General features: G+C 62.5%; 45 protein-coding genes, 4 tRNA genes, 1 pseudogene and 1 riboswitch (2 of these 51 only partly in view). Of the genes and pseudogenes, 29 read left to right on the top strand and 21 right to left on the bottom strand.

From position 1 onward, the window contains the following. On the bottom strand, window positions 1-2,523 hold the beginning of the coding sequence (locus tag C2U30_RS22565) for a retention module-containing protein (RefSeq protein ID WP_158654769.1). It extends 15,045 nt beyond the left edge of the window; only the first 2,523 of its 17,568 coding nucleotides appear in the window; its start codon is at window positions 2,521-2,523; its stop codon lies beyond the left edge, outside the window. A 737-nt stretch (window positions 2,524-3,260) separates the two neighbouring features. Here C2U30_RS22565 and nrfA point away from each other — a divergent pair. The 11 genes and pseudogenes from nrfA (at window position 3,261) to C2U30_RS01705 (ending at window position 15,629) form a co-directional block, all read left to right on the top strand. Then, on the top strand, window positions 3,261-4,706 hold the full coding sequence (gene nrfA / locus C2U30_RS01755) for an ammonia-forming nitrite reductase cytochrome c552 subunit (protein ID WP_103244623.1): 1,446 nt from the start codon (window positions 3,261-3,263) through the stop codon (window positions 4,704-4,706). Between the two features lie 51 nt (window positions 4,707-4,757). Beyond that, complete coding sequence (gene nrfB, locus C2U30_RS01750; protein WP_103243040.1) at window positions 4,758-5,372, top strand: cytochrome c nitrite reductase pentaheme subunit; 615 nt, start codon at window positions 4,758-4,760, stop codon at window positions 5,370-5,372. Continuing rightward, on the top strand, window positions 5,369-6,049 hold the full coding sequence (locus C2U30_RS01745) for a 4Fe-4S dicluster domain-containing protein (protein ID WP_103243039.1): 681 nt from the start codon (window positions 5,369-5,371) through the stop codon (window positions 6,047-6,049). The genes nrfB and C2U30_RS01745 overlap by 4 nt, the downstream gene beginning before the upstream one ends. Window positions 6,050-6,136: 87 nt before the next feature. Continuing rightward, window positions 6,137-7,090 carry a cytochrome c nitrite reductase subunit NrfD gene (gene nrfD / locus C2U30_RS01740; RefSeq protein WP_103243038.1) on the top strand — a complete coding sequence of 318 codons (954 nt, stop codon included), beginning with the start codon at window positions 6,137-6,139 and terminating at the stop codon, window positions 7,088-7,090. A gap of 307 nt (window positions 7,091-7,397) precedes the next feature. Continuing rightward, window positions 7,398-9,358 (top strand): annotated as a pseudogene (nrfE, locus tag C2U30_RS01735) (heme lyase NrfEFG subunit NrfE). After that, window positions 9,355-9,942 carry a DsbE family thiol:disulfide interchange protein gene (locus C2U30_RS01730; protein ID WP_103243037.1) on the top strand — a complete coding sequence of 196 codons (588 nt, stop codon included), beginning with the start codon at window positions 9,355-9,357 and terminating at the stop codon, window positions 9,940-9,942. Before nrfE ends, C2U30_RS01730 begins: the two are co-directional and overlap by 4 nt. After that, complete coding sequence (nrfF, locus tag C2U30_RS01725; protein WP_103243036.1) at window positions 9,939-11,129, top strand: heme lyase NrfEFG subunit NrfF; 1,191 nt, start codon at window positions 9,939-9,941, stop codon at window positions 11,127-11,129. Before C2U30_RS01730 ends, nrfF begins: the two co-directional genes overlap by 4 nt. Before the next feature lie 350 nt (window positions 11,130-11,479). Beyond that, window positions 11,480-12,400 (top strand): serine hydrolase, encoded by a 921-nt coding sequence (locus tag C2U30_RS01720; RefSeq protein WP_029314613.1) that lies wholly within the window; start codon window positions 11,480-11,482, stop codon window positions 12,398-12,400. Window positions 12,401-12,561: 161 nt separating this feature from the next. Then, a complete protein-coding gene (locus C2U30_RS01715; protein WP_080768040.1) occupies window positions 12,562-12,702 on the top strand; it encodes a DUF2256 domain-containing protein in 141 nt (46 codons plus the stop codon). Then, complete coding sequence (locus C2U30_RS01710) at window positions 12,702-14,222, top strand: cryptochrome/photolyase family protein (RefSeq protein WP_103243035.1); 1,521 nt, start codon at window positions 12,702-12,704, stop codon at window positions 14,220-14,222. Before C2U30_RS01715 ends, C2U30_RS01710 begins: the two co-directional genes overlap by 1 nt. A gap of 153 nt (window positions 14,223-14,375) precedes the next feature. Beyond that, window positions 14,376-15,629, top strand: a complete 1,254-nt coding sequence (locus C2U30_RS01705) for a D-amino acid dehydrogenase (protein ID WP_103243034.1) — start codon at window positions 14,376-14,378, stop codon at window positions 15,627-15,629. 54 nt (window positions 15,630-15,683) lie between these two features. On the opposite strand, the gene C2U30_RS01700 is transcribed toward C2U30_RS01705, so the two are convergent. Further along, window positions 15,684-16,382, bottom strand: coding sequence for a TetR/AcrR family transcriptional regulator (locus tag C2U30_RS01700; RefSeq protein ID WP_199767332.1), 699 nt, complete (start codon window positions 16,380-16,382; stop codon window positions 15,684-15,686). A gap of 183 nt (window positions 16,383-16,565) precedes the next feature. Between C2U30_RS01700 and C2U30_RS01695 the strand changes: the two genes are divergently transcribed. Then, the gene (locus C2U30_RS01695; RefSeq protein WP_103243033.1) at window positions 16,566-18,497 is read left to right on the top strand and encodes an amidohydrolase; all 1,932 of its coding nucleotides are present in this window, start codon (window positions 16,566-16,568) and stop codon (window positions 18,495-18,497) included. Window positions 18,498-18,540: 43 nt separating this feature from the next. On the opposite strand, the gene C2U30_RS01690 is transcribed toward C2U30_RS01695, so the two are convergent. Beyond that, window positions 18,541-19,662 (bottom strand): HPP family protein, encoded by a 1,122-nt coding sequence (locus C2U30_RS01690; RefSeq protein WP_103243032.1) that lies wholly within the window; start codon window positions 19,660-19,662, stop codon window positions 18,541-18,543. Window positions 19,663-19,839: 177 nt separating this feature from the next. On the opposite strand from C2U30_RS01690, the gene C2U30_RS01685 reads away from it, so the two are divergent. Next, a complete protein-coding gene (locus C2U30_RS01685) occupies window positions 19,840-20,952 on the top strand; it encodes a glycosyltransferase family 9 protein (RefSeq protein ID WP_103243031.1) in 1,113 nt (370 codons plus the stop codon). 94 nt (window positions 20,953-21,046) lie between these two features. Here C2U30_RS01685 and metE read toward each other — a convergent pair whose 3' ends face one another. Next, the gene (gene metE / locus C2U30_RS01680; RefSeq protein WP_039041274.1) at window positions 21,047-23,311 is read right to left on the bottom strand and encodes a 5-methyltetrahydropteroyltriglutamate--homocysteine S-methyltransferase; all 2,265 of its coding nucleotides are present in this window, start codon (window positions 23,309-23,311) and stop codon (window positions 21,047-21,049) included. A 161-nt stretch (window positions 23,312-23,472) separates the two neighbouring features. Here metE and C2U30_RS01675 point away from each other — a divergent pair, with 161 nt between their 5' ends. Next, the gene (locus C2U30_RS01675) at window positions 23,473-24,408 is read left to right on the top strand and encodes a LysR substrate-binding domain-containing protein (protein ID WP_039041273.1); all 936 of its coding nucleotides are present in this window, start codon (window positions 23,473-23,475) and stop codon (window positions 24,406-24,408) included. A gap of 73 nt (window positions 24,409-24,481) precedes the next feature. Here C2U30_RS01675 and C2U30_RS01670 read toward each other — a convergent pair whose 3' ends face one another. Both C2U30_RS01670 and C2U30_RS01665 read right to left on the bottom strand, forming a co-directional pair. Beyond that, complete coding sequence (locus tag C2U30_RS01670; RefSeq protein WP_233721039.1) at window positions 24,482-25,288, bottom strand: siderophore ferric iron reductase; 807 nt, start codon at window positions 25,286-25,288, stop codon at window positions 24,482-24,484. A 62-nt stretch (window positions 25,289-25,350) separates the two neighbouring features. Beyond that, window positions 25,351-27,495, bottom strand: a complete 2,145-nt coding sequence (locus tag C2U30_RS01665; protein WP_103243029.1) for a TonB-dependent siderophore receptor — start codon at window positions 27,493-27,495, stop codon at window positions 25,351-25,353. A gap of 426 nt (window positions 27,496-27,921) precedes the next feature. On the opposite strand from C2U30_RS01665, the gene C2U30_RS01660 reads away from it, so the two are divergent. Both C2U30_RS01660 and C2U30_RS01655 read left to right on the top strand, forming a co-directional pair. Then, window positions 27,922-29,445 carry a GGDEF domain-containing protein gene (locus C2U30_RS01660; protein ID WP_158654767.1) on the top strand — a complete coding sequence of 508 codons (1,524 nt, stop codon included), beginning with the start codon at window positions 27,922-27,924 and terminating at the stop codon, window positions 29,443-29,445. Continuing rightward, window positions 29,435-31,003: an EAL domain-containing protein gene (locus tag C2U30_RS01655; RefSeq protein ID WP_158654766.1), complete on the top strand. Its 1,569-nt coding sequence runs from the start codon at window positions 29,435-29,437 to the stop codon at window positions 31,001-31,003. Before C2U30_RS01660 ends, C2U30_RS01655 begins: the two co-directional genes overlap by 11 nt. Here C2U30_RS01655 and C2U30_RS01650 read toward each other — a convergent pair. Beyond that, entirely contained in the window at window positions 31,000-31,899 is a 900-nt protein-coding gene (locus tag C2U30_RS01650) for an AraC family transcriptional regulator (protein ID WP_103244621.1), read from the bottom strand. The genes C2U30_RS01655 and C2U30_RS01650 overlap by 4 nt on opposite strands. Before the next feature lie 116 nt (window positions 31,900-32,015). Further along, window positions 32,016-32,915: a LysR family transcriptional regulator gene (locus C2U30_RS01645; protein WP_069651359.1), complete on the bottom strand. Its 900-nt coding sequence runs from the start codon at window positions 32,913-32,915 to the stop codon at window positions 32,016-32,018. Between the two features lie 100 nt (window positions 32,916-33,015). On the opposite strand from C2U30_RS01645, the gene C2U30_RS01640 reads away from it, so the two are divergent. The 3 genes from C2U30_RS01640 (at window position 33,016) to C2U30_RS01630 (ending at window position 36,281) form a co-directional block, all read left to right on the top strand. Continuing rightward, entirely contained in the window at window positions 33,016-33,654 is a 639-nt protein-coding gene (locus tag C2U30_RS01640) for an NAD(P)-dependent oxidoreductase (protein WP_103243025.1), read from the top strand. 347 nt (window positions 33,655-34,001) lie between these two features. Then, window positions 34,002-35,024 (top strand): isopenicillin N synthase family dioxygenase, encoded by a 1,023-nt coding sequence (locus C2U30_RS01635; protein WP_103243024.1) that lies wholly within the window; start codon window positions 34,002-34,004, stop codon window positions 35,022-35,024. 93 nt (window positions 35,025-35,117) lie between these two features. Next, the gene (locus C2U30_RS01630; RefSeq protein WP_103243023.1) at window positions 35,118-36,281 is read left to right on the top strand and encodes a trans-sulfuration enzyme family protein; all 1,164 of its coding nucleotides are present in this window, start codon (window positions 35,118-35,120) and stop codon (window positions 36,279-36,281) included. An 84-nt stretch (window positions 36,282-36,365) separates the two neighbouring features. Here C2U30_RS01630 and folD read toward each other — a convergent pair whose 3' ends face one another. Next, a complete protein-coding gene (folD, locus tag C2U30_RS01625; RefSeq protein ID WP_010674955.1) occupies window positions 36,366-37,223 on the bottom strand; it encodes a bifunctional methylenetetrahydrofolate dehydrogenase/methenyltetrahydrofolate cyclohydrolase FolD in 858 nt (285 codons plus the stop codon). 203 nt (window positions 37,224-37,426) lie between these two features. Here folD and C2U30_RS01620 point away from each other — a divergent pair. The 6 genes from C2U30_RS01620 (at window position 37,427) to C2U30_RS01595 (ending at window position 43,599) form a co-directional block, all read left to right on the top strand. Next, window positions 37,427-37,503 (top strand) — tRNA-Pro (locus tag C2U30_RS01620). 36 nt (window positions 37,504-37,539) lie between these two features. Continuing rightward, a tRNA-Arg gene (locus C2U30_RS01615) sits at window positions 37,540-37,616 on the top strand. Window positions 37,617-37,662: 46 nt separating this feature from the next. After that, window positions 37,663-37,738 (top strand) — tRNA-His (locus tag C2U30_RS01610). A gap of 521 nt (window positions 37,739-38,259) precedes the next feature. Then, a complete protein-coding gene (gene katG, locus C2U30_RS01605) occupies window positions 38,260-40,434 on the top strand; it encodes a catalase/peroxidase HPI (protein WP_103243021.1) in 2,175 nt (724 codons plus the stop codon). Between the two features lie 330 nt (window positions 40,435-40,764). Next, window positions 40,765-42,282, top strand: a complete 1,518-nt coding sequence (locus C2U30_RS01600) for a DUF1254 domain-containing protein (RefSeq protein ID WP_103243020.1) — start codon at window positions 40,765-40,767, stop codon at window positions 42,280-42,282. A gap of 75 nt (window positions 42,283-42,357) precedes the next feature. Continuing rightward, window positions 42,358-43,599 carry a DUF1254 domain-containing protein gene (locus C2U30_RS01595; RefSeq protein WP_199767331.1) on the top strand — a complete coding sequence of 414 codons (1,242 nt, stop codon included), beginning with the start codon at window positions 42,358-42,360 and terminating at the stop codon, window positions 43,597-43,599. Between the two features lie 322 nt (window positions 43,600-43,921). On the opposite strand, the gene C2U30_RS01590 is transcribed toward C2U30_RS01595, so the two are convergent. The 3 genes from C2U30_RS01590 to C2U30_RS01580 form a co-directional block, all read right to left on the bottom strand. Further along, a complete protein-coding gene (locus tag C2U30_RS01590) occupies window positions 43,922-45,325 on the bottom strand; it encodes a 6-phospho-beta-glucosidase (protein WP_233721037.1) in 1,404 nt (467 codons plus the stop codon). 42 nt (window positions 45,326-45,367) lie between these two features. Then, a complete protein-coding gene (locus C2U30_RS01585; RefSeq protein WP_103243018.1) occupies window positions 45,368-46,876 on the bottom strand; it encodes a PTS transporter subunit EIIC in 1,509 nt (502 codons plus the stop codon). Window positions 46,877-46,994: 118 nt separating this feature from the next. After that, window positions 46,995-47,753 carry a MurR/RpiR family transcriptional regulator gene (locus C2U30_RS01580; RefSeq protein ID WP_029314645.1) on the bottom strand — a complete coding sequence of 253 codons (759 nt, stop codon included), beginning with the start codon at window positions 47,751-47,753 and terminating at the stop codon, window positions 46,995-46,997. A 456-nt stretch (window positions 47,754-48,209) separates the two neighbouring features. Between C2U30_RS01580 and C2U30_RS23025 the strand changes: the two genes are divergently transcribed. Further along, a complete protein-coding gene (locus C2U30_RS23025) occupies window positions 48,210-48,332 on the top strand; it encodes a hypothetical protein (protein WP_267893004.1) in 123 nt (40 codons plus the stop codon). A 306-nt stretch (window positions 48,333-48,638) separates the two neighbouring features. On the opposite strand, the gene C2U30_RS01570 is transcribed toward C2U30_RS23025, so the two are convergent. Both C2U30_RS01570 and C2U30_RS01565 read right to left on the bottom strand, forming a co-directional pair. Beyond that, a tRNA-Ser gene (locus tag C2U30_RS01570) sits at window positions 48,639-48,726 on the bottom strand. A 234-nt stretch (window positions 48,727-48,960) separates the two neighbouring features. Next, window positions 48,961-49,416, bottom strand: coding sequence for a YbjN domain-containing protein (locus C2U30_RS01565; RefSeq protein WP_199767330.1), 456 nt, complete (start codon window positions 49,414-49,416; stop codon window positions 48,961-48,963). Between the two features lie 155 nt (window positions 49,417-49,571). Between C2U30_RS01565 and C2U30_RS01560 the strand changes: the two genes are divergently transcribed. Next, on the top strand, window positions 49,572-50,909 hold the full coding sequence (locus tag C2U30_RS01560) for a flavohemoglobin expression-modulating QEGLA motif protein (protein WP_103243013.1): 1,338 nt from the start codon (window positions 49,572-49,574) through the stop codon (window positions 50,907-50,909). A gap of 70 nt (window positions 50,910-50,979) precedes the next feature. Here C2U30_RS01560 and C2U30_RS01555 read toward each other — a convergent pair whose 3' ends face one another. After that, the gene (locus C2U30_RS01555) at window positions 50,980-51,561 is read right to left on the bottom strand and encodes a thymidine kinase (protein WP_010674989.1); all 582 of its coding nucleotides are present in this window, start codon (window positions 51,559-51,561) and stop codon (window positions 50,980-50,982) included. Window positions 51,562-51,646: 85 nt separating this feature from the next. Further along, window positions 51,647-53,227, bottom strand: coding sequence for a Na+/H+ antiporter NhaC family protein (locus C2U30_RS01550; RefSeq protein ID WP_041211545.1), 1,581 nt, complete (start codon window positions 53,225-53,227; stop codon window positions 51,647-51,649). An 87-nt stretch (window positions 53,228-53,314) separates the two neighbouring features. Beyond that, window positions 53,315-53,486: riboswitch (Lysine riboswitch) on the bottom strand. Window positions 53,487-53,803: 317 nt separating this feature from the next. On the opposite strand from C2U30_RS01550, the gene C2U30_RS01545 reads away from it, so the two are divergent. After that, window positions 53,804-54,202: an H-NS family histone-like protein gene (locus C2U30_RS01545; protein WP_010674991.1), complete on the top strand. Its 399-nt coding sequence runs from the start codon at window positions 53,804-53,806 to the stop codon at window positions 54,200-54,202. Window positions 54,203-54,281: 79 nt separating this feature from the next. Here C2U30_RS01545 and C2U30_RS01540 read toward each other — a convergent pair whose 3' ends face one another. From C2U30_RS01540 to C2U30_RS01520, 5 genes are all read right to left on the bottom strand, one after another. Then, complete coding sequence (locus tag C2U30_RS01540; protein WP_045524470.1) at window positions 54,282-54,845, bottom strand: cob(I)yrinic acid a,c-diamide adenosyltransferase; 564 nt, start codon at window positions 54,843-54,845, stop codon at window positions 54,282-54,284. Continuing rightward, window positions 54,842-55,072 (bottom strand): DUF3820 family protein, encoded by a 231-nt coding sequence (locus tag C2U30_RS01535; RefSeq protein WP_039038687.1) that lies wholly within the window; start codon window positions 55,070-55,072, stop codon window positions 54,842-54,844. Before C2U30_RS01535 ends, C2U30_RS01540 begins: the two co-directional genes overlap by 4 nt. Window position 55,073: 1 nt before the next feature. Continuing rightward, window positions 55,074-55,745, bottom strand: coding sequence for a 7-carboxy-7-deazaguanine synthase QueE (queE, locus tag C2U30_RS01530; protein ID WP_010674994.1), 672 nt, complete (start codon window positions 55,743-55,745; stop codon window positions 55,074-55,076). A gap of 61 nt (window positions 55,746-55,806) precedes the next feature. After that, entirely contained in the window at window positions 55,807-56,514 is a 708-nt protein-coding gene (gene queC / locus C2U30_RS01525; protein WP_069651370.1) for a 7-cyano-7-deazaguanine synthase QueC, read from the bottom strand. A 22-nt stretch (window positions 56,515-56,536) separates the two neighbouring features. Beyond that, window positions 56,537-57,190 carry a tRNA-uridine aminocarboxypropyltransferase gene (locus tag C2U30_RS01520; protein ID WP_174722086.1) on the bottom strand — a complete coding sequence of 218 codons (654 nt, stop codon included), beginning with the start codon at window positions 57,188-57,190 and terminating at the stop codon, window positions 56,537-56,539. On the opposite strand from C2U30_RS01520, the gene rrtA reads away from it, so the two are divergent. Beyond that, window positions 57,156-57,671, top strand: the 5' portion of a protein-coding gene (gene rrtA / locus C2U30_RS01515) for a rhombosortase (protein WP_223937785.1). The gene runs 63 nt beyond the window's last position; the window shows 516 of its 579 coding nt (coding positions 1-516); it begins with the start codon at window positions 57,156-57,158; the stop codon falls past the right edge of the window. The genes C2U30_RS01520 and rrtA overlap by 35 nt on opposite strands.

Below are 57,671 nucleotides of genomic sequence, written 5' to 3'. Positions count from 1 at the left end.
CACCTGCAACCCCAGGTTGACGCTGTTGGTGCTGACCGGTTGATCCAGCACGCCGTCGAGCACCACCTGGTACTTGCCATCCAGCCCCAGGGTCACGGTCAGAATGGTCTTGCCGCCCGCATCCAGCAGGGTGATGACGTTGCCGTTGACCTGATAGTGGGTCGGCTGGCCGCCGCTGGTGAGGCCATTCAGGCCGGGCTGGTTCGCCTCGAAGTTGAGCGACACCAGGCGATCGCTGCCCAAGCTCACCGGCAACTGGCCATCCAGGGTCTGGCCTGAGGCCCCTTCCTGCAAGGTGACCCCGCTGTCGATGCCAAGGCGGGGATCCACACCGTCACTGATGGAGACAACCAGGTCGGCGCGGGTCTCGTCGCCATCTATCTCCTTGGCGGAAACGGTGAGCCCGAGGGAGAGCTGGTCGCTGCCCTGATGGTCCAGAGGCCCATTGAGGGAGACGGTGACATTGCCGTCGATATCACTGCCATGTTGGCTGGCGGTCAGCTCGGCCTTCAGCACCTCGACCCGCTTGCCATTGCCATCCAGGTAATAACCCGTCAGCAGGCGATCACCGGTGAATTCGAAGGTCAAGGCGTGGCCGTCGCTGCTGATGCCGCTGCCGTTGAGACGGGCCAGGGTTGCACTCTGATCCGCGAAGACGGCACTTGTTGCCACCAAGGGATCGGACTGATGGCCCACCACGAACTGGCTCTGTCCCACCACCGCCGCCGGATTGGTGAAATCATCCTCCGTGAGGCTGATGGGGGCGATGGTGAAGTCCGGCGGTGTGCTGTCCACCAGGTTGACGGTGAGATTGGCGCTCACAAGATCCCCGTCGCTGTCGCGGTACTCCAGGGCAAAGGGCAGGCTCAGGCTATCCTGGCCGTGATCCAGGCTCTGGTTCCAGACGATGCGATAGCTGCCGTCGTTGGCCAGGGTCAGGGTGAAGACGGTCACGCCCCCTGCGCTGGCGGTGAGAGTCTGGCCGCTGACCTGGTAGGCGAGCGCCGTCCCGTGGCTGGTCAAGCCAAGCTGATTGAGGGCACCTTGATCGGCGGCAAAACTCACCTGCAGGTTGCCATCAAGCCCGGCTCCGGTGTGCAGGGATCCGGCGGCACTCACCGGCCCCTTGGCGAGATCCGCCTCGGAGAGGGTCAGGGTATCGCTCTGACCGATGAGAGGAGCCCCGTCGATCACCCGGTTGCCCGCCAGATCCGTCACCTCGGCGCGTACCTCGTAGGGGCCCTGGATGCTGGAGAGATCCAGGCCTCCCAGTTGCCAGCGGCCGTCACTGCCCACCAGGGCACTGCCGCTGAAGAGGGTCTGGCCATTCTGGCCAACCAGGGTGATGGTCACCCGCTGCCCCGCCTCCACGTCCGTGGTACTGCCGCTCAGGGTGACCTTGTCATGGCCGAGAATGCTGTCGGTATCGAGATCGTCGATGTCGATGGCGGCACGGGTATCCACCGTCACCGTCAGGGTGTCACTGGCCCGGTTGCCCGCGATGTCCACCGCATCGACGCGAAAATCATGGGGGCCATCGGCCAGGGTATCGGGGATCTGATATTGCCAGTTGCCGTTGCCATCCACGGTGAGCACGGCCATCACCTTGCCTTCCAGGGTCAGGGTAACGGTAGCGCCAGGCTCCCCCTTCCCTTGCAGAAGTGGTGTGGTGTCGCGGGTCAGATCATCGGTCTGGCTGGTGCCGGTGTCGCTCTCGTCCGCCAAATCCAGGGTAATGGTGGTGATGGTGTCGAGCAGGGTCTGGCCGGTGTCGCTGGCCCGGTTGCCGGCTGCATCTTGGGTATCGGCCTGGATGGTCAGGGGGCCGTCCACCAGCTTGCCGGTGACGTCGCCGAAGTTTGCCTCCCAGACGAAGCCGGGCAGCACCACTGTGGTGGTGGTCAGGCGATTGCCATCCTGGTCTATCAGGGTGACGGTGACGGTCTGGCCGACTTCCACGTCCTCGACAAAGCCGCGAATGATGACGCCGGTCGCCTCGTCGGCATTGATGATGTTGTCGTCGGTCTGGGGTTCTGTGATGGTGATGGCTGCCAGCAGATCCTGATCTTCGGCATAGAGCAACTCGTCGCCCGGCTGGCGCGCCTCATGGCCGGTGTCAAATCCCGCCTCGGCCAGGGTCGCATCATTGATACGATCCACCACCACGAAACCGCCGGCGCTGGAGCCGGCCACACCGCCAACCGTAGCGGCCGCCGCGTTACCGGCCGCCGTCTCTTCAAACAATTTGGTCGGGTCTGCCCCCTGGAGGATCGCCTCCTGGAGGCTCGCCAGCTCGGCATCGGCACCGGCGGGCAGTGCCGCCTCGGGCTGGGTGGGCTCGGGGCGTTCGCTGCCAGCCTCCGCCAGCTCCACCTGTCCGTCGGATTCGGTGAGCAGGCGCATCCCGGGCTCCAGTTGCATGCCAGGGGTGGCACGGCGCAAAGAGCCGTCCGCATCCATCACAAACACGGCGCCCTCCACCTTGGCAATAAGAGTCGGTTTATCGATTCGCAGCTCGGCCATATATCCTCCAACGGGTAAACACAGACTTCCCAGCACATGAAGCGTAAAGGGAAAGTCTCCGTGACAGGCGGCTATTTTACCGTCAATCACCCCCTATAACCCTTCGTCATTTTCGAAAATATCGAAAGTAAATGCCGCCAACCGTCCTATTAAATTCAATAAGACGCTATCAGGCCGCGAATATGCTGGAATAAAGCCCTTATTTTCCCTTTCATAAAAACAGATGGCTCTCTTGGCACCCATTTCTACGACAGCTTCTGTCACAAAGTCCCTTGACAGGGACCATGGTGATGGAAAACCGAAGCCTCCCCTTCACCCCTTCGCAAGCTTAATATTGAATTTAAATTCAACATCAGCAGTTTATTCTCTCTCTGCATGCGGTGTATCTCTCCGCCGCCTCTCGCCCAGCCCTCCTCGCCAGCATGATGAACATCGATTTTACCTATTTTCATCAAAAGAGAACGGGTGGAAATAACCCTCGGATGAGGTTCAATAATTCCACCTGGATCGCACTTTTGGCATCCCTCCCCCCCCTCAATTGATCTAGCGCAACTCCCACGGGGATAAATAATTATCCATTTTACCCATTTGGTATTATCCCCCCGAGCAATTGCATAAACACCGATTTATATGCAGCCATAACAATGGATCGGCCTGCCATGCCCGTCGATGATGAGCACAGATGTCCACACCAAGATGGAACGGTCAGGCCCGACATGGACTTTTATCTGGGAGTGATGACCGTGGGTTCATATGACAAGCTATTTCGACCAGGGCTGGCAGCCCTGCTGCTGACCGCCCTGCTGGGTGCAGGCAGTCTGGCACAGGCGGCCGATGAGGCACAAAGCAAGGGCAAGATCGAGGCGCGCAGCGAGCTGTTCGCCAAGGATCACGCCGATCAGTTCACCAGCTGGAAAGGCACCAGCGAGAGCAAGGAACGCACCGACGCCCTGGCGGAAGATCCGCAGATGGTGGTGCTCTGGGCCGGCTACCCCTTCTCCAAGGATTACAACAAGCCACGCGGCCACTTCTATGCGCTGACCGACGTGCGGGAAACCCTGCGTACCGGCGCCCCCAAGACCGCCGAAGACGGTCCGCTGCCCATGGCCTGCTGGAGTTGCAAAGGCCCGGACGTGGCCCGCGTCATCGACGAGAAGGGTGAGGATGGCTACTTCAAGGGCATGTGGGCAAAAGGCGGCCCCGAGATCGTCAACACCATCGGCTGCGCCGACTGCCACGACACCGCCTCGAAAGAGTTCAAGGAGGGCAAACCCGCCCTGCACCTCTCCCGTCCCTATGCTGACCGGGCCATGACCGCCATCGGCAAGCCGTTCAAGGAGCAGGGGCGCTTCGATCAGCAGTCTCAGGTGTGCGGCCAGTGCCACGTGGAGTACTACTTCAGCGGCCCGACCAAGGCGGTGAAATTCCCCTGGGACAAGGGCACCACAGTGGAGCAGATGGAGCAGTATTACGATGAAATAGGCTTTGCCGACTGGACCCATGCCCTCTCCAAGACCCCCATGCTCAAAGCCCAGCACCCCGAGTACGAGACTTGGCGCGCCGGCATTCACGGCCAGAACAACGTCGCCTGCGTCGACTGCCACATGCCCAAGGTGCAGAACGAACAGGGCAAGGTCTACACCGATCACAAGGTAGGCAACCCCTTCGATCGCTTCGAGCAGACCTGCCGCAACTGCCACACCCAGAGCAAAGAGATGCTGCAAGGGGTGGTCAAGCAGCGCAAGGATGCCATTCACGATCTCAAGCTCAAAGTCGAGAAGCAGCTGGTGCACGCCCACTTTGAAGCCAAGGCCGCCTGGGATGCCGGCACCACCGAGGCCGAGATGAAGGACATTCTGCAGGACATCCGTCACGCCCAATGGCGCTGGGACTTCTCCATCGCCTCCCACGGGGTGCAGATGCACGCCCCGGAAGTGGCGCTGCGCATGCTGGGAACCGCCCTGGACAAGGCCGCCGACGCCCGCACCAAGCTGGCACGCCTGCTGGCCGCCAAGGGGATCAGCCACGAGATCGCCATTCCTGACATCTCCAGCAAGGAGAAGGCCCAGGCCGCTCTTGGCATGGACATGCAGCAGATGAACAGCGACAAGGCCCAGTTCCTCAAGACCACTGTCCCCGCCTGGGATGCCGAGGCCAAAGCGGCCGGACGGCTCGCACAATGACGAGGCATGCGGGCCTGCAGTGTCGGGCCCGCAGCCGGATGGAGGCTTCCTATGGGTGATTTAACAATGGATTTCTTACGACTGATGCTGATGGCAGCCATGCTGCTGACCAGCCTGCAGGGCCAGGCCGCCGATGCGGCCGGCGCGCCTGCGGCCCTCCCTGCCACACCTGTCTCTGCCACACACGAGGTGGAGTTTTTGCGCAATCCCGATGCCGCCTGTACCGACTGCCACAAGGAGCAGGCATACGGCATGCACGGCAAGCACGGTCAGGCGACCAACCCCAACAACCTGGCGCCGGTCACCTGCACCAACTGCCATGGTCAGCCCTCCCCCAAACACCGGGAAGGGGTCAAGGATGTGATGCGCTTTAGCGACAGCTTCAAGGACAAACAGAGTACCGAGAGCTACCCCATCGCCGAGCAGAACGGGGTCTGCATGAGCTGTCACGAACCCAAACCGCTGCGCGAGGCGCTCTGGGCCCACGACGTGCACGCCACCAAGCTCACCTGCACCAGCTGCCACCAGCTGCACCCGGCCAAGGAGCCCATGGTGGCGATTCCGGAGAAGTCCCGCATCAAGCTCTGCGTCGACTGCCACAGCAAGCAGCATGAGGTCGTCAAGGCGGCCAAGGCGAACACCACCTCGGGCAAGGAGGTACCATGAGCTGCTCTCGCCGTCACTTCATGGCGGGGATGAGTGCGGGGGCCCTCATCATGATGACAGGGCCGACTCGCACCCTTGCCACCCCCCTCGCCCACAGCCAGACCATCGACGGGGTGCGCTTTGGCATGCTCCACGACGAGACGGCCTGTATCGGCTGTACCGCCTGCATGGATGCCTGCCGGGAGGTGAATCAGGTGCCAGAGGGGGTCTCGCGCCTCGAGATCATCCGCTCCGGCCCCATTGGTACCTTCCCCGATGCCGAGTACCACTTCTTTCGCAAATCCTGCCAGCACTGCGACAACGCTCCCTGCGTGCACGTCTGCCCGACCGGTGCCTCACATATCCGCAAGGAGGATGGCATCGTCGACGTCAACCCGGATCTCTGCGTCGGCTGCATGTACTGTCTGGCCGCCTGCCCCTATCAGGTGCGCTTTATCAACCCTGTGACCAAGGTTGCCGACAAGTGCGACTTTTGCCGCAAGACCAACCTGGCGGCGGGCAAGGAGCCGGCGTGCGTGGAGTCCTGCCCCACCAAGGCGCTGGTGTTCGGCAATCTGGATGACCCGGACAGCCCCATCGCCAAACGGCTGGTGAAGGAGACCACCTATCGCTACAAGCAGGCACTCGGCACTTCGCCCAAGATGTACCGCGTGCCCAAAGGGGAGATAAAGTCATGACGATGCAAGAGGCGTTTCACTTCCCCTCCCTTGTCTGGGGATTTGTCCGATCGCCATCTACCGCAGTAACAGAAGGAGGAATGGATCATGTTGCATGACGCATTTCACTTCCCTTCACTGGTCTGGGACTGGCCAATCGCCATCTATCTCTTTCTGCTCGGCATCTCCGCCGGGGCCACCAGCCTCTCGGTGCTGCTGCGCCGCAAGGGAGCCGGCAGCGAGAGCGGCATCATCAAGGCGACCGCCATTCTGGCGCCGGTGAGCGTGGTGCTGGGGTTACTGATCCTCATCTTCCACCTGGCCCGCCCCTGGACCTTCTGGAAGCTGATGTTCCACTACCAGTTCGACTCCGTGATGTCGATGGGGGTCATGCTGTTTCAGGTCTACATGGCGGTGCTGTTTGCCTGGCTGGCGGTGGTATTTCGGGCCGAGATCGAGACCTTGCGCAGTCACCTGCTGCAAGAGAAGTTCGCCTTTGTGGATGGTCTCATCGCTTGGCTCGCCCGCATCGAGCGGCTGCTGGCGCCGCTCTTGCTGCTGCTCGCCGTGCTCTTGGGGGCCTACACCGGCTTTCTGCTGTCGGCGCTCAAGACCTATCCGCTGTTGAACAACCCGGTGCTGCCGGTGCTGTTCCTCATCTCCGGCGTCAGCTCCGGCATCGCTTCCACCATCTTGCTGGCGGTCACCCTGTTCAAGGAGAACCATCACAGCCAGGGGGTGAGCTTTGTCCACCGCTTCGAGCGGCCGGTGCTGGCGGTGGAGGTGTTGCTGCTGGTCTGCTTCTTTACCGGCCTCTACTTCGGTGGCGGCCAGAAGGAGGCAGCCATGTGGGCCGCCATCGGCAGCGGCTTCTGGGCTCAGGTGTTCTGGCTCGGGGTGGTGGGCATCGGCATGCTGCTGCCCCAGTTGCTGGCCCTGCTGGCCCCCGCGCCGCTGCGGGCCAAAAACGGCTATCTGGTACTGGTCTGCAGCCTGACCCTGGTGGGGATCCTGCTGCTGCGCTACTTCGTGCTTTATGCCGGCCAGATGACGGTAGTTTAAAAACCGGTTCACGCTCCTGTTGCGAGGCCGTGATCAAGGCTCATGTGCTGCTCGGAATCCTCATGTATTAACATACACTCCGGTTCCTGCGCTGCTCTTTACCTTGCTGACGACCTCTCACGACGGATCGTGAATCGGTTATTGAAAGCTGGGGATAAGCGCCAGCCGCCCTTCGGGTGACTGGCGCTTATTTGTTGCGATGAGTTGTTGCGATGGATTGTTGCCAGAAATGTGGATGTTATCCCCCAGCGCCGGTACGGTGCAGACGCTGCGGCATAACATAGACGAATGATTGACTGGAGGTTGTGTGCTGGCGGAGCTCGGCTATCTCTCACTGTTGCTGGCGACCGGGCTCGCCCTGCTGCAAGGGCTGCTGCCCTGGCTGGGATTGCGGCTCGCCTCACGCCCGCTGCTGGGCTGCGCAGCACCGCTGGCCCTCCTGGTCGCGCTCCTGTTGGTGGCAGCCCTGCTGCTGCTCGCCAGCTGTTTTGGCCAGGATGACTTTACCCTGGTCTATGTGGCCCAGCACGCCAACAGCGCCCTGCCCATGGGTTTCAAGCTGGCGGCCGTGTGGGGCGGCCACGAGGGCTCCATGCTGTTCTTCGTCTTTGCGCTGGGGCTGTGGGGCGCCCTGGTGGCCCTTTGCTCCAGGCGGGTCGATCCGCTGATCACAACCCGGGTATTGGCCATCATGGGGCTGATCGTCGGGCTGTTTGGCCTCTATACCCTGATCTTCTCCAGCCCGTTTGACCGCCAGTTCCCAGGGCCGCTGGAGGGGCGCGATCTCAACCCCATGCTGCAGGATATCGGCCTTATCATCCACCCCCCCTGCTCTATCTCGGTTACGTCGGCTTTGCGGTCAACTTCGCCTTCGCCATGGCGGCGCTGCACTCGGGTCGGCTCGATGGCGCCGTGGCCCACTGGAGCCGCCCCTGGGCGCTCGGCTCCTGGGTGTTTCTCACCGCCGGCATCGTGCTGGGCTCCTGGTGGGCCTATTACGAGCTCGGCTGGGGCGGCTGGTGGTTCTGGGATCCGGTGGAAAATGCCTCTCTCTTACCCTGGCTGCTCGGTACCGCCCTGCTGCACGCCCTGGTGGTGTGCGAGAAGCGCGGCGCTTACGGCCACGCCGTGCTGCTGCTCTCCATCTTCACCTTTTCGCTGAGCCTGCTCGGCACCTTCGTGGTGCGCTCCGGGGTGCTCACCTCGGTGCACGCCTTTGCGGTGGACCCCAGCCGCGGCCTCACCCTCTTGTTGCTGCTCGGTTTGCTATTGACCTGCGCCCTCACCCTGTTTGCCCTGCGGGCGGACATTCGCGCCCCCTATGCCCGCTTTGGCCTGCTGTCAAAAGAGGGGCTGCTCGGCGCCGCCATCCTGCTGCTCAGCGTGGCCTGCGCCAGCGTGCTGCTCGGCACCTTCTACCCCATGGTGTTCCAGTCGCTCCATCTGGGCTCGCTCTCGGTGGGCGCCCCCTATTTCAATACCATCTTCGTGCCGCTGGCCCTCTGCCTGATGGCGCTGATGACCCAGCTGCCGCGCCTGCGCTGGCAGCATCTGGCAGCCCAGCGCCGCATCAAGGTGCTGCTCCCATGCCTGTTCGGCCTGCTGGGGGGCGCCTTGCTGAGCCTCGCCTATCCCGAGCCGCTGCGGGGCGGTTGGCTCGGGCTCGCGGCCAACGTGCTGAGCCTCTGGCTGATGGCCAGCCTGCTGCTCCCGCTCTTGCAGCCGACGTCGCGGCACGAGCTCACCCTCAATCGGTTCGGCAGCCTGCTGGCCCACCTCGGGGTGGCGGTGTGCGCCCTCGGCATTGCGCAGGTGAATCACCACAGTCAGGAGGGGGGCGCCGTGCTCGCCGCAGGCCAGCCCTATCGGCTCGGCGCCTTCGAGTTTCGCTATGAGGGGAGCGAGCCGATCATCGGCCCCAACTACACCGCCGAGCGCATCACGCTTAGCGTGCATAAGGACGGTAAAGAGGTGGCGCGGCTGACGCCGGAGCGGCGTCACTACAGCGTGCGCACCATGAACATGAACGAACCCGGGATCAAATGGGGAATGCTCGGCGATCTCTACGTGGTGCTTGGCGAAAAGATGGGGCCAGGCGCCTATGCCATGCGGCTGCACCATAAGCCGCTGGTGCGCTGGATCTGGCTCGGCGGCCTGCTGATGATGGCGGGCGGCGCCCTGCGCCTGCTTGCCCGCCGGCCGCTGCTGGCTAGCCATCCTGCGCCAGCTGCCGCCCCCTGCCCTCGGCTTGAACAGGAGACCTTATGAACGCCCGTCTGCGCCTGTTCGTGCCACTCGTGCTCACCCTGGGGCTCGGTGCCCTGCTCTGGCTCGGCCTTGGCAACAACCCCTACAGCCAGGATGAGGCCGTCGCAGGGCGCACCCTGCCCGCGTGGCAGAGTGACGATCTGTTTGGCGGCGCCCCCATCCACACCGCGGCGCTCAAGGGGGAGCCCTTCGTGCTCAACGTCTGGGCCAGCTGGTGCCCCAACTGCCGCGCCGAGCATCCGCTGCTGGGTGAGCTGGCCAGCGCCGTGCCCCTCTATGGCCTCAACTACCGGGACAAGGGCGATGCCGCCCGCGCCTGGCTCACCGAGGCGGGCAACCCCTATCGCGCCGTGCTGACCGACCCCGACGGCCGACTCGCGCTGGAGCTCGGCGTCTACGGCACGCCGGAGACCTATCTCTTCGCCGGCGACGGCACCCTGCTGACCCGCCACACGGGTGAGCTCACCCGGGACATCTGGCAACGCCAGTTTGCCCCCCTGCTTGCAAAGGCACGCAGCAACACCGCTAGCCAGCCCGAAGTGGAAAGAGAAGTAGAGAGAGAAGTGCAGGAGAGCAAGCCATGAGCCGTCTCGGCCACGCCCTGATAGCGCAGCTCTTGCTGGCCTTGAGCCTCGGGGCCCTTGCCAGCGGGGTCGACACCTATGAGTTTCGCCACCCCGAGCGGCAGACCCGTGCTCAGGAGCTGGCCCGCTCCCTGCGCTGCCCCCAGTGCCAGAACCAGAATCTGGTGGAGTCCAACTCCCCCATTGCCCGGGATCTGCGGCTCGAGGTCTACCGCTGGGTGGACGAGGGACAGTCTGATGAGCAGGTGATCGCCCGCATGACGGAACGATTCGGCGATTTCGTGCGCTACGATCCCCCCTTCAAGGCCAGCACGGCGCTGCTGTGGGGGGGGCCCGCCCTCTTGCTGTTGCTGGCGCTCAATCGCCTGCGCAGGAGCCTGCATCGCCGGCAACCGGCGCGGGTGCCGCTTGTCGGCGACAGAGCAGAGGGGATGCTCGCCCACGACCCCAGAGCCGAGCTGAACCGGCTGATCATGGCCGAGCAGCAGGCGGGGCTTGCCCCCCACAGCCGCCTCTACCGGGAGCTGGAGCTGGCTCGCCTCGCCAACGCCACCCCACCTGCCGAACAGGCCCTGCGCGAGCGGCTGGCCAAGGACCGCACCGCCCGTCCGCTGCTCTGGCTGCGCTCCTGGATACTGCTTGGAACCCTGCTGCTGGCGCTGATGGCCGGTATTTATGCCAGCACCGGCCGCTATCAGGCGTGGCAGGCTTATCAGTCGCGCCCCGATCCGCTGGCGGGATTGAGCCCGCGGGATCTGCAAGACAAGGCGCTGGGCGCCCTGCACCAGCGCCTGCAAGCCAACCCCGCCGATCTCGACGGCTGGGCGGCGCTCGGCCAGCTCTATCTCTATCGGGACGAGTACGCCAACGCCCTGCTTGCCTACCAGCGTCTCGCCCTGCAAGAAGGGGGCGCCAGCGCGGCGACCCAGGCCGCCCAGGCTACCGTGCTCTACTACCAGGCAGGCCAGCAGCTCACCCCGGAGGCGCTGCGTCTGCTTGATAGCGCGCTCAAGCAGGACAAGGGCGAGGTGAGCGCCCTGATGCTGCTCGCCTCCGATCACTTCCTGCACGGCCGCTACTCCCAGGCCATCGCCCTCTGGCAGCAGTTGCTGGACGAGGAGCGTCCCCGCATCAACCGGGCCGCACTGATCGAGGCCATTCAGACCGCGCGGATGATGGGAGGATGAAGCGGGGCAAAACGGCGATAATGCAGCGGGCCATCTTCCCTGCCGGGCGCCGTTTTTATCGCCATGGTCGCCATGAACAACCTTTTCATCATCCCAAGGCGCCGAAAGGTGCAAAAAGAGTCGTCATCCCGCCCCTCGCCAGCATATAGTGCGCCCCCGTAGTGGCGTGTCTGGCATGGCCTGACAGGCCTCTATGACTCCCTTTTTCGGGCCCAATAGCCCCGATGCGGGGGATTTCAAGGTGCGCTGGCCCATAAAATGGAAATATCCGGCCACCAGACGTTGTGAAGCGTCAATTACCGTCATATAACTTAGCCAAATGTCCCTGTGAGTCGTAGTAGAGTCAAACCATGAACCTTCGTCCTTTTCTTCCCTTGCTGCTCGGCGCCTTCCTTCTTCCCGCCAGCATGGAAAGCGCCCATGCCAACCCGTTTTCTGCGACCTCTTCTTCCACCAACAGCCTGCTCGAACCCCGCAGCAACCTGCCGCTGAGATCCGATGCCTACGTGGTCGTCAACCCGAAAACCGGCGAGACACTGGCAGAGCGCAACGCCAACCGGGTGATGTCCATCGCCTCCATCACCAAGCTGATGACAGCGCTGGTGGTACTGGATGGCAATCAGCGCCTCAACGAGACCCTCACCGTCACCATGGATGACGTGGACAGACTCAAGGGCACCGGGTCGCGCCTCGCGGTGGGCTCGCGTCTGAGTCGCGCCGACATGCTGCACATCGCCCTGATGTCGTCTGAAAACCGCGCCGCCTCCGCCTTGGGACGGCACTACCCGGGTGGTCGCAAAGCCTTTATCGAAGCAATGAATGCCAAGGCCCGCATGCTCGGCATGTGGAGCACTCATTTCGCCGACAGCACCGGGCTCAACCCCCGCAACGTCTCCACCGCACACGATCTCGCCAAACTGGCTGCTGCCGCATCCACCTACCCGCTGATCCGCCAGTACACCGCCTCCGAGCAGCGTCTGGTACGCAACGGCAAGCGCCAGCTGCACTACCTCAACTCCAACCGCCTGGTACGGGAAGGAAGCTGGCCCATTCTGGTCTCCAAGACCGGTTATATCCGCGAGGCGGGGCGCTGCCTGGTGATGGGAACCCGGGTCAACAACGAGCCCGTGGTCATGGTGCTGCTTCACGCCAACACCACGGATGAACGGGTCGCCGATGCCAGAAAGATCAAGAGCTGGCTGGAAACCTCGGGCCGCATGACCCTGACGGCGCAGTCCACTCCCCAGCCCAGGCTCTTCAGCAGCCAGTAACGGCTACGAGAACAAGGGCCCCCGAACCGGCAGGTGCGGGGGCCTTTTTCATGAGTGGCAATCACCCCCTATTGCCTCTTTCTGCTCCCCCAGTGATCCCGACCGTATGGTGCTTCGTTAAGGAGGCAGAGAGAAACCAAGGGCATCAACAGGGCCGCCACATGCACCTCAAACCCCATCTACCCGAGAAGATCTGTCCCGTCTGCCTGCGTCCTTTTGCCTGGCGGCGCAAGTGGGCCCGCTGCTGGCAGGAAGTGCGCTATTGCAGCGAACGCTGCCGTCGTCGGAAGGAGCACCCCTGATGGAGCTGCGCCTCATTCTCGGGGATCAACTGAACGCAGGTCACAGCTGGTTTCGCACGCCGGATCCCGCGGTCTGCTACCTGATGGCGGAGCTGCGCCAGGAGACGGACTACTGCCGCCACCATCGCCAGAAGGTGCTCGCCTTCTTTGCCGCCATGCGCGCCTTCGCCGCCGCTCTCACCAAGGCGGGCCACCGGGTCTGCTACCTGACTCTCGATGAGAGCGCCCCCTGGCCCGATTTGCCGAGCTTGCTGGCAGCCCAGCTCGAAACGCATCAGGCAGAGCGCTTCGCCTGGCAGAGCCCGGACGAGTGGCGCCTTGCAAGCCAGCTGACCCAGTGGGCCTCAGGCCTTGCCATCCCGACCGCTGAGGTGGACAGCGAACATTTTCTCACCCCCCGCGATGGCTGGCGACGCTACCCTCACAGCCGGATGGAGTTCTTCTACCGCGCCCTGCGAAAGCAGTACCGGGTGTTGCTCGATGAGCGCGGCCAGCCCCTTGGGGGGCGCTGGAACTTCGATGCCGAGAATCGCGCCAAATTGCCGGCGAGCCAACCCATCCCGGCGCCCCTCACCTTTGCCAACGAGGTGAGCGACATCGATGCCATGCTGACCCACCACGGCGTCGCCACCCTTGGCAGTGCCGATGCCGACGCCCTGCCCTGGCCCGTCACCCGGCGCCAGAGCCGCGCACTGCTTGAACACTTCCTTGCACACTGCCTGCCCCACTTCGGTCGCTATCAGGACGCCCTGAGCGAACGGGGCTGGAGCCTGTTCCACAGCCGCTTGTCGTTTTCCATGAACAGCAAGATGCTCCATCCCCTCGAGGTGATCCGCGCTGCGCAAGCTCACTGGCAGGCCAATCAGGCCACCATTTCCCTGGCGCAGGTGGAGGGGTTCATCCGCCAGATCCTCGGCTGGCGCGAGTTTGTCCGCGCCCTCTACTGGGAAAAGATGCCCGAGTATCGGCGCACCAACTTTCTCGGGGCCGAGCGACCACTGCCCGGTTTTTTCTGGAATGGAGAAACCAGCATGGCCTGCGTGCGTCACGCCATTCGACAGTCTCTGGAGCACGCCTATGCCCACCATATCCAGCGGCTGATGGTGACCGGCAACTTCGCCCTGCTGGCGGGGATCCACCCTGACAAGGTGGATGCCTGGTATCTGGGTATCTATGTGGATGCCATCGAGTGGGTGGAACTGCCCAACACCCGCGGCATGAGCCAGTTTGCCGATGGCGGCCTGATGGGCAGCAAGCCCTACGCCAGCAGCGGCGCCTATCTCGAGCGGATGGGCCACTACTGCAAGGGGTGTCACTATCAGGTGAAGGCCCGCAGCGGGCCGGACAGCTGCCCCTTCAACAGCCTCTATTGGCACTTTCTCTGGCGCAACCGGGACAAACTTGGCAACAACCCTCGCCTCGCCCTGCCCTATGCCAACTGGGATGGCCAAACCACAGAACAGCAGCGAGCCATCCTGACGACGGCAGAGCATCATCTGCTCCACCTGGAGCGGCTCTGAATCGACCGGATTTCATGCCAGAAAGTGAGCAAATGACAACATTGAGAGCCAGTTAACAAAATGTGAATAGCGATAACCACCAATGACATCGACACCAGTTGAATATCCTGTGGCGGCTGATTAAGGTGGAGGCCCCAGTCAAGGAGAGACAAGATGGACATAGTGGTACTCGGTGGTGGCGTGGTCGGTGTGACCAGCGCCTGGTATCTGGCCAAGGCCGGTCACAAAGTGACCCTGCTGGAGCGGCGTGACGGGGTGGCCCTTGAAACCAGCCATGCCAACGCGGGTCAGATCTCCCCGGGTTATGCTTCCCCCTGGGCTGCCCCCGGCATTCCCCTCAAGGCCGCCAAATGGCTGCTGCAAAAGCACGCCCCCTTCACGGTGCGGCCCACCTCGGACCCCTTCCAGCTGCGCTGGATGCTGAAGATGTTCGCCAACTGCACGCCGGCGGCCTATGCGGTCAACAAGGGGCGCATGGTACGGCTGGCCGAATACAGCCGCGACTGCATGAAGCAGTTGCGGGGCGAGCTGGCGCTCGACTACGAAGGGCGCCAGCTCGGCACCCTGCAACTGTTTCGCAGTCAGGCCCAGCTCGATGCCAGCCAGCGCGATATCGCCGTGCTCGAGGAGTACGGCGTCCCCTATCAGTCTCTGAATGCCGACGGCTGCGAGGAGGTCGAGCCCGCCCTGGCAAGGGTGCGTGGCAAGGTGGTGGGGGGTCTGCGCCTGCCGGGAGATGAAACCGGTGACTGTTTCCGCTTCACCCAGGCCCTGGCGGACGAGGCCCGCAAGCTCGGGGTGAGCTTCGTCTTCAACTGCGCCATCGACGAGGTCGAGATCGCGAAGGGACGCGCCGTGGCGGTCCGTGCCGGCGAGCAGCGCTTCCAGGCCGACGCCATCGTCTGTGCCCTCGGCAGTTATGGCACCGGCTTCCTGCGCCCCCTCGGTATTGAGCTCCCCGTCTACCCGGTCAAGGGCTACTCCCTCACCCTGCCGATGACGAATGCCGAGGGTGCCCCGCGCAGCACTGTGCTGGACGAGACCTACAAGGTCGCCATCACCCGCTTCGACGAACGGATCCGGGTGGGCGGCATGGCCGAACTCTCGGGCTTCAACCTGGCGCTCAACCCCAGACGCCACGATACCCTGGCCATGGTGGTGCGGGATCTCTTCCCCCAGGGGGGAAATCTGGAGCAGGCCACCTTCTGGACCGGGCTGCGCCCCATGACGCCGGACGGCACGCCCCTGGTGGGCCCAAGCCCCATTCCCGGGCTCTGGCTCAATACCGGCCACGGTACCCTGGGCTGGACCATGGCGGCCGGATCGGGCCAGTTGCTCAGCGATCTCATCTCGGGCAATACCCCGGATATCAGCGACGAGGGGCTCACCCTGGCCCGCTACGGCTAGCCCGCTGGGCGCAATGCCAGATGCAAGAGAGGGAGTGCCCGGCACTCCCTCTCTTTATTCGTCCCTCTTCGCCGGAACTGGGCCAGCCGGTGCCAGCCCCGGCATCGACTGCCAGACCCGGGCGGGGTCAGGCTCCTCAATGGCCGCCATCATCAGCTGCTCGCTCCAGCGTCTATGGAGTTGCCACAGCGCGCTGCCCGCCTCCCCCTGCCCCTTGGTACACTGCTTGGCCACGTCCGCGGTCCGGTAGAAGTAGCGCACCAGGGTGGTGAGCTCGGGCTCGGGCCAGCGGCAGCCAAAGTGGCGCAGCCGCTCGGACCAGAACGCAATCTGGCGTCCCTCGTGCTCCTGCTCGACCCCGTGCAGGGCGGGGATGAGATCCATCGCCTGCCACAGCGCCCCATACCCGACGAAGCGTTCATCCAGTGCCTCCAGCGCCTCGTCCAGCAGCAGCAGGGTCTGGGGCCAGCTGTCGGCCTGCTCGCGGATGCGCTCCTGCGCCTCGCACACCGCCGCCAGCCAGTCCATGGCCAGCCGGCAGATAATGGCCTCCTTGTTGGGGTAGAGATGGTAGAGCGACTTGATGCCCACCCCGGCGCGGGCGGCGATGGCATTGGTGTTGAGGGCCGCAAACCCCTGCTCCTGCAACAGGGCCAGGGTGGCCTGCTCGATGCGGCTCGCCACCTCCTGGCTGCGCAGTTGCCTGGGTTGGCGCCGCATGCAAAGTTCGGCCGGCAGCACGTGTTGTGACATTCTCTTCCCCCGATGCGGTGTCCGCCCCCAAGGGGCAACTGGTGTTCATAACTACATGATGAGACAAGGTAAACACAAGTCAAAAAAAGTGCAGTAATCGCTGGCATTTTTCAGAGTAGCTGCAATAACCATAGGTGCTCATATCTGCAGTAAGAACTGCAATTAACCCAAGGAGAGCGCGCAATGGATAGCAAACACCCCAATCTCAGGCTGGGCACCATCGCCCTGCTGCTAGGTGGCCTGCTCGGCTGCCAGCAAGACAACAGTGAGCCACCGCCCGGCAACACCCTCTATCTCAACGGCAAGATCCACACCCAGGATGGGCAACGCAGCCAGGCCGAGGCCATGGTGGTGCAAGGGGGCAAGTTCACTTACGTGGGCACTCGCGAAGGGGCCGAGGCCTTGAAAAACAGTGCGACCCAGGTGGTGGATCTGCAAGGCAAAATGGTGCTGCCGGGCCTGCACGACAACCACATCCACCTGCTCGGCACCGTGGCGCTGGACATGTGCGATCTGGACGGCCAGAGCGTCAACCTGGATCAGCTGGCGGCCAAGATCGGCGAGTGCCTGCCCCGCTACGCCCCGGCTCCCGGGGAGTGGCTGGTGGTCAACCAGTGGTCGCCCTATGACGGCAACACCCCCACCGCCACCCATGCCACCCTGCTGGCGGCCCTGGATGCGGCGGCGCCGAACAACCCCGTGATGCTGGCCGGGGTCGACGGCCATGCCGGCGGCTACAACTCCCAGGCGCTGGCGCAGGCACAGGACGAAGAGGGCAATGTGGTCGGCTTCAATGCCACCACCCTGGCTCCAGGCGGCGTGTTCGAGGCCTTCATCCCCTATGTGGATCTCGCAACCGGCGTGGTCCGGGACGCGGCCCGCAGCGCCATTGCGGTCCCCGACACCGGGGTGCTGAGCGCGGAGGGTGAACAGGCAGCGGCCCAGTATGACAAGATACTCCCCGCCATCTCGACGCTGATGGCGTCGCGCGGCATCACGGGGGTGCAGGATGCCTGCGCCAACGACTTCATCCGGGGTCGGCTGCGCAAGATGCAGGACCAGGATCTGCTGCACATGCGCGTCACCGCCGCCACCTGCTTCAACCAGGATGACTACAGCGGCAAGCTGGACATCGACGGGCACCTGGCCAAGGCGAACCAGGTGCGCGACGCCTTCGCAGGCAATCCCCTGATCAAGGCCGATGCGGTCAAGATCTTCCTCGACGGCGTGCTGGAGGGGGATCCCTTCACCAGCCCTCCCTTCCTGCCCAATGCCGGCATGCTGGAGAACTACCACAGTCCCCATCTGGCCCTGGATCCCGACAGCGGCGAGGTGAGCATCACTGCGGACAGCGAGGATGGGGGCAGCAACGGCATCGTCAACTACAAGGAGGCGGATCTGGCGCGCTACGTCACGGCGCTGGATGGGGCCGGGTTTGGCATCCACATGCACAGCATCGGCGATCGCAGTACCCGGGTGGCCCTCGATGCCCTGGAGGCGGCCCGCGCCAGCAACGGCAACAGCGGCATTCCCCACACCCTGGCCCACCTGCAGGTAGTGCACCCGGACGATCAGCAGCGCCTCGGCGAGCTGGGTCTCTACCTCACCTTCACCTATGCCTGGACCACGCCCCAGCTTGCCTATGACATGCTGGTCAGCCCCTTCATCCAGCCAACCAAGGCAGGGCAGTCCCTGAGCGAGGCCATCTACGATCCCATGGGCTATCTTCATGACGCCCTCTACCCGGTCGAGCGTTCGCGCCAGGCCGGCGCCGTGCTGGTGGCGGGCAGCGACGCCCCGGTGGACAGCCGGGATCCGCGTCCGTTCGCGAACATGGCCGCCGGCATCGTGCAGGCGGCCGGCAGCGGCGACGACTTTAGGGCCAGTCAGCGCACTTCGCTGGCCGAAATGCTGGCCGCCTACACCATCAACGGCGCCAGGGCGGTGCGTCAGGGCGACATCACCGGCTCCATCGAGGCGGGCAAGTCGGCGGACTTCATCGTGCTGGACAGGGACCTGTTCGCCCTGGTCAAGGCCGGCACCCCGGAACTGATCGCCGATACCCAAGTCGAGCAGACGGTCTTCATGGGGGAGACCGTCTATCCCAGACCCTGAATGACACGGGCCCCGCAAGGGGCCCGTTTCTTATGGCTCATTCTTATTGCTCACAGGCATGCGCCTCCTCCACCTGACCCGGTTGCAGGGCCAGGGTGAACAGGGCCGCCACCATGTCGGACTGGGTGATGATGCCCACCAGCTGCTCCCCTTCCACCACCGGCATATGGTGCAGGCCCCCGTCGGAGAAGGCCTCCACCAGATCATAGAGAGGCTGGTAGCGCCGCGCCGTCTGCACCTCCCGGGTCATCAGATCCGCCACCTGCAGGTGCTCAAGGGTCTCCTTCGCCCTCGGCTGGTGACCCGCCCGGTCGATCATCAGGTCGTGCAGGGTGATGATGCCGACCAGCCTCTCCCCCTCATCCACCACCGGCAGCGCCTTGATCTGGTGGTGGGAGAGCAGATGCCACGCCTCCATGGCGAGCGCCTGTGGCGTCGTCACGACGAGATCCCGCGACATCACATCCTGGCAACGCACCGTCCCCACTCGCCCCCGCAGGGCGTGAAGCTGGGCCTCCTGCAGCAGCTCCTGCAGATCCTGGCGGCTGATGTCCAGCAGTTCCCCGTGTTTTTGCAGGGCAAAGTCGATGTCCTGGGTGGCGAGTCGGGCACTCGGCTGGGGATCCGCCGTCTGGTGGCGATTGGGCGCCGCCTTGCCGCCATGGGGATAACGACGCCCCAGAGCGCGGTTGTAGAGCAAGCCCAGACTCAGCAGCAACAGGGAGTTGAGCAGCACCGGCAGCAGCACGTAGCCGACCCCGAGAGCCCGGATCCCCTCGCCGCCGATGACGGCGGTCAGGGCCACGGCGCCGCCGGGCGGGTGCAGGCTGCGGGTGAGGAACATGGCGGCGATGGCCAGCATCACCGCCAGGGCCGAGGCGATAGCCATGTCCGGCACCAGGCTCGCACTCAATACCCCCATCAGGGCCGACACCCCGTTGCCCACAAGGATGGACCAGGGCTGGGCCAGGGGGCTGGCCGGGGCGGCAAACAGCAGCACGGCGGAGGCCCCCATGGGGGCGATGAGCCAGTGCACCTCGAGCCCCAACCCCCAACGGCACAGCAAGGCGGTGCCGAGCAAGCCGATGAGGGCGCCAAGGGCGCCGTAACAACTCTCTTTGACGCTGGTATTGGTCGATACCGGCAAAAAATCCCTGAACTGCATGGTGCTCCCGCGGACGATAACATTTATTTCAAATGCGCAATTCTAGCCACTTTCCCCCGTCCCGCACCAGCACCCCGCTCCGCCATGGCCATCATCCGCACGCTTTTTCCCTTCTTAACATTGTCTTAAGAGTCCGCTGGCACCCTTTACACCATCCCAACACTGGAGCCCAACGGTATGACTCACCTCAACGATGCCCTGCGCCGCTTCGACGGCCAACGCCGGGTCTGGACGGCGGGACTGGAGCGAACCCTGCTCGGCTGGCTTGCCAGTCGCAGCGCATTGCCGCCCTCTTCGCAGGCACCCCGCCGGATCCTGGTCATTCGCAGCACCAACCGCATCGGCAACAACCTCTTCCTGCTGCCCTTCCTGCACCAGCTTCATCGCGCCCATCCCCACGCCGAGCTGGAGCTGGTGTGCAGCCCCACCGCCCTGCTCCCCTTCCTGGCCGATCTGCCCCTGCGGCACATTCATCAGATCCGGTTGCAGGGCAGACACCTGCCGGGCGCCCTCTCGGCACTCTCGCGTCTGCGCCGCCAACACTACGACAGGGTCTACGTCCCCTTCGCCTCCAGTACGGATCACTTCATCGCCGCCTGGGTACAGGCCCGTGAGAAATGCGGCTTCGACGATGGCCACGGGGATCTCATCTTCCAGCGTCCGCAGGCTCCGGACAGTGAGTGCCACTACGCCCACCAGCCCCTGCAACTGCTCGGCATACCGGGCAATCCGGCCGACCCCATCCCCCTTGGCAGCCTGTTGCAGGGGCCAAGCCCGGCCTTGAGTGCGCTGCGACGAGCCCATCCTGGCCGTCCCCTGATCGGCTTTTTCACCGGCGCCCGCAAGGGCAAGGGGCTCTCCCAGCCCCAGTGGCAGCGGTTGCTTGGGGATCTGCGCCGTCACAGCCCGGATGCCCTGCTGGTCCAGCTCGCGGATCCCGCCGCCCCCGAGCACCTGCTCGGGGACGTGCACGTTTCCCTTGGCAACATGGGGGAGCTGGCCCGCTTCACGGGCGGCCTCTCCCTCTTCGTCAGCGCCGACACCGGTCCCCTGCACCTGGCTGCCGCCAGCGGTGTGCCCTGTCTTGGCCTCTTTACCCAGACCGACCCAGCCCGCTACGGGTGCCTGGGCGCCCAGCACCTCAATCTGGTGATCGAGGATCGCAATGCCATCCCCCTCGACCAACAGTGGCTGACCGAGGCGCTCGCAAGCGCCCCTCACCCGGTGACGATGTCGGTTTCCCCCACCCGCTACCTGCCCGTCCCCCGTCCCGCCCTGATCCCCCTCTAGGGAGCGGCCATGCAAAAAAAGAGGGAAGGCTGTCGCCTTCCCTCTCTCGTCTTGGTGACACTCACCGGGCGCTCGTCCGGGTGAATGGAAGCCCTCAGGCCAACTCGGCGCGCAGCGCCCGGGTTGCATCGACCATCACCTTCAGGGCAGCGGTGGTCTCTTCCCAACCGCGGGTCTTGAGGCCGCAGTCCGGGTTCACCCAGAGCCGGTCCGCCGGGATTTGTTGCGCAGCCTTGCGGATGAGGTCTTCAATCCAGCCCTGGCTCGGTACGTTCGGCGAGTGGATGTCGTAGACGCCCGGGCCGATCTCGTTGGGGTAGTTGAAGCGCTCGAACGCTTCGAGCAACTGCATCTGGCTGCGGCTCGTCTCGATGGTGATCACATCCGCGTCCAGCGCCGCCACCGCCTCGATGATGAGGTTGAAGTCGCTGTAACACATGTGGGTGTGGATCTGGGTGCTGTCCACCACCGGGCTTGCGCTCAGGCGGAAGGCGCGCACCGCCCAGTCGAGATAGGCCTGGTGATCCTGCTTGCGCAGGGGCAGCCCTTCGCGGATCGCCGGCTCGTCGATCTGGATGATCTTGATGCCGGCGGCTTCCAAGTCAGCCACCTCGTCGCGAATGGCGAGGCCAATCTGCAGGGCGGACTGCTCGCGGCTCACGTCTTCGCGCGGGAAGGACCAGCAGAGAATGGTCACGGGGCCGGTCAGCATGCCCTTCACCGGCTTGTCGGTCAGGCTCTGGGCAAACTTCGTCCACTCAAGGGTCATGGGGGTGGGGCGGTCGATGTCACGGGTGATCACCGGCGGCTTGACGCAGCGGGAGCCATAGCTCTGTACCCAGCCAAAGCGGGTGATGGCAAAGCCGTCCAGCAGCTCCCCGAAATACTCCACCATGTCGTTGCGCTCCGCTTCACCGTGCACCAGCACGTCCAGCCCGATGGCCTCCTGGCGCTCAATCGCATCCTTGATCTGGGCCTGGATGCCCGCCTCGTAGGCCTGGTCATCGATGCGCCCAGCACGCCAATCCTGACGCAGCACCCGGATTTCAGAGGTCTGCGGGAAGGAGCCGATGGTGGTGGTGGGCAGGAGCGGCAGCTTCAGATCCGAGCGCTGCGCGTCGGCACGCACCGGGTAGGCGCTCTGGCGATCGAAGTCACTGTTGGTCAGGCTGGCGAGTCGTGACTGCACCGCCTTCTTGTGAACCCGGCTGTCGGACTCCCGATCCACGATGGGCTGGCTGTAAGCCTCGATTTTGTCCAGGGCGCCACCGTCCAGGTAGTCGGACAGCAGCCCCAGCTCATAGCACTTTTGCAGGGCGAAGGCGAACCAGCTGCGAGTCTGGGGATCCAGCTCGTGCTCCAGGGTCAAATCCACCGGGCTGTGCAGCAAGGAACAGGAGGAGGCCACCCAGAGGCGCTCGCCAAGCTTTTCTTTCAAGGCCTTGAGGGTCGGCGCCAGCTTGGCCAGGTTGGCACGCCAGACGTTGCGGCCGTTGATGACACCCGCCGAGAGTACCCACTGGGCCGGCAGGTGCGGGACCAGGGTCTCGAGCTGCTCGGGGGCAGCCACCAGATCCAGGTGCAGGCCGTCCACCTTCAGACTGGTGATGATGTCGCGCTGATGGGCCACGGACCCGAAGTAGGTGGTGAGCAGCAGCTTGCAGGGGCCGCTCAGGCGCTCATATGCCTTGAGGTAGGCCAGGCGCCACTCATCCGGCAGGTCCAGCGCCAGAGCCGGCTCGTCGATTTGCACCCACTCCACCCCCTGGGCCGCCAGTTTGGCCAGGATCTCCTGGTAGACGATCAGCAGGCGATCCAGCAGTTCGAGGCGGGAGAAGCCGCTCTCTTTCTCCTTGCCAAGCCAAAGGTAGGAGACAGGGCCCAGCAACACCGCCTTGACCGGCAGCCCAAGGGCCTTGGCCTCTTCCACCTCGTCAAAGAGCTGGCTCCAGCCCAGCTTGAAGCGCTGGTCACGGTAAAATTCCGGCACCAGGTAGTGGTAGTTGGTGTTGAACCACTTGGTCATCTCGGCAGCGGCCGCCGCCGGGCCGGTCGGCGCACGGCCACGGGCCACCCGGAACAGGGTGTCGAGGTCGGTGTCGCCGTGGCGGTGACGGGCAGGCACGGCGTCCACCAGCAGGCTGGTACCCAGCACCTGATCGTACCAGGCAAAATCCCCCACCGGCAGCAGGTTGACCCCGGCGGTACGCTGGGCCTGCCAGTGGCGCTCACGCAGGCTCTTGCCCACGGCGACCAGCTCGGCCTGGGTGGTTTCGCCACGCCAGTAGGATTCGAGGGCAAATTTCAGTTCGCGCTTGGCGCCGATACGGGGAAAGCCCAGGGTGTGTGCGAAGGTCATAGGTTCCATTCCTTATGCTCGTTTATCTGATGAGGATCTGGATTGTTTGGCCATCCAGATGTTTACACATCCAAAATGACAAGATAAGGTGACCTTGGCTATTGAATCCTCTTCAACTGGCTCTCAAGAATTTCTCAACTGACGCACAAAGGAGCAGTGCCATGGTCGCGCCCACCCCATCCAGCCCCCCTCAGAGCAGCAATCTGGGCATCGATCTCAAACACCTGAAGACCATCAGCGCCCTGGCCGAGCAAGGGTCCCTGGCCGGGGCCGCGCTCACCCTCAACCTCACCCAGTCCGCCCTCTCCCACCAGCTCAAGGAGCTGGAGACCCGCCTCAATCTGGAGCTGTTTCTTCGAAAAAGCCGCCCGCTGGTGCTGACGGCGGCAGGCCAGCATCTGCTGGCCCTGGCCCGTCAGGTGCTGCCCGCCCTGGCCCAGACCGAGCGCCAGCTGGTCGCCCTGCACAGCGGCGAGGCGGGCAGGCTGCATCTGGCCCTCGATTGCCACAGCTGCATCCAGTGGCTGCTGCCGCTGTTGCCGGACTTTCGCCGCCAGTGGCCCGGCGTGGATCTGGAGGTGGAGTCGGTGCCGGGTTTCGATGCCATCAGTGCCCTGCTTGGCGGCCAGCTCGACCTGCTGCTCACCTCGGATGTGCAGGCCCGCGGAGATCTTCATTTCGAGCCGCTGTTCGCCTTCGATCTCACCCTGGTGATGGCGCCGGATCACCCCCTCTGCCAGCAGCGGCGCATCGCACCGGACGATCTGCGACCGGAGGTGCTGCTGGTCTACCCGGTGGAGCGGGCGCGCATGGACGTGTTCAGCCGTTTCCTGCAACCGGCCGGGGTGGAGCCTGCCCGTTGCAAACCGGTGGACAACACCTCGGTCATGCTGCAGATGGCCGCCGCCGGGCTCGGGCTCGCCGCCTTGCCCCGCTGGGCCAGCGAGGAGTTCGTGCGCCAGGGCCTGCTTGAGGCGCGCCCTCTCGGGGAGGGCATTCGCCGCCATATGTATGGCGCCGTGCGCGCCGCCGACAAAGATCAGGCCTGCCTGCAGAGCCTGTTCGAGCGCATTCGCACCCGGATGGCGGCCCAGTAAGCCGGACACAAAAAAGCCGCCAGGATCAGGCGGCTTTCATCACGGGTTGCCCGCGCAGACGAAGAGTCGGGTATCAGCATTCATCACCCCTCGCCCCACCCAGCCTTCGCGGGCAGTTGCCACAAAGCTCCCCATCCCGGCGCTTGTAGTGCAGGCAGCAGCGCTGGCGCACATAGCCCGGGAAGGCCTCGTCCCGGGGCAGGCCCGCTTCGCGCCAGCCCGTCAGATGTGCCGACGGCAGGCCACAGGATTCAAGCCAGAGGGGGGCATGGGCCCTCACCTCCTCCCGACTCACCTCCCCGAAGAAATCGGGCACCCGCACCAGGGCCGCCAGCAGATCGTCCGCCAGGAGCGGGCGCACGAAACCGGGGCGCAGCCGCTGCGCCGTCCCAAGGAAGGTGAACAGCCCCTGCCAGTGCGCCTGGAGTCGCTCCCCGGCCGTCTTGATCAACACGCCGACCTCCCCTCTGATCATGGGCTCGGCCGGCAGGGTAAAGCCCGACACCACGCCGGCCTCATGCCCCTGTCCCAGCCTGTCGAGGGCAGGCACGGCCTGATGGCGATAGACGGCCACCATGGCGAGATAGATGGATTGCCAGCAGAGCATGCCCCAGCTGCGGGTGAGCCAGTAGGCGGGCCCCGCCTCCGGGTGTGCCTGCTGCCAGTGCGCATGGAGGGCTGCGGCCACCTCGGCCGACGTCGCCCCGGTGGCATCCGTCAGTGGCGGGCGCACGTCACCGGCCGCCACCAGGTTCCCCTTGAGGGACGGGATCAGGCTGGCCGCCGCCGCGAACAGGGCCTGGTGATCCGAGACGAGGGCACGTTCCGCGTCCGCTTTCTCCCGGCCAAGGCCGTGCTCCCGGCTAAGGCTGCGCGGCACACCGCGTGCCCTCTCCTCGCCCATTCGTTGAAAGGGCCCCGGGCGCGTGCCGGGGCGCAAGGTCAGAATGCGTATTTGAGTCGCGCCTCCACGCTTCGCTCGGCCCCGAACCAGCAGTTGTTCTGGTCGTAGCAGGAGTAGTAGGTCTTGTTGAACAGGTTGCTGGCGCCAAGCGATACCCCCATCCCCTTCAGGCTTGCGCTGAGGGCGGCGAGATCGTAGGAGGCGGACATATCCATCAGGAGGTAGTCCGGTACCTTGTCGGTGTTGGCGGCATCCATCTCGGCCTCCCCCACGTAGCGCAGGCCGGCGCCCACTCGCATCCCCTCGAGGTTGCCGCCGGGGTAGTAGTTGCTCCACAGCGACGCCATCTGTCTGGGGACCCAGACCGGCGTCTTGCCCTGCAGCGTGGTGGTGTCACGCGTGATCTCCATGTCCATCAGGGTGTAGTTGAGGGCCAGATCCAGCTGGCTGGTGAGATCGGCTCTCCCCTCAAGCTCGATGCCCCTGGAGACCGTCTCCCCGATCTGCAGCTTGGGCCCGTAGACATTGTCCGGGTCCGTCACCAGGGCATTCTTCTTGGTGATGTGGAACGCCGACAGGGTCGCCGTCTTGCCCATGTCGTCGGAGAGGAACTTGACGCCCCCTTCCCACTGATGACCGGTCGCCGGTTTGAACGCCTGACCCTGCTTGTCCGCCCCCGGCACCGGCTCGAAACTCTCGGCATAGCTCGCATAGGGGGAGAAGCCGCCATCCAGCTCATAGATAGCGCCGACACGGAAGGAGAGGTTGTCCTGATCGATGTGGGCCAGGGACTGGCTGTCCGCCCCCTGATAAAGGGTCCGGCTGTCGGTGTCCATCCGGTAGCGGTCGTAGCGGGCGCCGCCGATGGCCACCAGCCGATCGAGGCGCACCTGATCCTGCAGATAGACGCCGGTCTGGGACTGACGAATCACCTTTTTATCCTGGTAGTTGAAAGTGAGTGCCTCTGGGACTATCTGGCTATGGTTCGGGTTGAAAATGTCGATGCTGGGCGCCGAGTAGTCGAGGGTATCCCGGTAGAGGATATGGGCATCCAGGTACTGGTAATCGACCCCGAGCAGCAGGTTGTGCTGGGCAGAGCCCGTCTGCACCTTGCCCGCCAGCTGGTTGTCGATGACAACGCCGCGAGAGTCTTCATCGGTGAGATAGGCGTTGCGGGCCAGGGTGCGGTTGTCCGCCGCCAGGGCCGCGTTGTAGGTGTTGCGCTGATAGGCAGACGCATCCATATAGCGGGCATTTTGCAGCACCTGCCAGCGCTCGTTGAAGTCGTGGCTCAGCTTGTAGCCCAGCAGGGTCACATCCCGGTTGTACTCGTTCCAGTTCTCGTCACCAAGGAAGGTGTCGCTGCCAAGCTGCCCCAGGGGGTTGGACTTGGCCGAGCCGCTGGCGGGCACAGTGGTGTAGATGCCGGCCTCGGGATCCTTCTGGTAGTAAAGGTTGAGGTTCAGCAGGGTGCGCTCGCCGAGCTGCCAGTCCAGGGACGGCGCAAAGACGTAGCGCTCCTCCTTCGAGGTCACCGCCTGGCCATCCTTCTCCCGGGCCAGTCCCACCAGCCGATAGGCGAGCTGCTCGTTGATGGCACCGGTGCTGTCGAGGGTCATCTCCTTCAGGGTGCCCGTGCCAGTCGCCACGCTCACGTTGTGCTTGCTCTCCCGCTGGGGGCGCTTGGCGATGAGGTTGACCATGCCGCCGGGGGGCATGCTGCCATAGAGCACCGATGTCGGCCCCTTGAACACCTCCAGCTGCTCGATGGCCACCGGATCTATCTGGGGTTGCAGGTTCCAGTCGTTGTACTGGAGCAACAGGCCGTCATAGAAGTTCTGGTAGTTGTCAAAGCCACGGATGTTGAACAGATCCAGCCGGTTGACCGCCCCGCCCCGCAGCTCGGTGTTGACACCGGGCACGTAGCGCAGCGCCTCGCTCACCGAACTGACACCGCGCAGCGACAGGGTCTCCCCATCCACCACCGAGATGGCCTGGGGCGTCTCGATGGGGTCGAGCCGGGTCTTGGTCGCGGTGTTGCGATAGGTCTGGCCGAGCACGGTCAGGGTCTCGTCGGCGGTGGCCGTATCCTGGCTTTCGGGCGCGGCAGCCTGTACAGAGCCTGCAAGCAGGGTGGAGATGGTCACGGCGACCAGGGTCAAAGGGGGGTGAACAAGCTGCATCTGATCCTCGATTACTTACTGCATGTGAATAGTAACAAATATCATTTGCATTTTATTGTTCTATTTTGCCCCGATATTAACAATTTGGGGCATGTTGGCGCGGAAGCGGGGAAAGCGAGGGTGGCAGGCACGCCATCTGCTATCGGAGGCAACATGGCGACGCCGTCGAGGCTCTCAGGGAGGGCTCATCATGGCCGCCTGATGAAGGACACCTCCTTCACTTGCACAGCCAATTAGAAAGTAACCATCACATATTCAGAACATGGCGGCATTTTCACCCCCATATTCACACTCATCAGACAAGTATGGTCGCGTTCTCCCTCCCCTTGTTGATCCTGGTCAATCGCTATTGATAAAGGAGGCGATAGCATGCCCACCCTTTTATCAGCCCTGATTGAGACAATACCAAGCCATCAGCACACGCCTATGAATGAGACCGCCCACCAAAATCTGCACTGCGATACCCAACTCAACGTCACCTTCGGAGTCATCATCCTGACCCTGCTTATCGCCCTGATGGCCGTCAGTGTCAGCATCCGGACCTCTGCCGAGCGCAAGTACCACAAGGTGGCGGCCATGTTCGTGCACAACATGGCGACCCAGTCCATCGCGCCACAGTTCAAGTCACTGGAGCATGTCCTCAACGAAACGGGCAGTGTCATCGATGAATCAGGCCTGGATGCCTTCCTCAATGAGGATCATACGCCCCTTGGCCTCTCCCTGATGCAAACGTTGGCGCTCACCCCCTATGTGAAGAGCATCCTGCTCGCCGATCCGCAGGGGCGGTTCAACGCCATCCCCCATCTGCCGGTCGGGGAGCACGTTGATGCCAGGGAGCGCCCCTGGTTTCTCGCGGCCGCCGTGCGAACCCTCTTCGTGCACTACACCGACCACTACACCAGCCAATTCGACGACAAGAGCCGCAGCGTCTCCGTCTCCCGCCCCCTGCTCGACAGGGAGGGATTCTTCCTCGGCACCCTGGCCATGAACGTGGATCTCGAGCAGATGAGCTATCCCCTGCGTCAGCTCATGAGCCCTCTCAAGGGGGAGTTCTACCTGGTCGATCGGGCGGGCGACATCCTGCTGCATTCGGATGTGGGGAACCTGTTTCGCCATCGCGTGGACCGCCGGCTCATCGAGCAGATGACCAACGGCGCCGACCACCTCTTCGATGCAAAGCGCCAGACCCACCTCTACTACTACTCCTTCTCCAACCCGGACTGGTTCGTCATCTATGCCGTCAGCGATGCCAGGTTCAAGGAGGTAAGCAGCAGCGAGTCCCACCAGCTCCAGATCACCCTGGTGGGCTGCATGCTGATCTGCCTGCTCTGCTGGTGGTCCTTGCGTCATGTGCTCAGCAAGATGATTTTCGAGATCATCGCCCTGATGCGCGCCGGACGCATCCACCAAGGCAAACCGGGGGATCAGTTGCGCCAGGAGATCCAGAGCGGCCATCGCCAGATGCTGGAAGCCGTGGAGGCGTCCAACACGGATGCCCTGACAGGTCTGTTCAATCGCCGCTGCTTTGACAAGGCACTCGACGACCAGCTGATCGCCGGCCGCCCTTTCTGCCTGGGGTTGATCGATCTGGACAACTTCAAATCCATCAATGACACCCACGGCCACCCGGTCGGTGACGAGGTCCTGCGGGCGGTGGCCCGGGAAGGGCGGCAGATTGCAGGCCAGGAGGCCACCCTCTACCGCTACGGCGGCGAGGAGCTGGCCATCATCATTCCCGGGGATGACAGCACCAGAGCACTGACGCTGCTCGAGCAGTGGCGCACCCAGGTGGCACAGCGGCCATGGCGCGAACCGGACCTGGTGGTGACCTTCTCTGCCGGGTTGGGACTGTGGCGACAGGAGTCCGCCGAGCAACTGCTGGCGCGGGTCGATCAGGCGCTCTATCAGGCCAAGGATGCCGGCAAGAATCGGGTGCACCATGCCGACTGATCCCCTGGCACCGCGTCTGCGTCTGGCCATCGTGCTCGGGCTCCTCTTGCTGGTCGGCCTCACCGCCCTCAACCTTCTGCAGGCGGCCAGCGGCCTTCGCAAGGACAACGCGCGCAGCCTGAACCATGCCCGGGCCATGATAGAGAGCGCCATCAACGACAGTCAGTCCCTGGTCAAGGCCGCCCACCCCCTCGCCATGGGTCGCTGCCAGGATGAGCAACTGGCCCTGCGCGACCTCATCACCGCCTCCCCCTATGCGCGGGCACTCTATGTGCTGGAGGGGCAGCAACTGCGCTGTACCACCCTGCACAGGCCCATCCTCACCCGGGATATTCCCCGTGGCCCGGCGGGCAACCAGACGCTGATCCTCGCCAGACACAGCCCCATCACCGGGCAGACCGCCATCCTCTACCGTCAGCCATCCGGCGATCGCACCCTGCTGGTGGAGCTGGACGGCTTCCACATCTTCGGCGCCTTGCAGGCCGTGATGGGGGAGGACAACCTCTTCTTCCTCCTCGGGGACCAGGCCCTCGATGGCCACGGCAGGACCCTGCCCGCAGCCCGCCTGCTGGAAGGGGGACAACGTCTGCAACAGAGCGATCCCACCGCTCATCCCTATCGCCTGGTGGCGCTCAACGGTTACAAGGAAGTGCTGGCGTTTGCCTGGGCGTACAACCAGGAGAACCTGCTTGCCGCCCCTGTGCTGGCGCTGTTGCTGGGGCTGCTCACCTTCTATCTGAGGGGGCGCAGCGGCTCCCCTCGCAGCGAGCTTGCCAGAGCCATGGCGGCCCGGGAGTTCATCCCCCACCTGCAACCCGTGATGGACAGGCAGGGACGCCTGCGCGGTTGTGAAGTGCTGATGCGCTGGCGTCATCCCACACAAGGGATGATTGCCCCCAACCACTTCATTCCCCTCGCGGAGGAGTGCGGCTACATAGTGCCGATGACTCGCCAGTTGATGGCCCAGACCCGGGATTATCTGGTCGGGGTGGCCGACAGGCTGCCCCCCGGCTTTCACGTCGCCGTCAATGTCTGCGCCCAGCACTTCAAAAACCGGGACATCGTCGCCGAGTGCCGCGACTTTCTTCGCGCCTTCCCGGGCCAGGATCTGCGCCTGGTGCTCGAGGTGACGGAGCGGGAGATGGTGGATGCGGACGAGCAGACCCGCGCCATCTTCGATGCCCTGGACGAGCTGGGCGTGCTCATCGCCATCGATGACTTTGGCACCGGCCACTCCAGCCTCTGCTATCTGCAGATGTTCCATGTGGACATCATCAAAATCGATCGCAGCTTTATCAAGGGAATGAAAGAGGAAGGCCCCTCCCGCCATATCGTCGAAAACATCCTGGATCTCGCCCATCGCATGGGGCTGGCTCTGGTCGCCGAGGGGGTGGAGACCCAGGAGCAGGTCGAGATGGCACGCCACTATGGCATCGACTACCTGCAGGGCTTCTACTTCGCCAAGCCGCTGCCACCGGCCCAGTTCACTGATCTCCTGGCCAGCGCCACACGCCCGGAGCCATCCCGGCGCCATGCCGGGGTGAGCCTCCTTCCCTAACGGGGGGCGACGGGCAGCCAGTACTCCATGGTGGCGTCGGGCTGCTGGCCGTCAAAGCCGGGGGCATAGCGCTCCAGTTCGAAACCGTCCAGCCCACTGTATGCCGACTCCGGCAGCCAGTGCAGGATGAACCAGTGCAGGCTCTCCCCCAGCTGGGCAATGGGTCCTTTGTGGGTGAGCACGGCATACTCCTGGGCCGGCACGTTGAGACTCGACAGGCCGGGGGGCGTAGGCGCCGTCGTGGCCACTCCGGCCCAGTAAGGCAGCCGCTCCCCTGCCCCCGACACATCCACCACCCCCAGCCACTCCCTCGACAGGTCCAGCGCCCCCGTCTCGCGCAGCGCTCGCCAGATGGCGGGCACCGTCTGCTGAAAATCCGGTGAGGCATCGAACAACCCCCGGATCGTGCCCCTGACCCCCTGCAAGGTGAACGCCGGCAGGCTCTCTATGCGCACCTGCACCAGGTTGGGAGAGGCAGAGCGGGGGACCGCCGCCCGCACCAGGGGCGTGCGCAGCCCCAGCCGCACGGCCCGCTTGCGATACGCCAGCGGCGAGCAGCCAAATTGCTGCTTGAAGGCGCGGCTGAAACTCACTTCCGAGCCAAACCCGTGATCCAGCGCCACATCCAGCACCCGCAGCCGGGTGGAGAGCAGCGCCTCCGCCGCCATGCTCAGCTTCAGCTCGCGCACATAGTGAGCCACCGTCTGGCCCGTCTCATGCAGGAATACCCGTTGCAACTGCCAGCGGGACCAGCAGCTCTGCCGGGCCAGCGCCTCCAGGGAGAGCGGCTGATCCAGATTGGCATGGATGTAGTCGAGCACTCGCTCGATGCGGGTGAGATGGGTGCGCGCCTCGGGTGCCGGCTCACGGAGTGGGTGGGGAGAAGTCGGTGTCATGATGTGCTTGAGACCACGCCAGCAGAGGGCGCTCTGGCCCGGGAGGGCCACATTAAACAGGGGTGTCGCGCCGACCGCAAGGCCGGCGCACCGCCTGGCTATTCATCCCGCCTCGCTCAAGGTAGACGGCTCTGGCCATGCTCGGCAAAGTGGCTGCGAAGGGCGCTGATCACCCGCCGCACCTTCTCCGGGATCTCCCGCTGGGGGGTGATGGCATGGATCTCCATGGGAGGGGCCAAAAAGCCCGGCAGCAGCACGAGTAATCGACCGGTTGCGATATCTTCTTCTATTTCACCTTCCGGTTGCAGCGAAATCCCCTGCCCTGCCAGGGTAAACTGGCGCAGGGGCAAGACGTTGTTGCACAGCACCCTGGGCTTGGGCTTGATCTTGTGGGCCTCCCCCTTCTCGTCCAACAGCAGTATCCCGCCCCCCAGCATGTCCGAGGCCAGCCAGTCGTGGGCCAGCAGATCTGCCGGGCTGCGCGGCGTGCCCTTGCGTGCCAGATAGGCGGGCGAGGCACACAGCAGCATCCGGGTCTGACCCAGCCTGCGCGCCACCAGGGTGGAATCTTCAAGCGTGCCGACCCGCAACGCCACGTCGATGCGATCCTTGATGAGATCCCGCTTCTCGTCGTCGGCAATGATCTGGATGCCCAGGCCCGGGTGCGCCTGCAGCAGCGGCGAGAGCGCCCGCGCCAGGGGCTGGCCGGCCATCCCCACCGGCGCGGTGATCCGCACTTCTCCGAGCAGGCTGTCGCGCACCTCCGAGAGGCGCAGCTCGGTGTCGTTCAGGGTCTGCTGCAACGACTGGCAACCCTGCCACACCACCTCCCCCGCCTCGGTCAGGCTGAGGCGGCGGGTGGAGCGGTGCAGCAGGGGCAGGCCGAGCTGGCTCTCCAGCTGGCTGATATGCTGGCTGACGGCGGACGGGGTCATGCCGAGGGCCTTGGCGGCGCCGGTCATGCTGCCCGCCTCCACCACGGCGGCGAAGATGGCGTAGCGTCTGAGCTGATCCATTATGAAGCCCTGCTTACAAGTGAATGCAATTTTAAGTGGATTATTAAATCACACTCGGGGGCGTAGGATAGCCCCATTCCCACAGTGAAGGAGAATTCCCATGAAGATTGCCCTCATCGGTGCCAGCGGTTTTGTCGGTTCAGCCATCCTCCAGGAGGCCGTCAGCCGCGGTCATCAGGTCACCGCCATCGTGCGTGACGTGAGCAAGGTCGCCGCTCACCCGCAAGTCACCGCCGTGGCGGTGGACGCCCAGGACAGCCAGGCACTGGCCAAGGTGCTCAAGGGGCACGATCGGGTGATCAGTGCCTACAACCCGGGCTGGAGTGCCCCGGACATCTACGATCAGTACCTCAAGGGGGCCAGCGCCATCGTGGCCGCCGCCAACGACGCCGGGAGCTGGCTGCTGGTGGTCGGCGGTGCCGGCAGTCTGGAAATCGCCCCGGGCGTGCAGCTGGTGGACACCCCGGAGTTCCCGGCAGAGTGGAAGCAAGGGGCCCTCGCGGCCCGGGATGGTTTCACCGCCCTTCGCCGGGAAACCACCCTCGACTGGCGTTTCGTCTCCCCACCGGTGTTCCTCGAACCCGGCGAGAAGCGCGGCGGTTACCGCCTTGGCACGGATCAGGTGATGTTCAGCGGCGAGCAGCCCGCCGGGATCACGGTCGGCGATCTGGCGGACGGGGTGCTGAACGAGGTGCAAGCACCGGCTCACCTGCGCCAGCGTTTCACCCTGGGTTATTGAGGAAAGGCGCGCCAGCAACCCTTCCCATGACAGTCACACGGAGGGAGGCGGATGCCTCCCTCCGCCTTTTCTCTCCCGCGTCTATCCCGTCACGCCAATGTCGCTCTCACCCGGTACGGCCGATCGCCGCCTGAGCCGCCCGTTGCTCGTTCCATTCGCTCAAGTCCGAATTCCATTTCGAATTTTGTATATAACTAAGAATATTTTGTTGCTTCCACCTTATAACCTCGAACAGTAGCATCACCCTCAACCCAAACGGCGCCACTCAAGAAGAGTGCGCCCCGGTTTCGCAACACCCCGCACGCCGGGGCATGCAGACCCCGTTCACGGAAAGTGAGGAGATGCCCATGACCACCCCATCATTGCCGATCATCGATCTCGCCGCCCTCAAGGGCACCCCGGCTGCACGCAGCCAGATGCTGGCGCAGCTTGGCCAGGCCGCCCGCGAAGTGGGCTTTTTCTATCTGGTGGGCCATGATCTGAGCGAATCGGCGCGCCAGGAGACCCTGGCGCTCGCCGCCCGCTTCTTCGCCCTGCCACTTGAAGAAAAACTGGCGGTGCAGATGGTCCACTCCCCCCACTTTCGCGGCTACAACCAGGTGGGGGCAGAGCTCACCCGGGCACGGCCGGATCTGCGGGAGCAGTTCGATATCATGAACGAGGCCCAGGCCCTGCCTGTGGCGCACATTCGTGAACCCTGGCAGCGCCTCATCGGCCCCAACCAGTGGCCCGCCGCCCTGCCCGAGATGAAGACACGGCTGCTGGCATGGCAGGATCGACTCAGCGACATCACCCTCACCCTGCTGGACGCCTTCGCAGAGGTGCTGGGGCAGCCCGCCGGAGTATTTGATGAGAGTATTCGCGGTACCCCCTACCAGCACATGAAGCTCATTCACTACCCCGGACAACCGGAAGGCAGCAGTGGTCAGGGGGTAGGTGCCCACAAGGATCCCGGCTACCTGACGCTGGTGATGCAGGACGATCACTCCGGGCTCGAGGTGGAGACGGCAGATGGCTGGATCCCCGCGCCCCCCCTGCCGGGCGCCCTGGTGGTCAACATCGGCGAGCTGCTGGAGCTCGCGTCCGACGGCTACCTCAAGGCCACCCTGCACCGGGTGGTGAGCCCGCCTCCCGGGGTATCGCGCCTCTCCTGCGCCTTCTTCATGGCGGCAAGGCTGGATGCGACTGTGCCACTGCTTAGCCTCTCCCCCGAGCTGGCGGCGCTGGCCGAAGGGCCCCAGAGCGATCCCGCCAACCCGCTCTTTTATCAGGTGGGGGAAAACGTGCTCAAGGGGAGGCTGCGCTCCCACCCGGATGTGGCGGCCCGCCACTATGCAGGCGAGCCGCAGCGCGAGCCAGCGCTAGCCTGACAACACCGCCACACCACATGAGAAAAGGGGCGCGACGGCGCCCCGGATAACACAAGCAGTCGGGCAACAGCCTGGCAATGACGGAGTACAAAAATGAAATTCAAGACCATGAGCGTGCACAGCGGCCAGCGGATCGATCCCCAGACCGGCGCCCTCACCACCCCGCTCTACCAGAGCAGCACCTTCAGCTACTTCAACGCCCAGGCGGGCCAGGAGCGCTTCGCAGGTCAAGCTCCCGGCTTCATCTACAGCCGCTTTGGCAACCCTACCACCGCCGAACTGGAGCAGAAGCTGGCAGCCCTCGAAGGTGCAGATGAGGCACTGGTGGTGGCCAGCGGCATGGCGGCGGTGAGTGCCATCATGTATGCCCTGGCCGACAGCGGTGATGAAGTGGCCTATATCGGCCCCCTCTACGGCGGCACCGATGCCTTCCTCAAGCAGACCTTCAGCCGCGCCGGCATCAAGATCACCGCCTACGAGAGCGATCAGGCGCTGTTGGCCAACATCCGCCCCGCCACCAAGGTGGTACTCTTTGAAACCCTGACCAACCCCACCCTCAAGGTGGTGGATCCGCGGGTGGTGGTGGAGGCGGCCCGCAAGGTGGGTGCCATCACGGTGTGTGACAACACCTTCCTCACCCCCTATCTGCTGCGCCCGCTCGAGCTTGGCATCGACATCGTCATGCACAGCGGCACCAAGTACCTGGGCGGTCACGGCGACATCATCGCCGGGGTGGTGGCGGGCTCTCACGCGCTGATGAAGTCGATTCGCACCGTGGCCCTCAAGCACATCGGCTCCCCCATCGGCCCGCAGGAGGCCTACCTGCTGCAACGGGGGGTCAAGACCCTTCCCCTGCGCATGGATGCCCACCTGCACAACGCCCAGAAGGTGGCCGAGTTCCTGGATGCCCACCCGGCGGTGAAGAAGGTGATCTACCCGGGCCTTGCCAGCCATCCGGGCCACGATGCCCTCGGCGCCTTCGCCAGCGGCTTTGGCGGCATGGTGAGCATCGAGCTGGAAGGCGGGTTTGAGCGCTGCGCCACCCTGCTCGACAACCTGCAACTCTTCGTGCAGGCGGTGAGCCTCGGCGATCTCGAGAGCCTGGCCTGCCATCCGGCCAGCACCACCCACGCCGCCATGGACGAGGCGAGCCGCCTCGCCGTCGGAGTCAATGACGATCTCATCCGCTTCAGCATCGGGGTGGAAGATGCCGACGATCTGATTGCCGATCTGGCCGCCGCCCTGGCCCTCCTCTGATATCCAGTAGCGATCCGGGCGAGTGACGCAATAAAAAAAGGGAAGGCAATGCCTTCCCTTTCTCTTTTCTGCCCGTCGCCCTCATCAGGCGTCGTGGTAATCCTGGCAGGCGCTCAGGGTGTTCTCCATCAGGCTGGCGACCGTCATGGGGCCTACTCCCCCCGGTACCGGCGTGATGAAGGCGGCGTGATTACGCGCGGTCTCATACTCCACATCTCCCACCAAGGAGCCGTCCGCAAGGCGGTTGATGCCCACGTCGATCACCAGGGCACCGGGTTTGACCCACTCCCCCGGAATGAAGTTGGGCTTGCCCACCGCCACGACCAGCAAGTCGGCCCGGCGCACCTGGGTCTCCAGATCCTGGGTGAAGCGGTGACAGGTGGTGGTGGTGCAACCGGCCAGCAGCAGCTCCAGCGTCATGGGACGCCCCACGATGTTGGAAGCCCCGACCACCACCGCATGCAGACCATGGGTCTTGACGCCTGTGGTCTCGATCAGAGTCATGATCCCCTTGGGGGTGCAGGGTCGCAGCGCCGGGATGCGCTGGGCCAGACGACCCACGTTGTAGGGATGGAAGCCATCAACGTCCTTGTCGGGACGAATGCGCTCCAGCACCTGGGTGGTATCGCAGTGAGCCGGCAAGGGCAACTGCACCAGGATGCCGTCCACTTCCGGATCCTCGTTGAGCTGGTCGATCAGGGACAGCAGCTCCGCTTGTGTCGCCGTGGCGCTGAGGTCATAGGAGCGGGAGACAAATCCCACCTCTTCACAAGCGCGACGTTTGCTGCCCACATAGACTTGGGAGGCCGGATCCAGCCCCACCAGGATCACCGCCAGACCCGGTGCCCGTTTCCCCTGCGCCAACCGCTGTTGGACTTGCGCGGCGACCTGATTGCGAATCGTTTGCGCAACCTGTTTTCCATCAATGATTTTGGCAGACATCGTTCTTCACTCACCATGTGTTCAACTGCGGCGCATTGTCGCATTTTTTTGGCGCGGGTGTTAGCGGCTCTCGCAGGGAGGGCAATAAGTAGGCACTTGAATTTACTGGCGGAAAAAGTCGTTGACGCTGACTTTGGCGCTTGGGTATGATGCCCGCCCGTTGCCCAGTGGTGCCGCCGAAGGTATGCTGGATGGCGAATTTTCGGTGATTAGCGCAGCCCGGTAGCGCATCTGGTTTGGGACCAGAGGGTCAAAGGTTCGAATCCTTTATCACCGACCAGGTTCATCGGGAAATCCCCGGATTTCTTGATACAACGCGCCCTTAGCTCAGTCGGATAGAGCAACGGCCTTCTAAGCCGTGGGTCGCAGGTTCGAATCCTGCAGGGCGCGCCATCGATACGGATGAGTTTGATTGCTGTATCGAAGGCAGATTTCAGTGGTGGCTGTAGCTCAGTTGGTAGAGTCCCGGATTGTGATTCCGGTTGTCGTGGGTTCGAGCCCCATCAGCCACCCCATTATTCCCCTCCAGGCTGGGATCAGCCTGATGAGACAGCAGCACGCTGTCTGTTTGGACCGGCCACTGGCCGGTCTTTTTGTTTCTGCGCCGTCCGCTTTTTGGCGCAACGCCCCCACCCCATCCTCTGGCGCTCGGCGCCCTGCTCAGGACGCAATCCGGACCGCCGTCACAAAAATGGGGTTTTCTGCCCCGCTCAAGACAAGCCCTCCTCATGCCATGACCCAGCGCAAGTCCAGGTCTGATCCCTCGTGTTATGGATAAAAAGATTGATAACACGGCTGCCAGGGCGCTCCTTCCTTCTCTTATCCCTTGTCCAGGAGCAGCCAAATTCGATGGCACCGATTCATCTTTTCGTAATACGGTCATCCCATCCTTAATCAATTAGCTGAAATATAAGGAGTTATTGATAACCCCCCGATGCCGGTCCAAGGCCCAACCTGTCACATGCCCCGCCGGTTGCAGGAAAAGTTCCCATACTGAGTTGTCTGCATTGCACATGACTGCCAAGGAGAGACAGAGATGAGTGAAGAAAGCAAATGCCCCTTCAACCACACCGCCGGCGTCGGCAGAACCAATCGAGATTGGTGGCCGAACCAGTTGCGGCTGGATCTGCTGCATCAGCATTCCCCCGGCGCCGATCCCATGGACAAGGATTTTGACTACGCCAAGGCCTTCGCCAGCCTGGATTACAAGGCACTCAAGAGAGATCTGGTCAAGCTGATGACGGATTCCCAGGAGTGGTGGCCGGCGGACTTCGGTCACTACGGCCCCCAGTTCATCCGCATGACCTGGCATGCTGCGGGCACCTATCGCACCACCGACGGTCGCGGTGGCGGCGGCCGTGGCCAACAGCGCTTCGCCCCCCTCAACAGCTGGCCGGACAACGTCAACATCGACAAGTCCCGTCGCCTGCTCTGGCCCATCAAGCAGAAATACGGCAACAAGATCTCCTGGGCCGATCTGCTGATCCTCGCCGGCAACGTCGCCCTGGAGACCATGGGTTTTCGCACCTTCGGCTTTGGCGGTGGGCGGCCCGACGTGTGGGAGCCGGATCAGGACGTCAACTGGGGGGATGAAATTGCCTGGCTCGGGGTCGATCCCGATCGGGTCAAGGGCGATCGCGAGCTTACGGCCCCCTTCGGTGCCACCCACATGGGCCTCATCTACGTCAACCCGGAAGGGCCCAACGCCAGCGGTGACTACATGGAGGCTGCCAAGGACATCCGTTCCACCTTCGGTCGCATGGCCATGAACGATGAAGAGACGGTCGCCCTTATCGCGGGCGGCCACACCTTCGGCAAGGCCCACGGCGCCGCGCCCGAATCCCACAAGGGGCCAGAGCCGGAAGCCGCGCCTCTGGAGGCCCAGGGCCTCGGCTGGATGAGCGACTTCGGCAGCGGCCATGGCAAGGACACCGTCTCGAGCGGGCTCGAAGTGACCTGGACCAAGACACCGGCCCTGTGGAGCAACAACTTCTTTGAAAACCTGTTCAACTACGAGTGGGAGCTGACCAAGTCGCCAGCCGGCGCCAAGCAGTGGGTGGCCAAGGATGCGCCGGAGATCATTCCCGATGCGCACATCCCCGGCAAGTTCCACAAGCCGACCATGCTCACTACCGACCTGACACTGCGCTTTGACACCGAGTTTGGCAAGATCTCCCGCCACTTCTACGAGGATCCGCAGGCCTTCGCCGATGCCTTCGCCCGCGCCTGGTTCAAGCTGACCCACCGCGACATGGGCCCCATCGTCCGCTACCTGGGGCCGGAGGTACCCAAAGAGGAGCTGATCTGGCAAGACCCCATCCCCGCCGTCAATCATCCCCTGATCGATGACAAGGACGTGGCCCTGCTCAAGGAGCAGATCCTGGCGGCCTCCCTGTCCGTGGCCGAGCTGGTGTCGACCGCCTGGGCTTCCGCGTCCACCTTCCGTGGCTCCGACAAGCGTGGCGGCGCCAACGGTGCCCGCATCCGTCTCGCTCCGCAAAAGGAGTGGGCCGTCAACCAGCCTGCCCAGCTTGCGAAGGTGCTTCAGGCCCTCGACGGGATACAGCAGGCCTTCAACGCCTCCGCCACCGGCGGCAAGCGGGTATCCCTCGCCGACCTCATCGTGCTGGCGGGCGGCGTGGGGGTCGAGCAGGCCGCGAAGAGAGCCGGTGTCGCCGTGACCGTGCCCTTCACTCCGGGCCGAATGGATGCCTCCCAGGCCCAGACCGATGTGGACTCCTTCGCGGTGCTCGAGCCCCTCGCCGATGGATTTCGCAACTACGCGGGCGAGTGCGCGGGCTTCGCGGAGACCATGCTGATCGACAAGGCACAGCTGCTCACCCTGAGTGCCCCCGAGATGACGGTACTGGTGGGCGGCATGCGGGTGCTCGGCACCAACGCGGGCAACTGCCACGGGGTCTTTACCGCCGCCCCGGGCACCCTCTCCAACGACTTCTTCGTCAACCTGCTCGACATGGGCACGGAGTGGAAGCCGGAGGCGGGCAGCCAGGGAGTCTATGAAGGCCGTGATCGCCAGAGCGGCAAGGTGAAGTGGACCGGAACCCGGGTCGATCTGGTGTTCGGTTCCAACTCCCAGCTGCGCGCCCTGGCGGAGGTCTACGCCAGTGTGGATGCCAAGGAGAAGTTCGTGAAGGACTTCGTGGCGGCCTGGACCAAGGTGATGAATCTGGATCGCTTCGACCTCGCCTGAGGCTAAAGCACTGCTCGACCACCAAGCCCGGTATCACTACCGGGCTTTTTTATCGATGCTAAAGGGGAGTCCCATCCCTCCCCTTTGAGTGCTGCCATCGACCAACCCGCAAGGGGAGATGGCCAATGCCCCCAGCCCCGGGAAACCAGGAAATACCCCAGCAGGGCCTGACGCGCTCATCTTCATGGGCACAACCCCATTCCAATGAGTGGACATGATCGCCGTCCCATGAAATGTTCACGTATGACACTCAGGCCCGAGTCTTCACAAGAATCCTTCTATAGTCATCGGGATAGAATTGAAGCGACCCACATCAGCAAGGATGTTTAAATGCCAATTACACGCAGAGAGTTTTACAAGCTAGCACTGGGATCCGCCGTCGGTCTGACGGCATTGAGACTTCCGACTCCGGCGTTTGCCGAAGGGTTGTCACTGAAGACACCACTGCGCCATGGCGCCGGCCAACCAGGTGAAACCGAGAGTGGCCTGCCGCCAGCGGGCTCCGTCAGCTCGGTCGAAGATTTTGAGTACCAGATCAAGTACCAGCGGGCCTTCGAGGCTGTCTTGTGGAACATGCCGGCGGTCGCCATCTACAGCTTCCGGCGCGCCGCCTTCGACAATCTGGGTCTCAAAGACAACGACATCATCGCCTATGCCAAGCCTGCCACCCCGCATCTCGAGGCCATCACGGCCAACAGCACCACCCCCTACATCACGGCCTTCACCGACTTGCAACACGGCCCCACCGTGCTGGAAGTGCCCGCTGCGGGCCCGGATGGCAGCCTGTATGGGCAGATTGTCGATGCCTGGCAATTCACCATCGCGGATGTGGGCCCGGCGGGGCTCGACCAAGGCAAGGGCGGCAAGTTTTTGCTGACGCCCCCCGGCTACAGCGAGCCGATCCCGGCCGGCTATCTGCATGTTCCTTCCCCGAATTATCGCGTGGCGTTTGCCTTTCGCTCTGTGCCAGCGCCCGGCAAGTCGACGAACGATGCCTATCACTACTCCAAGCGCCTGCGCATGTACTCTCTCTCCGAGGCGAGCAATCCGCCGACCCAGCGCTTCGTCGATCCGGGCAACAAGCGCTACCCGACCCTGCCCTACTACGACGAGCGTCACTTCGCGGATCTGCATGCAGTGGCCAGCGTCGAACCCGTGCGCGAGCAGGACAAGGTGATGATGGGGATGCTCACCTCCCTTGGCATAGGTCGCGGCACCTCATTCAACCCGGATGAGAAAACCCGCAAGGCGATGCGCCAGGCGGCCATCGATGCCTGGTTCTACATGCAGCATTGGTATGACAATTTCCCGAAGGAGAAACGCTACTGGCCTGACAGGCACTACGCCTCCCTCTTGCAGAGCGATGACAACAAGACCTTCACCTTCACCTATGAGGATCGCATCGACCTCATCAATCGCGCCGCCGAGTACTTCTGGTGTACCTATATGCCCAAGGTGCTGAGCGATGCCCCCGCCACCCAATACCTGATGTCGCTTGCTGATAGCGAGGGCAGGCTGCTGGAGGCAGGACAACTGTACAAGCTCACCATCCCGGCCAAGATGCCGGTCAAGCAGTTCTGGGCATTGACCGTCTACAACCGCGACACCATGTCCTTCATCTACAGCGACAGCGGCCGCACCACCCTCTCCTCCTACGATCTCGACAAGATGGCCAAGAATCCGGACGGCAGCATCACCCTCTACGTGGGCCCGACCGCCCCGCCAGGCAAGGAAAACAACTGGATCCCGACCAGTGGCAAACGCCCGCTGCCGGCCATGCGTTTCTATGGCCCGACCGACGAATTAAACCACAAGACCTTCAAGCTGGCGGATTTCGAGCGCGCATAAACCATGAACAGGAGTGGAGCACTTATGAGAAAGCTATCCCTTGCGGCAGTGTTATGTATCGCAGCCATGCCTGCCATGGCACAAATCACTGATAAAATGGCACAAGATGCCTATATCTACGGCTATTCCATGGATGAGGCCTACAAGTTCTTCTATGAAACGGCGGTCAAGACCGACACCCCGCTGAACCGCTTCCAGAACATTCGCCACCTGGCGGACGATACCTACACCGATCACCCGACCATCAACAACGATACCCTGCACCTGCAGGGCTGGTTGGATCTCAGTGCGGAGCCGGTGATCATCAGCGTGCCGGACATGGACAAGGGCCGTTACTGGATCCTGCACACCATGGACATGGGCCATTACACCACCTCGATGATCGGCTCCCGCACCCACGGCACCAAGGGGGGTCACTTCATGTTTGCCTCCCGTAGCTGGAAAGGCGAGACGCCGGCCAGCGTCACCGAGGTGATCCGCGTCGACTCCGACATCCTCAAAGTGATGGGCCGCATCATGGCCACCAGCAAGGACGACGAGAAGGTCGCCCTTGGCTACATGGATGACTGGAACGTGCGCACCCTGTCGGCCTATCTCGGCCAGCCTGGGCCCAAAGCCACCGAGCACCAGTGGCCGGATCCGGCGAGCACCAACTGGTTACAGCGGGTCAACTTCGTGCTGTGTCAGGGGGACATGGGCACCGCCGACAAGCACTGGCTGGCGCAGTACAAGGAGACGGGCCTCGCGCCCTGCAACACCAAGCTGAGCGCGGCGCAAATGGCCGCGGCGAAGCAAGGCGAGAAACAGGGCTTGGCCTATCTCAACGCGCTCCTGCCCAAGATGACCAGCTCGGAAGGGCTGCTCGGCACCCGGGCTGAGCTTCAAAACCAGAAGCGCGATCTGTTCGCCGAAGGCACCCTGATCGGACAATGGGGACTACCGCCGGAAGAGTCCGTCTATCTACAGGCACTCAAGGGATCCGATGGCCAGAGCATCAACGGCGCCAACGGCAAGCAATACCGCATGCATTTCAAGGCGCCCGAGGTCAGCCAGTTCTGGTCCTTCACCGTCTACGGCACGGATAACAAGCTGATGGCCCATAACACCATCAACCGCCACAGCCGTGGGGATCGCACCCTCAAGCCGGGCCCGGATGGTATGTACACCATAGAGCTCAGTGCCAAGGGGGATGCCAGCAACCCGAACTGGCTGCCCATTCCGGAGAAGGATGCCTACATCATCATGCGGCTGTATGGGCCGAACAAAGCCATTCGCGAAGGCAAGTACCCGATGCCGGTGCTGGAAGTAGTGAAATAGCGGTGAAATAAGGCACATGGGCTCACCGCGCTGGCTGGCAGACAAAATCCGAGGGGGGATGGCAAACTCAGGCAGCGTCTGAGCGGTACCAGGCAGAACAGCCAAAACAAAAAACCGACCATCAGGTCGGTTTTTCTTATTGCGGATAAGGGCGGGATCCACGGCTCGACAACTCAGTGTCGACATGTCACACCAGCCTTGTCACGGAAAGATATTACACTGCCTTGACATTAAAAAACCTGCATAGCCACATAGTTAAATGGCATTTTGCGGTATCAATAACAGGTTTTATTTAATCAAGGCAGCATGTTGAATCACCCAGTCATAGTGTCCCGCCGTTGCTGGCGATGACCTGGCGATACCAGTCGAAGCTGCGCTTCTTGCTGCGCGCAAAGCTGCCGCTGCCGTCGTCGTTCTTGTCCACGTGGATAAAGCCGTAGCGCTTGCTGTACTCCCCTGTGGTGAAGGAGACGCAGTCGAGACATCCCCAGGGGGTGTAACCCATCACCTCCACCCCGTCCTCGACGATGGCAAGCTTCATCTGCTCGATATGGGCCCGCAAGTAAGCGATGCGGTAGTCATCGTCTATCTCTCCCCGCTCGTCTTTCTGATCCCGCGCCCCGAAGCCGTTCTCGACGATAAACAGCGGCTTCTCGTAGCGGCCATGGAGCAGATTCAGGGTATAACGCAGCCCGACGGGGTCGATTTGCCAGCCCCACTCGGAGGCCTGCACATGGGGATTTGGCACACTGCCCTCGAAGCCCGACAAGGCGGTGCCCGTGCCGGCGCCGTGGGCCCGCACCGCGTTGCTCATGTAGTAGCTCAGCCCAATGTAATCGGCGCAGCCCGCCTGCAGCGTCTCCTCATCCCCCGCTTCCATGACAATCTCATAGCCCTTGCGTTGCCATTCCTTGCGGATATAGGCGGGGTAATGGCCGCGCATGTGAACGTCCCCGAACAGGAAGCGCTCGCGCATGGCGATTTCCGCATACATCACATCGTCCGGGTGGCAGGAGTAGGGGTAGAGGGGCACCATGGCCAGCATGCAGCCGATCTGCAAGCCCGGGTTGATCTCATGGCCCAGACTGACCACCTTGGCGCTCGCCACGAACTGATGGTGCAGCACCTGGTACATACACTCTTCCGGGTTCGGCTCCTGGTTGTAGATGACCCCGGAGCAGCAGTAGCCAAACAGCGGCACCTTCCAGTTGCGCTGGTTATTGATCTCGTTGAAGGTCATCCAGTATTTGACCTTGTGCTGGTAGCGGCGCAGCACCACCTCGCTAAAGCGCACGAAACAGTCCAGCACGGTGCGGCTCTTCCAGCCGCCGTATTGGGTCACCAGGTGGTTCGGCATCTCGAAGTGGGAGAGCGTGATGACGGGCTCGATGCCGTGGCGCAGCAGCTCGTCGAACATGTCGTCATAAAAACGCAGCCCCGCCTCGTTCGGCTCGGCCTCATCCCCCAGCGGGAAGATGCGCGACCAGGCGATGGAGGTGCGAAAACACTTGAAGCCCATCTCGGCAAACAGTGCGATGTCGTCTCTGTAGCGGTGGTAGAAATCCACCGCCTCGTGGTTGGCGTAGCGATGACCGGCCTCAATCTTGTCGGTGATGACGCGCTCCACCCCGTGGGCGCCGCTGGTGAGCACATCGACGATGCTGAGCCCCTTGCCGCCCTGATCCCAGCCCCCTTCTACCTGGTGGGCGGCGACCGCCCCCCCCACAGAAAGTCTTTCGGTAATGCGTTGTTCATGACTTGTCGCTCCTTATACGGCTTTGGATGTCAGCGGCTGGGGTTGGCTTATTTCGGCATCGGTCTGAAAGCCCGCCATCCAGGAGAAGATGACGCCCAGGGTAAAGGCCACGCCGATGGAGAGCAGGAAGCCCAGGAACTGCGCCATGTGGCCCTCTTTGAAGAACACCGGCAGCACGGCGATGCCGGGGATGCAGTAACTCCAGGAGACCGCGTTGAAGGCTCCCGCGACCGTACCACCGATGGCACCGGCCAGGCAGCCGCAGATGAGCGGGCGTTTGAAGCGCAGGGCCACCCCGTAGATGGCGGGTTCGGTGATGCCAAACAGGGCGGTCACGCCGGCCGAGAGGGTCACGCTTTTCAGCTCGGGATCCTTGGCCTTGAAGTAGACCCCGAACACGGCGCCGGCGATGCCGAACACGGCGGAGGCTTGCAGGCCGGTAAAGGTGTCATAGCCCAGAGTGGCGTAGTTGCCCACCGTCACCGGGGTGATGCCCCAGTGCACGCCGAGGGTCACCAGGGGTGTCCAGACAGCCCCCACCACGAAGCCGGCGATGGACGGACTCAGGTGATAGAGGGTGTTGTAGATGCCACCGATGGCGCCGCCGATGAGGTTGCCGATGGGGCCGAAGGCCAGCAGGGTCAGGGGCACCATGATGGCGAGGCAGAACATGGGAGTGAAGAGGTTGCGCACCACCACCGGCAGGATCCGCTCGAAGAAGCGCTGCACATAGGACATGGCCCACACCATCAGGATGATGGGGATCACCGAGGCCGTGTAGCTCAGGTACTGCACCGGCAGACCGAGGAAGCTGAGCGGCGCGCTGTTAAGGGGAACCCCCACCAGGTTGACGATGGCCTCGTTGATGGCCGGGTTCTCCATCGCCGACTGCATCTGCGCTTGCACCGCCGGATCCGCGGAGTTTGCCAGGATGATTTTGTTCGCGGTCAGCATGTTCATGTAATCGGGCGACACCAAGGCGCAGGCGGCGATCACGGCGGTGAAGGGGTTCACGTTGAACTTCTTGGCCGCGGTGAAGGCGACCATCACCGGCAGGAAGGTAAAGCCGGTCCAGGAGACGAAGTTGAGGATGCGGAAGGTGCCGCTGGCGGAGTCCATCCAGCCGATGGCGGCGAAGAAGGAGATGAGCCCCTGCAACACGCCGCAGGCGGCCAGTGGGTAGAGGAAGGGGGCGAAGATGCTGGAGATGATGTCCATCAGGTGGTTGACCATACCCACCTTGGGGGCGTCGACCACGGCGTTTTCGTCGATCTGCACCCGTTTTTGCACTTCCCGATAGGCATCCCCGACGTGGTTGCCGATCACCACCTGCAGCTGACCGCTGGACTCGATGACGGTGATGACCCCTTGCACCCGTTTCAACACCTCCTTGTCGACCCGTCCCATCTCTTTTAGGACAAACCGCAGCCGGGTGGCACAGTGGGTGACGCTGATGACGTTGCTGTCACCACCAATCAACTCGACGATCTGTTTCGCCGAGTCCGCATAGTTAATTGCCATAATGATCCTTCCCTGCCATTTATTAATTAATATCGAAACAATTCAAATGTTGTGAATCGATGGTAGGGAAAGCATTCATCCTTGTCACGATATAACAAAATACCCGCTTTGTTACTTGTTACATAAAAGACACACCCTGTGACACCTCGGCACTTATCTTGTTTGCCAACTGGCGACCGATGGATTCGATGATATAAATCACCGGCACCTGGGTGGTAATATCATATTCATTGTCGACCACCAGCCTGGCCGCATGATATGAAATATTGAAATCCGCCATCTGGGCCAGGGTGGATTTATTATTGCTGGTAATAGTGATGAGCTTGCAGTGATGAAACAGGAACTGCTTCGCCAACTTGATTATCTCGGTGGTCTCCCCGGAGACCGAGAGCACGATCGCCACCGCCTGTTTGTACATGTCGGTGTTGACCGGGTAGTAGGGATCATCGATGTGGTTACTGAACTTACCGATGTTGGAGAAGAAGCGCGCCCCGTAGCGCCCCAGCGTGCCCGAGCTGCCCGCCCCCACGAAGATCACCCGCTCGGCCCCCGCGATCTGCTCGGCGGCGCTCGCGATCAAGGCGTCGAATTCGTCATTGTTGATGCTCTTGAAAAAAGAGAGGAACTCGTTGGCACCGTGTGGCAGCGATATTTCGCCGCGCTTCTCGGCATTCATTTTTAGATAGGCTTTGAATTCCGCATAACCGCTGCAATTCATCTTCTTGCAAAATCGCAATATGGTGGCGGTCGACACATCACAGGCTTCGGCCAATTCCCTGACCGTCATATAGATAACCGTCTGATGGTTCTTTATTACATAGTTATATACCTTGAACTCGAAGGCATTTAATGTTGAGACCAACTGATTATTAAACATGGTAATTCACCGAGCGCAGCCGCGTCCTTATTCAGGATGATGTCACGCAGTGTAACAAAAGGAGTGACCCGGTCGAGGAAGGATAAATCCAAACGCTCGAACTGTGATTACTATCACAATCACGCCGGCAAGATTTTCGCGTATCTGCCCATGGCTTCGATGAGAGAAGGAATATTTAGGCTCTGCATGGAGCCTAAATTTTTAGCGAATGTCATTGTGTCTATTAGTGGAACGCAATATCAGGTTATCGGTGAGCAACCCCTCCATGGGATCAGCAAGTCCCGCGATGCCAGCAGAGGGTGAGCGTATTTGTACGCTTCGCCCCCAAGGCGCCTGAGCACATGGTGCCGCGATCACGGTGCAGCCGTACGCCTCGAAATGACTCATGAGGACGGCGTACTGTCGGTAGTCCAGCTCACTGTATTGCAGGAAGGGGTAGACGCCAGGGATTCCATCTTGTCGTCATTGCTGAACGCACCTTCCATCGCGACCCTGTTTGTGAAACCGCGCCGCGTGGCGATCCCTGCCGAGCAATTGGATGCCTATGAGATGGCAACGGATGAGCTGCCTGTCGACTAAGGGCTGCCCCGGGAGTACAAGTACAGAAATGTCCCCTATATCTCCAAGCTGAAGAGATAACGCCGTGACGGGAATAAGGGTGTGTACGGCTGGCTCAGAAAGCAAAAAACCGACCCTGAGGTCGGTTTTTCTAATTTGGTGCTGGGTCGGGATTGACTCGCACCATCCCTGGCGATCGCCCTGCGGGCAGCCTTCGGCTGTCCAAGCGGGCTAGTCCACCCGCCTGTCGATACCGGGTAGAGACCAGATTGCCGGCTACCGGAAAAACAAAAGGCCCCGTCTTGCGACAGGGCCTTTTGTTTTATTTGGCGGTGAGGGAGGGATTCGAACCCTCGATACGTTGCCGTATACACACTTTCCAGGCGTGCTCCTTCAGCCACTCGGACACCTCACCAAATTTTACTGCTTGAAGTGGCTTTCGGAGCACGCTGTGCGTGCATCTTGCCGACTTCGTCGGTGGGCAGCCTCTCGGATACCGCACCAAATTTTTGTCTGTGGTTTAACGTGTTCAGCCAACACGGTGTTCGCTGCGCCGTTGCGCTGGAACGGGGCGTAATTTAGGGGAAAGCCCCGCCGGCGTCAACGGCTTTTTGCATCAGGCGAACCGTTCGCACATTTAACGCACAAATCAGTGCACAGACTCCGGTGCAACCTGCATTTCCGGCAGATTCAGGAAGCCCAACCGCTCGCATTCGGAGACCACTTCATGGGTGGTGGCGATGGTGCTTTCAACGAACAGCAGGAACTGCTCGACGGTGAGACCCGCCTTGGTAAAGACGGTGTGACCCACAACGAGGCGTGGCAGGTTGTCATCGATGATGTCGAGGAACACCTTGAGGGACGGATATTGCATGTTGAGACGACCCAGTTCGGCCACCAGGGGCAGTAGCGATGAGGGGCGCACCTCCAGCTCGGATGAGAACAGCAGCCCTTCCTCTTCCACGAAGATCCGGCTCTCCTGGATGCCCTCGACGGACTGCAGGGAGACCATGTGGATGCCATGACACTGATCGCACACATAGTGCTCGATCCGGGCCTGTTGCAACCAACGCATTATCATTTCAGAGCTGGGGATATTCATCATTTTCACGACACGGTAGAGATCAAGGGGCGCAGTCTAAACCAATTTTCAGACAACCAAAAGCACACAGGCCGGATCCCCGTCGTCTCGCTTCTTTTTGACAGGCCCTGTGCCTATACTCAGCCATTCTCGTAGCGCACTCGCCTCCAAAGAGCCCGATGACCATCCAAGAAAAGTATCGCCTGCACCTCAAATCCCTCTCGGATGAACTGCTCGCCCTGCAAAAACCCATCCGCATCCTGGATGCCATCAAATGGCCCCGTCACCTGCAAAGCGACTTTCTGGCAAGTGGCGGCAAGGCACTGCCCGCCATCGACAGGCACTTCTATGAATCCCTCCCCCTGGGGTTCGATCCCCGCAACAAGTACCTTGAACTCAAGGAGCTGAGGGACAGGATCCGCCGGCGCCTCGGCTCCCAGGACGATCTCGGCCGGATCCTGCAAGAGACGGTGGATCAGTACATGGTGGTCATCGAGATGCTGCGCCAGCGCGGGCAGCCTGACTTTCAGCGCTACAGTCAGCGGCTTTACGGCTCGGCAAGCGATCACCTGCGCGGGGATCGCAAGACCCTGAAGGAGCTGGGGGCCAGATTGTGCGACATCTTCTCCCTGCCCGGCGCCCGCCACCTGGTGCGCCCCTACCCCAAGGAGTTCGAGGGGGAAGCCGCGGTGGCGAGGCTGCAGGGCAAGCTGTCGAGCTACTTCAGCGACGGCACAGTCCAGGTCAAGCTCAGCGATGGCATTGTCTCCGATGCCGCCGCCGGGGGGGATTACATCAAGCTCAACTCCCACGCCCGTTTCTCGGAGCTCGATCTGCAGGTGCTGGAGGTACACGAAGGCTGGGTTCACGTCGGCACCACCCTCAACGGCCGCCAGCAATCTTACGCCACCTGGCTCGGCGCCGGCTCGCCCCGCATCACCGCCTGTCAGGAGGGGTTGGCAGTACTCATCGAGACCCTCACGTTCAGCTCCTTCCCGGACAGGGCCAAGCGCATCTCGGATCGGGTCATGGCCATCGACATGGCGGAGCGTGGCGCCGATTTCATCGAGGTGTTCCGCCACTTCGTGGCCAAGGGGGCCAGCGAGCACGACGCCTACAAGATCACCCAGCGGGTGTTTCGCGGAGGCATGGTCGAGGGGGGCGCCTGCTTTACCAAGGATCTCTCCTATGTGAAGGGCTATGTGGAGACGGTGAACTTCATTCGCAGCGCCGTGCTGGAGGGGGTGCCGGAGATCCTGCCCATGCTGTTCGTCGGCAAGGTGACCCTGGACGACATCCCCGTGCTCTATCAGCACTATCTGGAGGGGCTCATCGACGCCCCCCGCTACCTCCCTCCCATGTTTCGCGACCTCACCGGGCTCTACGTCTGGTTCGGCTTCGCCTCCGGCATGTCCCTGGTGGACATAGGCCGGGTACAGCAGCATTTTCGCCAGCTCTTCCACCGCCTTCCGGCGGCAGACCCCATCATCGCCCCTGTCGACATCGAGATCGACTGACTCCCATAGACAAAGAGGGCGCCAGATGGGCGCCCTCTTTGGTGTCCAGGCTGCACGAGCCAGCCACGGGTTACTTGAAGGCCCGCCCTTCCAGATAGTGCTTGCGGCAGAGCGACACATAGCGATCGTTGCCGCCGATCTCCACCTGCTCACCGTCGCGCATCACCTGCCCCGCCTCGTTGACCCGCGAGTTCATGTGGGCCTTGTTGCCACACCAGCAAATGCTTTTTAGCTCTTCGAACTTGTCCGCCAGACAGAGCAGGTGGTAGGAGCCGGGAAACAGTTCGCCGCGAAAATCGGTCTTGAGACCATAGGCGATCACCGGAATGTCCTGCTCGTCGACGATGCGGGCGAGCTGGTAGACCTGCTCACGGGTCAGGAACTGCGCCTCGTCAACGATGAAGACATCGATGTGCCGCTTTGCGTGGCGCGCCTTGACCATCTCGAAGAGATCGCAGCTATCGCTGAACACCTCCACTTTCAGCTCAAGACCGACCCTGGCACTGATGACGCCGGCACCGAAGCGATCGTCGATGGCGGGCGTCATGGCCAGCGGATACATGCCACGCTCCAGATAGTTGAAGTGGGCCTGGATGAGCTGGGTCGATTTGCCTGAGTTCATGGTGGCAAATTTGTAGTGCAGTGAAGCCATGATGGGGTTCCGAAACGGGAGTGATGGGGCGCATGCTAACCAAAGCCCCTGCCAAAACCAAGGGGCCCGCAGGCCCCTTGTTCTCTTATGCGACTGCCACGGCGCTATACGCCCGGGCTTTGCGCAAATGGTAACCGGAGAAGATCAGGAACCAGAGCCCGCTCACGGTGAAACCGGCCAGCGCGGAGTGCATCAGCCCCATCACCAGGTAGCCGAGCGCAGCGCCAAAGGCGATGGCCAGGGCATAGGGCAGCTGGGTCATCACGTGATCGATGTGATGGCAACCGGCCCCGGTGGCAGACAGGATGCTGGTGCTGGAGATGGGGGAGCTGTGATCCCCGAACACGGACCCTGCCAGTACGGCGGCCAGCATGGGCAGCATCAGACTGATGTCGCTGGCGGCCGCCATGTCGCCGGCCAGCGGCAGCATGATGCCGAAGGTACCCCAGCTGGTGCCGGTGGCAAACGCCATGGCGCAGGAGAGCACGAAGACCACGGCGGGCAGCACTTCCACCGGCAGATTGCCATTGGCCAGAGAGGCCAGGTATTTACCGGTTTCCACATCGCGCACCACGGCGCCGATGGTCCAGGCGAACAGCAAGATGTTGATGGCGGGCAGCATGGCCATGATCCCCTGTGGAGCCGCCTTCATCCAGTTGCTTGCCCCGAGCTTGAGGCGCATGGCCAGACCGATGGAGACCACCAGGCTGCACAGGGCACCATAGACCAGGGAGGAGCCGACATTGGTGTTCTCGAAGGAGCCGAGCACACTGAACGGCAGCCCCTTGTCGGCCAGCACCGCAGCCCCGGAGTCAATCATGAAATAGACGGTGGCCAGGGTCAGGGTCAGGATGGGCAGCACCATGTCAATCATGCCGCCATTGCTCTCCTCCGGGCTCTCCATGTCGAGCCCGATGGGGCGCCCCTTGGACTCGTCCCACAGCTTGCCCTCCAATGCCCACTGCTCATGCTGACGCATGGGGCCGATGTCGAGCTGGAAGGCGATCACCACCAGCACCATGATCAGTGTGAACACCGCATAGAGGTTCATGGGGATCATTTCGACGAAGGCGGAGATGGGGCTCTGGTCGGTCAGACCATGAGCCGCCATGATGCCGCCGACGAGGGCGATGATGTAGGCCCCCCAGGAGGAGATCGGCATCAGCACGCAGACCGGCGCGGCGGTGGAGTCCAGCAGATAGGCCAGCTTGGCGCGGGAGATCTGGAAGCGATCGGTCACCGGACGGCAGATGGCCCCCACCGACAAGCTGTGGAAGAAGTCGTCGATGAAGAAGGCGAACACCATCAGACCGGTCAGGGACTTGGCACCCTTGCGGGTCTTGGCGCGGCGCTCCGCCCACTCGGCAAACGCCCGGGTCGCACCGGAGACGCTCATCAGACTGATGAGGCCGCCCAGCAGCAACATGAAGAGGATCATGTTGACGTTGTCACGATTGAGCGCACCGTCGACCCAGAAGATCCTGAGCACGGTGTCGAGCATGTAATGCAGGGACGCAAGGGGAGAGAACTGGTTGAGCAGCAGGCTGCCTGCGACTATGCCCACCCCCAGCGACACCAGGACGCGGCGAGTGATGATCGCCAGCGCAACGGCCAGCAGGGGGGGAACGACGGACCAACCGGAGTCGGCGTAATGAACGATGTCCATGATCTCTTTGCACCTAAAGACAACAGGTGGAGATCTACCGAGAGGATCAAAGAAACAAAACCCATGGGGAGGGTATACTCCTCAGCCCCTTCAGGTAGCGCTCCATAGTGGATGACTATGGCAGTCCTGCACCTATTAGATGCAGAACCAGCAACCCGGTATGATGGCCTGGTCACTTCGGCGCCGACTCCTTTCATCGAGCATCGCAGGCATCACCCTCCGCTCGGTTACTCATAGGCAGCGCGCCTCTACTTAAAGGTATTCGCGGCACATTTTATCGAGCCACCGGGTGATAGCAAGTTTTTTGATTAAATTTCAAGGTTTCTGTGGCCACCATATCTGTAAAGGTAGTCAAATGGTTCATCAAAGACTCCGCTGGCGATATTTTCATCTGACACGAGCCCATTCGAAGATGTTGGCCCGTCAAACGGATAAAAATATCCTTCATACCTATTTCAAGACTTAATTTATCAGCCTAATTAATTATTTTGGCAGGCTTGACTTGGTGTCAATCACCCCTATAAATTATCGAAAAACCAGTTCTTCCCTTAATATTTTGCTCGCGTGGTAGCCAATATGAACGAATTTCTGAAAGTGCTGTTGAATATCCGTAGCCTGCGTGCAGTTTGCCGCGATTTGACGCTGGAACAACTGGAAGAAGGCTTGGAAAAGCTCTCCGCCATCGTCGATGAACGTCGGCAAGATGAATCCGCCGAACGCCAGGCCCGTGAAGAGCATCAAAAGAAAATTGCCGAATATGCCGAAATGCTGAGGGCCGCAGGGATCGATCCCGCCGAATTGGTCAACACCGTGGTTCCCGAGAATACCAAGGTCAGCAAACGTGCGCCCCGCCCCGCTAAATATCGTTATCTGGACAATGGCGTGGAAAAAACCTGGACCGGTCAGGGCCGCATGCCCTCGGTCATTGCCAAGGCCGTTGCCGAAGGCAAATCCGTGGAAGCCTTTGCCATCTGACAGCAATATCAGGCCCCTTTCCACAGCAATAAAAAAACCTCGCAAGGCGAGGTTTTTTTATTGCTGCTTCGAGCGGTTGTCAGCCTCTGTCAGCCGCCTTGACCCAGAGGATCTCCGGGGTGCCTGACGATACCAGCAAGTATCGGGCGATGGTGAAAAACCAGTCGCTCAGCCGGTTGAGATAGGGCAAAACGGCCGGATTTACCCGCTCTACGCGGCTCAATCCAAGCAGCAGGCGCTCGCAGCGACGGGTCAGGGTACGCACCACATGTGCCTGGGCCGCCGCCCGCGAACCGCTCGGCAAAATAAAATTGCGCAGCACCGGCAACCCGGCACTGTAGGCATCGATCTGTTGCTCGAGCCTGTTCGTCCAAGCCTCGTTCACCTGCCACAGCGCATCCGTTTGCGATTCACTGGAAAATGCCAGCTCCCCGCCCAGATCAAACAGCTCCTGCTGCAACAATATGAGATCGGCCAGGAGAGTCGTCTCCCCGGCGGGTATTTCAGCCATCAACAAGCCTATTTGGGAATTCAGCTCGTCGATGGCGCCATAGGTCTCGACACGTTTATCGTCTTTGGCCAGGGAAGTCCCATCGGCCAGTCGCGTGAGCCCTTTGTCCCCTTGCCTTGTATATATTCTCATTCCGACATCCTGTTAATAATGGGAATAATCATGGACTCGAGTCCATTGAGCTTTATCTCGTAGGCCAGTGCCAGAGACTGGCCCAGGGTACCGGCCGGAAAACCGCTTCGCGCCATCCATACCAGATAGGGCTCGGGAATATCGATGATGCGCCGCCCCTTGTATTTCCCGTAAGGCATCTTGCTGGCCAGCGTCAGCAAGATGCGCTCATCGCTGAGTCCATCCATATCAATCGATATTCAGGTATTTATGGGTCTGGATGGAGAGTCGCCAGTTACGGGCGATGCAGGTCGCCATGGCCAGCTCCGTGGCCCTGGCTTTCTGGCTGATGGGTTGCAGCGCAATCATCACATCGGGGCGCAGCCGGGCGGTGGCCAGCAGGGCATCCAGCTCCTCGATATGGTGCTCGGTGGCCACCGGGTGCTTGATCTCGTTGGCCCGCTCCAGTGCAGAGACCAGCACCGGCAACCCACCCTTCATGCCGATCTTGGGGGAAACGGTCACCCAGGTCTGCTCATGGGTCAGCACCTCGCTGGTCCCGCTGGTTTCGATCTGCACCTGATAACCCGATGCCACCAGGGCCGAAGAGAGCTCGCGCAAGTCGTAGAGGCAGGGCTCACCACCGGTCAACACCACGTGACGGGCCCGGTAACCGAGCCGGGTAAAGCTGGCCAGGATATCTTCCGTGCTCATCTTGCTCCAGCCGTCGGACTCATTGGAACGATCGAGCACCTCGCCAGGGGCCACCTCACGCTCGGGGTCCACCACCCAGGTGTGGCGGGTATCGCACCAGGGGCAGCCCACCGGGCAGCCCTGAAGGCGAACGAAGATGGCGGGCAGGCCGGTAAATACCCCCTCCCCCTGGATGGTCTGGAAGATCTCGTTGATTGGGTAGTGCATCTTGGTCACGACTTGCTGCAAAAGGGGCGGATTATACCCCAAACCCGGGCTAGGCACAGGCTCAGGATCCGCTTTTCTCGCCCAGTCCGCTCTTCTCGTAAAGTCTGGCACGGATGCCGGTCTTGTCAGCCAGATAGTGATCCAGGCCACGGCGACGCAGCTCGCAGGCCGGACAGGCCCCGCAACCATCTCCCTGGATTCCGTTGTAGCAAGTGAGCGTCTGGTGACGCACGGTATCGAGGTGACCGTAATGATCCGCCAGCGCCCAGGTTTCGGCCTTGTCGAGCCACATCAGGGGGGTTTCGAAGCGGATGGGGCGATCCAGCCCCAGGGAGACCGCCTGATTGAGCGCCTTGACGAAGTCGTCGCGGCAATCGGGATAGCCGGAAAAGTCGGTCTCGCACACCCCGGTGATCACCGCTTCGGCGCCCACCTGATAGGCATAGATGGCCGCCAGGGTCAGGAACAGGATGTTGCGTCCCGGCACGAAGGTGTTGGGCAGGCCGTTCTCCTGAAGCTCGAAGCTCACCGGTATGTCGTCTCGGGTCAGCGCAGAGATGGCCAGCTCCCCGAGCATGGTCACATCCATTACCTTGTGGGCGGCGATCCCGAGCACCGTCGCCAGATGGCGGGCGGTGTCAATCTCCGCCCGGTGGCGCTGGCCGTAATCGAAGGTGATGGCATGCACTTCGTCATAGCGGGCCTGTGCCTGCACCAGACAGGTAGTGCTGTCCTGCCCGCCACTGAAGACCACGACGGCTTTTTTCATGTTTTTCACTCCTCTGGGCAACTCAACGGCGGCGGCCTTGTGCAAAGTCATGCCACTGCCGGTTCAAATGGGTAAACAGGGTCATCAGCGGGGCGAAGCGCTCAGGCTCTCCTTCCCACCGGGACAACAGATGGTAGCCCGCTTCCAGGGTGGACAATGCCTCCTCAAAGGGCTTCTTGCGAATGGAATATTGCCCGGCAATGGCGCCGAGGGTGATCCGCGGCAACCCGAGCAGTGCAGGCGAGCTGTGCAACATGCGATAGGCTTTGCGCCAGGTGCCATCAAGGAGGATGAAGTGGGCTCGCACGGTGCGCCCACGCCTCAGGAGATGCTCCCTTGCCTCTATCAGGGTCAGGGCCTCCTCATCGGGCCACAGCACATAGCACTGGACAGCGGGGTCGGCAAGCAAGGCATTGAGCCCTTCGTCGTCGGAAAAGTCCTCTCCCACATGGATGCGCACATCGGTCAGGGACGCCGCCAGCAACGCAGCCGTCCCCTTGGGGTGACCTACTTCGGCAGGGTGTTGCAGAATATGGAGCGCAGCCAGGTTCGGCACCCGCTGAATATAATCGCACAGGCACGCTTTGAGGGCCCGGGTACAGCGTGTACAGTATCGGCTCTCTTTGTCGTTGGGCTGCTTCATGTTGTCAGGAAAATCGGGTCTGCTCTGGGTCATCGCGCTTTCGCTCGTCACTGCCTTGCTCTTTTTCACCGTGCCAAATCATCAGCTCGCCTTCGATCGCGACCTGATCGCCCAGGGCGAAGGGTGGCGCATCATAACAGGCAATCTGGCACACACCAATGGATGGCACCTGCTGCTCAACCTGAGCGGTCTGGCCGTGCTCTACAGCCTGTTTCAGGAGTACCTGACGGGATGGCGCCTGCCCGTGCTGTTGCTGCTGCTGGGAACGGCGGTCGGACTCGGCATCTGGTGGGGCTGCCCGCAAACCCAGTGGTACATGGGACTCTCCGGCCTGCTGCACGGCTTGTTCGTATGGGGTGCCATGCAGGACATCCGCTTTCGCCGTCACTCCGGCTGGCTGATGCTGGCGGGCGTCGCCATCAAGCTCGGTGTGGACTTTTACAGTGCCGGCGAGAGCCCTGTCTCCGCCTTGATCGGTGCCAGGGTGCACATCGAGTCACACTTCATCGGCGCA

This window comes from Aeromonas sp. ASNIH5, assembly GCF_002902865.1.
In the GTDB taxonomy this organism is placed as follows: Bacteria; Pseudomonadota; Gammaproteobacteria; order Enterobacterales; family Aeromonadaceae; genus Aeromonas; species Aeromonas caviae.
Note: the sequence above shows the minus strand (reverse complement) of the source record. Positions and strands in the feature narration are given on the sequence as shown.

Coding starts and splice junctions, on each gene's coding strand:
- C2U30_RS01690 (WP_103243032.1), bottom strand. CDS start 19,662: ATGCAGTTCAGGGATTTTTTGCCGGTATCGACCAATACCAGCGTCAAA.
- C2U30_RS01665 (WP_103243029.1), bottom strand. CDS start 27,495: ATGCAGCTTGTTCACCCCCCTTTGACCCTGGTCGCCGTGACCATCTCC.
- C2U30_RS01745 (WP_103243039.1), top strand. CDS start 5,369: ATGAGCTGCTCTCGCCGTCACTTCATGGCGGGGATGAGTGCGGGGGCC.
- nrfA (WP_103244623.1), top strand. CDS start 3,261: ATGACCGTGGGTTCATATGACAAGCTATTTCGACCAGGGCTGGCAGCC.
- C2U30_RS01595 (WP_199767331.1), top strand. CDS start 42,358: ATGGCACAAATCACTGATAAAATGGCACAAGATGCCTATATCTACGGC.
- queE (WP_010674994.1), bottom strand. CDS start 55,745: ATGCACTACCCAATCAACGAGATCTTCCAGACCATCCAGGGGGAGGGG.
- C2U30_RS01560 (WP_103243013.1), top strand. CDS start 49,572: ATGACCATCCAAGAAAAGTATCGCCTGCACCTCAAATCCCTCTCGGAT.
- C2U30_RS01535 (WP_039038687.1), bottom strand. CDS start 55,072: ATGGATGGACTCAGCGATGAGCGCATCTTGCTGACGCTGGCCAGCAAG.
- nrfD (WP_103243038.1), top strand. CDS start 6,137: ATGTTGCATGACGCATTTCACTTCCCTTCACTGGTCTGGGACTGGCCA.
- C2U30_RS01550 (WP_041211545.1), bottom strand. CDS start 53,227: ATGGACATCGTTCATTACGCCGACTCCGGTTGGTCCGTCGTTCCCCCC.
- C2U30_RS01520 (WP_174722086.1), bottom strand. CDS start 57,190: ATGACCCAGAGCAGACCCGATTTTCCTGACAACATGAAGCAGCCCAAC.
- C2U30_RS01650 (WP_103244621.1), bottom strand. CDS start 31,899: ATGACACCGACTTCTCCCCACCCACTCCGTGAGCCGGCACCCGAGGCG.
- C2U30_RS01565 (WP_199767330.1), bottom strand. CDS start 49,416: ATGATGAATATCCCCAGCTCTGAAATGATAATGCGTTGGTTGCAACAG.
- metE (WP_039041274.1), bottom strand. CDS start 23,311: ATGACCTTCGCACACACCCTGGGCTTTCCCCGTATCGGCGCCAAGCGC.
- C2U30_RS01555 (WP_010674989.1), bottom strand. CDS start 51,561: ATGGCTTCACTGCACTACAAATTTGCCACCATGAACTCAGGCAAATCG.
- nrfF (WP_103243036.1), top strand. CDS start 9,939: ATGAGCCGTCTCGGCCACGCCCTGATAGCGCAGCTCTTGCTGGCCTTG.
- C2U30_RS01710 (WP_103243035.1), top strand. CDS start 12,702: ATGGAGCTGCGCCTCATTCTCGGGGATCAACTGAACGCAGGTCACAGC.
- C2U30_RS01640 (WP_103243025.1), top strand. CDS start 33,016: ATGAAGATTGCCCTCATCGGTGCCAGCGGTTTTGTCGGTTCAGCCATC.
- C2U30_RS01645 (WP_069651359.1), bottom strand. CDS start 32,915: ATGGATCAGCTCAGACGCTACGCCATCTTCGCCGCCGTGGTGGAGGCG.
- C2U30_RS01580 (WP_029314645.1), bottom strand. CDS start 47,753: ATGTTTAATAATCAGTTGGTCTCAACATTAAATGCCTTCGAGTTCAAG.
- C2U30_RS01540 (WP_045524470.1), bottom strand. CDS start 54,845: ATGAGAATATATACAAGGCAAGGGGACAAAGGGCTCACGCGACTGGCC.
- C2U30_RS01720 (WP_029314613.1), top strand. CDS start 11,480: ATGAACCTTCGTCCTTTTCTTCCCTTGCTGCTCGGCGCCTTCCTTCTT.
- C2U30_RS01705 (WP_103243034.1), top strand. CDS start 14,376: ATGGACATAGTGGTACTCGGTGGTGGCGTGGTCGGTGTGACCAGCGCC.
- C2U30_RS01675 (WP_039041273.1), top strand. CDS start 23,473: ATGGTCGCGCCCACCCCATCCAGCCCCCCTCAGAGCAGCAATCTGGGC.
- C2U30_RS01715 (WP_080768040.1), top strand. CDS start 12,562: ATGCACCTCAAACCCCATCTACCCGAGAAGATCTGTCCCGTCTGCCTG.
- C2U30_RS01695 (WP_103243033.1), top strand. CDS start 16,566: ATGGATAGCAAACACCCCAATCTCAGGCTGGGCACCATCGCCCTGCTG.
- folD (WP_010674955.1), bottom strand. CDS start 37,223: ATGTCTGCCAAAATCATTGATGGAAAACAGGTTGCGCAAACGATTCGC.
- C2U30_RS01545 (WP_010674991.1), top strand. CDS start 53,804: ATGAACGAATTTCTGAAAGTGCTGTTGAATATCCGTAGCCTGCGTGCA.
- C2U30_RS01730 (WP_103243037.1), top strand. CDS start 9,355: ATGAACGCCCGTCTGCGCCTGTTCGTGCCACTCGTGCTCACCCTGGGG.
- katG (WP_103243021.1), top strand. CDS start 38,260: ATGAGTGAAGAAAGCAAATGCCCCTTCAACCACACCGCCGGCGTCGGC.
- C2U30_RS01635 (WP_103243024.1), top strand. CDS start 34,002: ATGACCACCCCATCATTGCCGATCATCGATCTCGCCGCCCTCAAGGGC.
- queC (WP_069651370.1), bottom strand. CDS start 56,514: ATGAAAAAAGCCGTCGTGGTCTTCAGTGGCGGGCAGGACAGCACTACC.
- C2U30_RS01585 (WP_103243018.1), bottom strand. CDS start 46,876: ATGGCAATTAACTATGCGGACTCGGCGAAACAGATCGTCGAGTTGATT.
- C2U30_RS01655 (WP_158654766.1), top strand. CDS start 29,435: ATGCCGACTGATCCCCTGGCACCGCGTCTGCGTCTGGCCATCGTGCTC.
- C2U30_RS01685 (WP_103243031.1), top strand. CDS start 19,840: ATGACTCACCTCAACGATGCCCTGCGCCGCTTCGACGGCCAACGCCGG.
- C2U30_RS01600 (WP_103243020.1), top strand. CDS start 40,765: ATGCCAATTACACGCAGAGAGTTTTACAAGCTAGCACTGGGATCCGCC.
- C2U30_RS01700 (WP_199767332.1), bottom strand. CDS start 16,382: ATGTCACAACACGTGCTGCCGGCCGAACTTTGCATGCGGCGCCAACCC.
- C2U30_RS01660 (WP_158654767.1), top strand. CDS start 27,922: ATGAATGAGACCGCCCACCAAAATCTGCACTGCGATACCCAACTCAAC.
- C2U30_RS01630 (WP_103243023.1), top strand. CDS start 35,118: ATGAAATTCAAGACCATGAGCGTGCACAGCGGCCAGCGGATCGATCCC.
- nrfB (WP_103243040.1), top strand. CDS start 4,758: ATGGGTGATTTAACAATGGATTTCTTACGACTGATGCTGATGGCAGCC.